Below are 55260 nucleotides of genomic sequence, written 5' to 3'. Positions count from 1 at the left end.
TTTCCAGCACGATCATCGCCGCTTCGTCCGAATTCGCCTCGGCATATTTCCAGCCTTTCATGCTGGCGCGGACGAATTTCACCATCGTCTCGGCAAAAGCCGGATCGGCCAGCTTTTCTTCCAGCACGTAAAGCCCGTCTTCCAAGGTGGCGACGCCCTGATCTTCGTATTTAAAGGTCACAAGGTCATCCGGGCTGATCCCCGCATCAATGACCTGCCAATATTCGTTGTAGGTCATGGTCGAAATGCAGGCCGCCTGTTTCTGCAACAGCGGATCGACGTTGAACCCCTGTTTCAGCACGGTGACGCCGCCCGCCGAACCGTCAGTTTTCAGGCCAAGCTGCGACATCCACGAAAGGAAGGGATATTCATTGCCAAAGAACCAGACGCCCAAGGTCTTGTCGGCGAAATCGGCGGGGCTGGCGACGCCCGATTCCTTGAGGCAGGTCAGCATCATGCCCGAGCTGGCAAAGGGCTGCGCGATGTTCACCAGCGGCAGACCCTTTTCGCGGGCGGCCAAGGCGGCGGGCATCCATTCGACGACCACATCCGCCCCGCCCCCGGCGATGACCTGCGTCGGGGCAATGTCCGGCCCGCCGGGCAGGATGGTGACGTTCAGGCCCTCTTCTTCATAGAAACCCTTGGCTTGGGCGACGTAGTAGCCCGCGAACTGGGCCTGCGTGACCCATTTCAGTTGCAGCGTCACGTCCTCGGCCTGCGCCGTTGTGGCCATGCCCGCCATCAGCGCGCCGGTTAGGAACTTTTTCATTCTGACCTCCTTGTTGGCCCCTTTGGGGTCCGGTTAATGCCTTTGCGACGGGTGCCAGAAGGTCACCCCCCGTTCGATCAGCGCGATCAGCCCGTAAAGGGCAGACCCCGCCAATGCCGCCACCGCAATCTCGGCCCAGACCATGTCGAGGCCAAGGCGGCCGACCTCGGTCGAGATGCGAAAACCCATGCCGACGATGGGACTGCCAAAGAATTCAGCCACAATCGCCCCGATCAGGGCCAGAGTCGATGAAATTTTCAGCCCGTTGAAGATGAAAGGCATGGCCGCAGGCAGCCGCAGTTTCCACAGCGATTGCCAATATCCCGCGCCCCAAGTGGCCATCAGATCGCGCTGCATCCTCTCGCTGGCTTGCAGACCGGCGACCGTGTTCACCAGCATCGGAAAGAACACCATGATCACAACAACCGCCGCCTTCGATTGCCAATCAAAGCCGAACCACATCACCAAAATCGGCGCGACCCCCACGATGGGCAAAGCCGCCACGAAATTGCCAATGGGCAGCAGGCCCTTTTGCAGGAACGGCGAACGGTCAATCAGAATGGCCGCCAGAACCCCCGCCCCGCAGCCCATGACAAAGCCGCTCAGCGCCCCTTTCAGCACCGTCTGAACAAAGTCCGCCCAAAGCACCGGCAGGCTTTCGGCGATCTTGCCCCCAATCACGCTGGGCGGCGGCAGGATCACCGGCGAGACCTCCAGCCCCCGCACCAACAGCTCCCAAACCAGCAGAACCGTCCCGCCAAAGATCAGCGCGATGCTGATCCGCCCGGCCCGGCTTTCGCCAAACCACGACCGCGCCAAAGCCATGTTCAGCGCCCAACCCGCCAGCCAGATCGCAAGGGCTGCAAAGACCAAGATCATCCCGCCGCCCCCATCCGTTTGCGCGCCAGCCGCTCCAACTGCCCCACGATCAGGATCAGAACCCCGGCCAGCAAAGCCGCCGCGAACAGCGCCGCCCACATGTCCAAAGGCCGCCCATATTGGCTGCCCTGCAACATCCGCGCGCCAAGACCCACGGTCGCGCCAGAGGGCAATTCCCCCACGATGGCCCCCACCAAAGCCGCCGCAATGGCGACCTTCAGCGAGGCAAAGAAATAAGGCATCGACGACGGCAGCCGCAGCACCAGAAAATTCTGCAAGCCGCTGGCATTCCAGGTCCGCATCAGATCCAACTGCATCGCATCCGGGCTGCGCAGCCCCTTGATCATGCCGACCAGCACCGGAAAGAACGACAGATAGGCCGCGATGATCGCCTTCGGCACCAGCTTGCTGTCAATGCCCATCTTGCTGGAAAGCACGATGATCATCGGCGCCAAGGCCACAATCGGCACCGTCTGGCTGATGATCGCCCAAGGCATCACCGAACGGTCCACCGTCCGGCTGTAAACAATCGCCACCGCCAGCCCCACGCCCAGCGCGATCCCTAAGGCAAAGCCCGCCATCGTCGCCTCAAACGTCTTATAGCCATGCCAGACCAGCGAGCGTTTCGAGGTCACCGCCTGCGCCGTCAGCCCCTTCCACAACTCGGCCCCCACCTGATGTGGTGGCGGCAAAAGCGGGCGTTCCTGTGACTGGGTTTCAACGACCATTTGGGAAAAGGTCACGCTCCGCCCATCGCGGGCGGCCTGATCATAGACCCAGGTGGCATTCAGCCAGACCGAGGCGAGATACCAAAGGGCAACAATCCCACACAGCACCGTCAGAACTGGCAGCACCCGCTTCATCACAACAGCCCCCCCACCCCAACCCTCCCCCACAAGGGGGGAGGGAGGCGCTTCAATTCAGACGTGCCACATGGGAAAGACGCGACCCCCTCCCCCCCCGTGGGGGAGGGATGGGGTGGGGGGCATATCACGCCGATCATCGCGGCACCCATTCCAGATGCATCACAGGAACCCCATCATCCACAGACCGCACCCCCGTATCCACAAAGCCTTCCCGCACATAGAACCTCTGCCCACCCGTGTTCGGCTCAAACACCGTCAACCGCAGACCCGCCGGAAACCGCGCCTTCGCCCCGTCCATCAGCGCCTTGCCGACCCCTTTGCCCTGCGCATCCGCCCGCACATAAAAGCCCCGCACATCGCCCGTGGGTTCCGACGACAGATAACCCAACACCGCACCCTCGCTTTCCGCCACCAGCAGAACCCGCGCCTCCAGCAAGGTCGGCACAAACATCGCCTCAATATCCTCGACCGTGACCGTCCGCGGCATAAAGCCCCGCGCGTCAATGTCGGCGTTCACGATGGCCGCACAAGCCGCCAGATCGCCGACCACCGCCTCCCGGATCACCAGATCACCCATTCACATTGCCCCCAAATACCTTGGGGGATGGCGCAGCCGGGGGGCAAAGCCCCCTCGAACGCAAAAGCTTATGGCGCAGCCATTCCGCTGGATCACAGCTCATCCCCATGCCCGGCCCGCAGGCCTTCGCGCACCCGATGCGCAATCTCGATGAATTCCCGGCTGTCTCTAATCTCCAAGGGCCTCTCCCGCGGCAAAGGGCTGTCGATCACATCCGAAATCCGCCCCGGTCGCGGGCTCATCACCACGATCTTCGTCGAAAGATACACCGCTTCCGGGATCGAATGAGTCACGAAAGCCACCGTCTTTCCCGTCCGCGCCCACAGCTTCAGCACCTCTTCATTCAGCCTGTCCCGCACGATTTCATCCAAAGCCCCAAAGGGTTCGTCCATCAGCAGAATATCCGCATCAAAGGCCAGCGCGCGGGCAATCGAGGCGCGTTGCTGCATCCCCCCCGACAACTGCCAGGGAAATTTCTTCCCAAAGCCCGACAGTTCCACCAGGTCCAGAACACGGGCCACCCGCTCCTCTTGATCCGCCTTGGAAAACCCCATGATCTCCAAAGGCAGCCGAATGTTTCCCGCAATCGTGCGCCAAGGATAAAGCCCCGCCGCCTGAAAGACATAGCCATAGGCCCGTGCCATCCGCGCCTGATCAGGCGTCATCCCGTTGACGGTCAGACGGCCCCCTGTCGGATGCTCCAAAGCCGCAATGCAGCGCAAAAAGGTCGTCTTGCCACAGCCCGAAGGGCCGATGAAACTGACGAAATCCCCCCGGTTGATGGTCAGATTCACATCCTTCAACGCCTGAACCGGCCCATCCGCCGTCTGGAAGACAAGGTTCAAATCCCGCGCTTCAATGACACGAGACATGGGGGTCACTTCGTCTTTCATGCGTCGCTTACCTTCACCGAAGCTTCCATAGTGAGATATTGTTCAACCAGACCAGCCGCGCCACCTGCGGCGAAACCGATAGGCAACATGATCGAATCTGGCGGATATTCCAGGAAACGCCAAAAGTCACCCGAACCAAAGAGAATAACCGCCATGATCGCCACATTCAAAAGGCCCGCGACCGCAAAACTAACCGGATCCTTTCGGCCGGTCACGTGAAGCAACGAGCGCAGAAAGATAAAACCTGGCCAAGCAAAAATACTCGCAAAGAAAGTCAGGTATAGAGTTGAAAAAGTCAAAAGAGCGAATGGGTTACTGTTCGCAGGATCGGCAACGAAAGAACTGATCGAAAGGTAAAGGCCAAGGAAAGACCCAAATACGCAGCAAGCCGCCAAATAGCCCACAAAGATCGCCCAAAAAGAAGTCAGCTGCGGACGGGGCGTTGTGTCCTCTGGCTCAACACTCGCCGCATCCGCCGCCTCGATCACCGGACTTTCAACCGTATCGCTCATACTGATCTCGTTATCCCCCCATCCACCCGGATGGTCTGCCCTGTCACATAAGCCGCCCCGTCCGAGGCCAGAAAGCCGATCACCTTCGAAACCTCCTCCACCGTGCCATAGCGCCCCATCGGCACCTTTGCCCGCCACTCCGCCTTTTCCGGCAGGCTGTCGAAAAAGCCACAAGCCACCGTGTTCACCCGCACGCCAGCCGAGGCATATTCATCCGCCACCAGCTTCGAAAAGGCCGACACCCCGGCGCGGAACACCGAAGACATCGGAAAAGCCGCGTCGGGCTCGACCGAGACATAAGACCCCACATTGATGATCGACCCGCCCCCCTGCCGCCCCATGATCGGGGCCACCAGCCGCACCGGGCGGATGACGTTCATCAGATACACATCCATCCCCGCCCGCCAGTCCTCATCGCTCAACCCCAACACAGGCCCCCTGGGCCCGTGACCCGCGCTGTTCACCAGCACATCCACCCGCCCCCAACGCGCCATGGCGGCATCGACCAGCGCGCCAATATCCGCGTTCGACTGGTTCGTCCCCGTGACACCAATCCCGCCCAGTTCCGCCGCCAAAGCCTCACCCTTGCCCGAGGACGACAAGATCCCCACCGCAAAGCCATCAGCCGCCAACTGCCGCGCGGCCCCGGCCCCGATGCCCGAACCGCCCGCGATGATCAGTGCCACTTTCTGCATCTTTTACCCATTCATCTTGCCATAAATACCGTGGGGGGAGCGCGCAGCGCGGGGGGGGCAAAGCCCCCCCGAACGCATTGGTTTATGGCCGCAGGCCATTCCGCTGGATCAAACCCCCGTCACCGGAACCCCCGTCCGCTGCACCGGGCGCGGGGCCGTCAGTTCCTTCCATGTCGAAAGCGCCCGGTTCACCGCCGGCCGCGCCTCACGCCCCACGAACCGACCATGCCCTTCCTCGGTCGTCACTTTCCCTTCCGTCACCGCCACCTGCCCCCGCGTCAGGGTATAGCGCGGCAGGCCCCGCACCTCTTTCCCCTCGAACACGTTGTAATCAATCGCCGACTGCTGGCCCGCCGCCGTGATCACTTTCGACGCCTTCGGGTCCAGCACCACAAGGTCCGCATCGGCCCCCACCAGAACCGCCCCCTTCTTCGGATACATGTTCAGGATCTTGGCGATGTTCGTGCTGGTCACGGCGACAAACTCATTCATCGTCAGCCGCCCCGTTTCCACCCCATGCGTCCAAAGCATCGGCAGACGGTCCTCCAGCCCCCCCGTCCCGTTCGGGATCTTGCTGAAATTTCCCAGACCAAACCGCTTCTGTTCCGTCGTGAACGCACAATGGTCCGTCGCCACGCAAGACAGCGACCCCGATTGCAGCCCCGCCCAAAGGCTCGCCTGATGGTCTTTCGACCGGAAGGGCGGCGACATCACGCGGCGCGCGGCATGGTCCCAGTCGGGGTGGAAATATTCGCTTTCATCCAGCGTCAGATGCTGGATCAGCGGCTCGCCCCAGACCCGTTTCCCCGCTTGCCGCGCCCGCCGGATCGCTTCATGCGCTTCCTCGCAAGAGGTATGCACCACATACAGTGGCACCCCCGCCATATCGGCAATCATGATCGCCCGGTTCGTCGCCTCGCCTTCGACCTGCGGCGGGCGGCTGTAGCCATGCGCCTCTGGCCCCGTGTTCCCTTCGGCCAACAATTTCGCCGTCAGTTCCGCCACCAGATCGCCGTTTTCAGCATGGACCAAGGCCACGCCGCCCAGATCGCCCACCCGGCGGAAAGACGAAAACATCTCATCATCATTCACCATCAAAGCCCCCTTATAGGCCATGAAGTGCTTGAAGCTGGTGATCCCGGCCTTGACCGAATCCTCCATATCTTCCCACACCTTCTGGCCCCACCAGGTGATCGCCATGTGGTAAGAATAGTCGCAGTTCGCCCGCCCCGATTTGTTGTGCCACGCCTTGGCCGCATCCATCAGCCCCTGCCCCTGACCGGGCAGGATGAAATCGACGACCATCGTCGTGCCACCCGACAAAGCCGCCCGCGTGCCGGATTCGAAATCATCCGCCGAATAGGTGCCCATAAAGGGCATCTCCAGATGGGTATGCGGATCAATGCCCCCGGGCATGATGTAGCAGCCCGTGGCATCGAGTTCGCGGCCACCCTTGAGGCCCGGCCCGATGGCGGTGATCACGCCGTTTTCGATCTGCACATCGGCCTGATAGGTCAGGTCGGCGGTGACGATGGTGCCGTTGCGGATGGTGGTGGTCATTTACATTTCTCCCCAGCATTTGATCCCGGCCATGGCTGCACCCGCATTTTCCAAGGGCACCGTTGCCGAGAAAGTTCCATTGTCAGAAGTTATCGTCAGTTCTTCGTGCGTTGTGAGCATAGCCAGAAGCTGAGGCGGCGCGTTTCCGACCAGCGCAAACTGGTTGAACATGAATACCCCCAAGTCTACTTCGGAAGCACCGTCAAAACTTCCAGAAAGACGGATCGGAACCTTAACATTTCGATGTGTTCCGCCAATGAAGGTGGCTGAGATTATCCCTTCGTCACTCAGAATATTGTCAGCCCTAGGGCCACCAAGATGGCATCTGACTCCGAAAGTAATCCTATCGCCAAAATCATCCTTGCTCTCCACTCCCGCCCGTATTTCAGAGGCTTCCGCTTCCGTTTCGACCGTCAAGAGATGATTGCCGTCACCGCGACCAACATACCAATTTCGCCAACCTTCGGCCTCGGCCGTCCCCGCCATAAGCAGAACGCCTAGAATTCCCAAAAGCCGCACCGCCGTCCCTTTCATCTTGCCATAAATACCTTGGGGGTCCGGGGGCCGGCCCCCGGCCTTGGTTCAAACCACCCCCGCCACCTCACAAACCGCGTGGAACAAAACATCCGTCCCCGCCGCCGCCCATTCCGGGCTGATCGCTTCCGCCTCATTGTGCGAAAGCCCATCCACGCAGGGGCACATGATCATCACCGTGGGGGCCACTCGATTGATCCAGCAGGCGTCATGCCCAGCGCCCGACACGATATCCATGTGGGAATAACCCAGCTTTTCGGCAGCCCCCCGCACGACCTTCACCAGACCCGCATCAAACGTCACTGGGTCGAAATGCCCCACCGCCTCAATCGAACAGCCCAAGCCCAGTTCCGTCGCCACCGCATGGGCCGCCCGTTCCACCTCGGCCCGCATCGCATCCAGCTTGCCCTGTTCGGGCGAGCGGATGTCCACTGTAAAGATCACCTTGCCAGGAATGACGTTGCGCGAATTCGGGAAGACCTTCACCTGCCCCACCGCCCCCACCGCATTCGGCTGATGGCTCATCGCAATCTGATGCACCCGTTCGGTGATCCGCGCCATGCCCAGCCCCGCATTCACCCGCATCGCCATCGGCGTTGACCCCGTATGCGCGTCTTTCCCCGTCAGCGTGATTTCCAGCCACCACAGGCCCTGCCCATGGGTCACGACGCCAATCTCACACCCCTCAGCCTCCAAGATCGGACCCTGCTCGATATGCAGCTCCAGCATCGCATGCATCTTGCGCGCCCCGACCTTTTCGGAGCCAACCCAGCCAATCCGCGCCAACTCGTCGCCAAAGGCCAAACCGTCCATGTCCTTGCGGGATTTGGCGTAATCTTCGGTATGGATGCCTGCAAAAACGCCGCTCGCCAGCATGGCGGGGGCGAACCGCGCGCCTTCCTCATTCGTCCAGTTCGTCACCACAATCGGGTGGCGCGTCTTGATCCCGTGGTCGTTCAGCGACCGCACCACTTCCAAAGCGCCCAGAACGCCCAACACCCCATCATATTTCCCGCCGGTCGGTTGGGTGTCCAAATGGCTGCCCATATAGACGGGCAAGGCGTTCGGGTCCGTGCCCGGACGGGTGGCGAACATGTTCCCCATTGTATCGACGCCCATGGTCATTCCGGCGGCGTCGCACCAGCGCTGGAACAGATGTCGCCCTTCGCTGTCGGCATCGGTCAGCGTCTGGCGATTGCAGCCCCCCGCCACGCCGGGGCCGATCAAAGCCATCTCTTCAAGGCTGTCCCAAAGACGCGCGGAATCGATCCGCAGGTTGGCCCCTGGCAGGTTCATGGCTTGGTCTCCCCGTGTGGCCGGTTGATCCGGCGCGATTCCTTTTTCGACCATATGGTCAAGTTTCAAGGCATCACAGAGCAGGCAATGGGTCAAGCAAAACGGCGGGTCGGGTGATGCAAAAGGATGCACGGGTCATGGGCAATGCCTAAACCGCAGGCAGGCGTAAGTCGGGGTTTACCCCGACTCTGCCGCCTTACTTCAACTCCACCTCAACAAAGCTCATCGGGGCCTCGCCCGCGTTCACCACGTTATGCTCGACGCCTTCACTGCGGCGATAGGCGGTTCCGGCGGGGATCATCACCGAACGACTGGTGCCGCCCGGTTCTTCCAGCAGCATCGGGCAATCGGTGATGGTGGTGATGACATAATCATGGCCATGCCGATGCCATCCGGTTTCGGCCGCAGGGGCAAAGTCGAAGCGGGTGACACGGACACGGTCGTCGTCGATCAGGGTGGTGGCGGTGCAGAGCGTTCTCATTCTTCGGAGCTTTCCAGTCTGCCGCCGATGTCGGCGGATTGGTGGATAAAGTCGATGATCTGAATTTCGTCGGGGGTGTCTAGGAAGATGATGAAATGACGGCCGGATCGGGTGAAACGCAGTTCGGCGTGAAGGCGGGGGGCAAAGACATCGCGGCAGTAGCGCCAACGAGCCTCGTTTCGTGTGATGCGATTGCACGCGGCCAGAAGGTCAGCGCTGTATCGCCGCGCCCGCGCCACGCCAAAATTCTCGGCAGACCATAGAGCGATCTTCTCCAGCGCCCTTTCCGAACGGGGAGAGAAATTTAGTGGTTTCAAGATGCTTGGCTGATCTTGGCGCGGCTGATGCCTGCGTTGAACGCGCGTTCAAAAATTTCCTCGGGCGTGCCTTGGGCAAATTCACCCCGCTCCACCTGCGCCAGACCTTCCAGCACGCCCTTGCGCACCTCTTCCCAAGCCGCTTCTTCGCGTTCCAACAGGCGCAGACCCGAGCGCATCGCCTCACTGGCGTTCTGGTAACGGCCCGAAGCGACCAGCGCATCGACGAATTCGGATTGATGGTCGGTCAGAACAACGTTGCGGGTGGGCATGGCGGTCTCCTGCGGGCTATTGGCATATTATGCCAATAGCCCTAGATCTGGTCAATCCATAGGGCAGATGAAGCGCAAACCCTACAAACCAAATCTCAGAAATCTTATAAATCCCAAAGATTTACACCCGATTTCACGCGTGAAAAGCCCTCACTCCAGCCCCTTCAACACTTCCCCCAGAGTCCCGATCAACTGATCAATCTGCCCCTTGCTGATGATCAGCGGCGGCGACATCGCAATGATATCCCCGGTCGTGCGGATCAAAATCCCCTTCTCATAGGCCGCCAGAAACGCGCTGAAGGCGCGCTTCGTCGGCTCGCCCGGAATCCCTTCCAGCTCCACCGCCCCAATCAGCCCTTCGTTCCGCACATCGATCACATGCCGCGCGCCCTTCAAGGAATGCACCGCATCGGCCCAATAAGGCGCCAGCTCGGCGGCCCGTTCGAACAGGCCCTGTTCTTTATAGACCTCCAAGGTCGCAATCCCCGCCGCGCTCGCCACCGGGTTGCCCGAATAGGTATAACCGTGGAACAGCTCGATCATATGCTCCGGCCCGCCCATGAACGCGTCATGCACCGCCCCCGTGGTGATCACCGCGCCCATGGGAATAACGCCATTCGTCAGGCCCTTGGCGGTCGTCATCATATCGGGCAGCACTCCATAATGCTGCGACGCAAAGGCCGAGCCCAGACGCCCAAACCCGGTAATCACCTCGTCAAAGATCAACAAGATGCCATGTTTCGCCGTAATCGCCCGCAGCTTTTCCAGATAGCCCTTCGGCGGGATCAGCACGCCCGTCGAACCCGCCACCGGTTCCACAATCACCGCCGCGATGGTTTCCGCCCCATGCAGCGCCACGATCCGTTCCAGATCATCCGCCAGATTCGCCCCATGTTCCGGCTGGCCCTTGGAAAACGCATTCAGCGCGGGCAGATGGGTATGGGGCATATGATCGACCCCGCCCAGCAAAGTGCCAAACATTTTGCGGTTGTTGACGATCCCCCCCACGGAAATCCCGCCAAAGTTCACGCCATGATAGCCCCGCTCGCGCCCGATCAGCCGCGTCCGTGCGCCTTCGCCGCGTGCCCGATGATAGGCAATGGCCAGTTTCAGCGCCGTTTCCACCGATTCCGAGCCAGAGTTGGTATAGAACACATGCTCCATCCCCTTCGGCGCGATCTCGATGATCCGGTTCGCCAGCTCAAAGGCCGCGGGATGCCCCATCTGAAAAGCGGGCGCATAGTCCAATTCCCCCGCTTGCCGCGCAATCGCCTCGGTGATCTTTGGCTGACCATGCCCGGCATTGCAGCACCAAAGCCCTGCCGTTCCGTCCAGCACCTGACGCCCGTCGCTGGTCGTGTAATGCATGTCTTTCGCCCCCACGAACATGCGCGGGTTTTTCTTGAACTGCCGGTTCGCCGTGAAGGGCATCCAGAAAGCGTTCAGGTCATTCGGGGCGGGTTTGCGGTCAAGAGCCATGGCGATGCCTTTCCGGGCGGCTGCACGTTTGATCAAATTAAAAATCAGCCTAGCAGCGCTGTGGCAACGGTTCAAGGATTGACCGTTTGGTCAAGGACGGGAATATGGGGAAACGCCTGCAAAAAGATCGGACCCGATGACCACATCCCGCCCGCGCACCCGCATTCAGGCCAAGAACCATGCGCTGATCCTTGAGGCGGCGTTGGACGTGTTTTCCAGCCATGGGTTTCGCGGGGCGACGTTGGACCAGATCGCCGAACGGGCTGGGCTGTCGAAACCGAACCTCCTGTATTACTTTGCCTCTAAGGAAGCGATGCATCAGGCCCTTCTGGCGCGTTTGCTGGAGACTTGGCTTGACCCGTTGCGCGCGATGAACGCGGGCGGTGATCCGGTGGCGGAGATTCTGGCCTATGTGCAGCGAAAGCTGCAACTGGCACGGGATTTTCCACGGGAAAGTCGGCTCTTTGCCAATGAAATGCTCCAAGGCGCGCCGCGTATGATGGATGCAATCACGGGCGACCTGAAGGCGCTGGTGGATCAAAAGGCGAAAGTGCTGCAAGCTTGGATGGATCAGGGCCGTATCGCGCGGTTGAACCCGGTGCATCTGATCTTTTCGATCTGGGCGCTGACTCAGCATTATGCCGATTTCGACGTGCAGGTGCGCGGGGTCTTGGGCGAGGGGCATGACCCTTGGGCCGAAGCAGGGGAATATCTGCAAACCTTGTTCACAAGGTTGCTGCGGCCGCTGCCTTAAAGGTTTGTTTACCCTTTTATGCCGAACTGCGGAGTGGAAAAGCGCTTAGTAACCCAAGGCGCGCCAGATCCAGCCAATCAGATGGCCCGCCACCTCGCCAAAGGTCGGCGTCACATAGGCCCAGGCCAAACAGCCCAGCACATTGACCGGCGCATAGACCATCGGCGGCATTCGCGAAAACCCTGCCATCACAAAGACCACCGCCCGCAGCGGCCCAAAGAAATGCCCGATCAGCACGGCCATCGACCCCCAACGGCGAAAAGCGTTGCGGCCTTTGTCGATCAGTTCCGGATGGTTGCGCAGGGGCCAAAGCTGCATGACGCTTTCGCCATAGTAGCGCCCCAGACCATAGGACAGGAAAGACCCGAGCACCGCGCCAATGGAGGCCCCGGCCCAAATCGGAAACAACGACAATTCTCCCGTTGCGACCAAGGCCCCAACCCCGATCAGAATCGCGGTAGAGGGGATGAGGATCGACACAAAGGCCACCGTCTCGCCCAAGGCAAAGACCAGCGCAATCCAAAAAGCCCAATCGCGGTTGTCGCGCACAAAGCCCAGAACGGCCTCGATCATCGTTTCGAACATCTGCGTTTACCCGCCGTTGCTATCACTGCGGGGTAGCTTGGCAGCCAGTGCGGCGCAAGGCTGGGCTTGCTGCACCGCAAGGGTCGCTTGGACAAACTCGGCGGCATCCCGCCCCTGCCCACGGCCATCTTGTATTTCGAGGTCTGCCAAAACCTAGTCCAACGATAGATTTGTGAATCCGACAGACTATCTGCCCACAGATTGGGCCGCCCCAAAAGGAAGCGGCAAAGGACGCTTCCCACCTGCGCACCCCGCAGGTATAAGCACATGAATCCGGGACAGACCCGCAGACAAGACCGAGGACGGCATGAGCAAACAGAACAGCGAAGCGGACGTGGCCTTTATTCAGGCCCTGGCCGAGCTTCTGAACAAGAACGACCTGACCGAGCTTTCGGTAAAGCGCGAATATGGCCCCGACGACCGGCTAGATGTGAAAGTGTCCAAGAACGGCCCGGTTATGACCATCGCGGCCCCTGCCCCGATGCAACATGCTGCCCCCGTGGCCCATAGCGCGGCTCCTGCGGCAGCGGCGCCCCCTGCGGCCGCACCGGAAGATCCGGCCCAGCATCCCGGCGCTGTCACTTCGCCCATGGTGGGCACCGTCTATCTGGCCGCTGAGCCGGGGGCCGCACCGTTTGTGACCGTGGGCCAGCAGGTGTCGGCGGGTCAAACCGTTCTGATCATCGAGGCGATGAAGACCATGAACCAGATCCCTGCCCCCCATGCCGGGACGGTGAAGCGTATTTTGGTCGCCGACGGTAACCCCGTCGAATTCGGCGCACCGATGCTGATCATCGAATAAGGGGCGGGCCATTGACTGCACCCATCTTTGAAAAGATCCTGATCGCCAACCGGGGCGAAATCGCCCTGCGGGTCATCCGTGCCTGCCGTGAAATGGGGATCAAATCGGTCGCGGTGCATTCCACCGCCGATTCCGATGCGATGCATGTCCGCATGGCCGACGAATCCGTCTGCATCGGCCCGGCCTCCAGCTCGGAAAGCTATCTGTCCAAGGCGGCGATCATTTCCGCCTGCGAAATCACCGGCGCACAAGCGGTGCATCCGGGCTATGGCTTCCTGTCGGAAAACGCCGCGTTTTCACAGGCCTTAGAAGACCACGGCATCACCTTTATTGGCCCTTCGGCAGAACATATCCGCATCATGGGCGACAAGATCACTGCCAAGGAAACCGCCAAGAATCTGGGTATTCCGGTGGTGCCCGGCTCGGATGGTGGCGTGCCCGACTTTGAAACGGCGGTGAAGGTCGCGGAAACCATTGGCTTTCCGATCATCATCAAGGCGACTGCCGGCGGCGGTGGCCGTGGGATGAAGGTCGCCCGCGATGTGGGTGAATTGGAAGTGGCCTTCCGCACCGCGCGGTCCGAGGCGAAAGCCGCCTTTGGCAATGACGAAGTCTATATCGAGAAATACCTGCAAAAGCCGCGCCATATCGAAATTCAGGTGTTTGGCGATGGCAAGGGCAAGGCCGTCCACCTGGGCGAACGCGATTGTTCGCTGCAACGGCGTCACCAGAAGGTGTTCGAGGAAGCGCCGGGCCCGGTGATCACCCCGGAACTGCGCGCCAAGATCGGCAAGATCTGTGCCGATGCGGTGGCCGCCATCAACTATATCGGCGCGGGAACCATCGAATTCCTCTATGAAGACGGTGAATTCTACTTCATCGAGATGAACACCCGTTTGCAGGTCGAACATCCGGTGACCGAAGGCATCTTTGGCGTCGATCTGGTGCGCGAACAGATCCGGGTGGCGGGTGGTCTGCCGATGTCGTTCACGCAGGATGACCTCGTGATCAATGGCCATGCGATCGAGGTGCGGATCAACGCCGAGCGGCTGCCGAATTTTGCGCCCTGCCCCGGCAAGGTGCGGATGTTCCACGCGCCCGGCGGTCTGGGCGTCCGGATGGATTCGGCGCTTTATTCCGGCTATTCGATCCCGCCCTATTACGACAGCCTGATCGGCAAGCTGATCGTGCAGGGCCGTGACCGGCCCGAAGCCTTGGCCCGACTGAAACGCGCCTTGGGCGAGTTGATCGTGGACGGGGTGGATACGACCGTTCCCCTGTTCCACGCGCTGCTGGACGAGGCCGACATCCAGTCGGGGGATTACAACATCCACTGGCTGGAAAAATGGCTGGCGGCGAATTTCGGATGACGGGGGGGCCTGCATGAGCGGGCCCGTCCAACCCGGCCTGACGGCGGATACGCTGCTTCGGGCCTATGCCTTGGGCATCTTTCCCATGGCCGAAAGCCGTGACAATCTGCAAATCCACTGGATCGAGCCCCGCCAACGCGGGGTCTTTCCCATCGGCGGCTTTCATGTCTCGCGCTCTTTGGCCCGCACCTTGGCCAAAGGTCAGTTCCAGATCACCACAGACCGCGACTTTCGCGGCGTCTTACAGGGCTGTGCCGACCGCCCCGAAACCTGGATCAACCCCACCATCGAGGGCCTGTATCTGGACCTTTACCGTAAGGGTCATGCCCATAGCCTAGAGGTCTGGAACGGCGCGCGGTTGATCGGCGGCATCTATGGCGTCACCTTAGGTGCGGCCTTCTTTGGCGAAAGCATGTTTTCGCGTGAAACCGATGCCTCGAAAATCGCGCTGGCCTTTCTGATGCAGCGCTTGCAGGCGGGCGGCTTTACCCTCTTCGACACCCAGTTCAACACGCCGCATCTGGCCAGCCTTGGGGCTGTCGAAATCCCGCGGGCCGAATATCTGCGCCGTCTGAAAAAGGCGGTGGAGGCCAAAGCCCGATTCAACCCGCCCGGCTTTCGTCCGGATTATTCGTTGGCCGGATTGGCGCGCGGGCGCTCGCTGGTGGAAACCGCACCTTCTTCGGCGGCGGAATCAGCCCCGTCCAGCACCGGCCCCGCCCCATCGGGCAAAAGGCAGCGCAAGGGCCAAACGTCATAGCGCGCATGGTCCAGCGCCGAAAGCGCTGGGCTGGAGGCCACCATCCAGCCGGAAAACACCGGCCCGCCCACCCGTTCATCGGTGATCGTCAGATGCATGAAAGCGTCGGATGTGGGGTTTTCGGTCGGGTAGCGGCATTCGTCCAAAAGGATGGTCAACTGCCCGCTGACCGCCCCCTCACCCGCCGCAAGTTCAATGTCCGCTGTTTCGCCCGTCAGCTTGTCCAGCCAGCGCAGAATGCCACCGGTGGCCGAGGTCGCATCCTGCGCCATCGCGGGCTGGGCCAAAAGGGCCAAGGCGACAAGCGCGGATCGCATCATTAGTTGCCTTCGGGCGCATCGGTCGGCTGCGCCGGATCACCCGCCTGCGCCGAGACGAATTTCATCAGCAGGCTGACGAGGGAGACAGAACCCTGCGTGTCCTCAATCTCGGCCCCCGGCTCCAGATTGGTCAGCGACCCACCCGGCAGAACCTCAACATAGTTCCCGCCCAGCAGGCCTTCGCTGGAAATCAGGATGGCGCTGTCGTCGGGCAGCGCGATGTCGTCGCGCATGGAAATCGTCGCATCGGCGAAATAGGTCTGCGGGTTCAGTTCCAGCTTGGTGATGGTCCCGACCTTGACCCCTGCCAACCGCACATCGGTGCCGACGCTGATTCCGTCGACCGAACGGAAACTGGCGGTCAAGGGATAGCCCCCGCCTGCCCCGCCCGTAAAGCCGCTGACCTGTCCCGCATAGGCCAGAAAGCCCAGCGCCACGGCCAGAACCAAACCGCCGGCCACCACCTCTGTCGTGTTTTCAGCCATGTCTTATTCCGGTGCCCAAGCCTCGTAATCCCGCCGTTCGGCGGGGGCCCCTTTGCGGATACTGCCGGGGGGGGCATAGGCCGCGACGGTGCCCGTCAGGTTTTCCTGATGCGGCTTTTCCCAAGCCTTGTGCGCCAAGGGCTGTTCGGCGGGCGTCTTGTCCCAAGTGAAATGCAGCCAGCCATGCCAATCGGGAGCAATGCGGCTGGCTTCCATTTCGCCCTTGTAAATCACCCAGCGGCGCTTGTCGTCGCGCGTGCGGTAATAGACGTTGCCCTGATCATCCTGCCCGACCTTCACCCCCTTGCGCGCGGTAAAGATCTGCGTCCCCAGCGTCTGGCTGTTCCACCAAGTCAGAAGGCGTTTCAGGAAATACATCGGGAAGTCTCCGCTACTTTGCGCCTGATATGCCCCAAGCCGGGGCGCAGGTCCAGTGGCTGCCATTGGACCCGGCAGATAAAGGCCGCCCCCCGGTCAACCCGCGCTGGCCGCTTCTTTCTTTTTCGGTTCGGCATGGACCAACAGCGGCTTTGCCCCGTTGTTCACGGCCTCTTCCTTGACCACCACTTCGCTGACGCCATCCAGCCCCGGCAGTTCGAACATCGTGTCGAGCAAGATATCTTCCATGATCGACCGCAGGCCCCGCGCGCCTGTCTTGCGCTTGATCGCCCGCTGCGCCACCGCCGACATCGCGTCGGGGGTAAAGGTCAGTTGCACGCCCTCAATCTCAAACAGACGTTGATACTGTTTCACCAGCGCGTTCTTCGGTTCGGTCAGGATCGTGACCAGCGCTGCTTCGTCCAGATCTTCCAGCGTCGCAATCACCGGCAGACGGCCGACAAATTCCGGGATCAGACCGAATTTCAGCAGATCCTCAGGCTCCAGTTCCTTGAACAACTCCCCCACGCCCTTGGCATCCGGGTCTTTCACCGCCGCCCCAAAGCCCATGGCCGAGCCCTTGTTCCGCTGGGCAATGATCTTGTCCAAGCCCGCAAAGGCCCCGCCGCAGATGAACAGGATGTTCGTCGTATCGACTTGCAGGAATTCTTGCTGCGGATGCTTCCGCCCGCCCTGCGGCGGCACCGAAGCAACCGTGCCTTCCATGATTTTCAACAGCGCCTGCTGCACACCCTCGCCCGACACATCCCGCGTGATCGACGGATTGTCCGACTTGCGCGTGATCTTATCGACCTCGTCGATATAGACGATGCCGCGCTGCGCCCGTTCCACGTTGTATTCGCTGGCCTGCAACAGTTTCAGGATGATGTTCTCCACATCTTCCCCGACATAGCCCGCTTCGGTTAGCGTCGTCGCATCGGCCATCGTGAACGGAACATCCAGAATCCGCGCCAAGGTCTGCGCCAGCAGCGTCTTGCCGCAGCCTGTCGGTCCGATCAGCAGGATGTTCGACTTGGACAGTTCAATATCCGTCTTCGACGAATGGTTCAGCCGTTTATAGTGGTTATGCACCGCCACCGACAGAACCCGTTTCGCCTTTTCCTGACCGATCACATAATCGTCCAGCACTTTGCAGATGTCTCGCGGGGTCGGCACCCCATCGGTCGCTTTCAGGCCCGCGGTTTTGGTTTCCTCGCGGATGATGTCCATGCAAAGTTCGACGCATTCGTCACAGATGAACACGGTCGGCCCGGCAATCAGCTTGCGAACCTCGTGCTGGCTTTTGCCACAAAACGAGCAATAGAGGGTGTTCTTGCTGTCGCCGCCTGAATTCGTCGCCATGTGTTCCCTTGCGCCCCACCAATTTCCGAAAGTCTAAGCCATGCTTCCGGCCGTCACAACGCATAATCGGCCCCAAGGGGCCGATCGCTCATTCACTTGCCACTGTCGTCAGCTTTGCCACGGCTTTCCAGAATCTCGTCGATCAGGCCCCATTCCTTGGCCTCTTCCGCCGATTTGAAATTGTCCCGCTCCAGCGCCGCCTCGACCGTGTCGTAATCATTGCCGGTATGGCGCACATAAATTTCGTTCAACCGACGCTTCAGCTTTTCGGTTTCCTTGGCGTGGATCAGAATATCCGTCGCCTGCCCCTGATACCCGCCCGAAGGTTGGTGGACCATGATCCGGCTGTTCGGAAGGCTGAAACGCATGCCCTTTTGCCCCGCTGTCAGCAGCAACGAACCCATGCTGGCCGCTTGTCCGATGACCAGCGTTGAAATCTTGGGCTTGATATACTGCATCGTGTCATAGATCGACAGGCCAGCGGTCACGACACCACCGGGGCTGTTGATATACATGCTGATTTCCTTGGACGGATTTTCCGCCTCAAGAAACAAAAGCTGCGCGCAGATGATCGTCGCCATTTCGTCATGCACGGGGCCTGCTACGAAAATGATCCGTTCCTTCAGCAGGCGCGAGAAAATGTCATAGCGGATCGACCCGCGCGACGTGGTTTCCTCGACCGTCGGAATGACGAAATTATAGAACTGCTGGACAGGATCATTCATCTTCCGCACGCCTTCCCAAACCCGGCCCGTGGGGCCACCATATGTAAACCTTAGTCCTGCCTGCGGGGGGCTGCAAGACCAGCCAAGTCACAAAGCCGGGCAAGGGCCCCGGCCCCGCCCGCCGCCCTTTTGCCCCGCACAGCGTGAACGCTTGGTTAACGTTGGGCCCCGCCGCGCAGGAAATTCAGCCGAACACCCGCCGCGCCAAGACCAGCCGCGCCCCGGCGGTGATCAGGCAAAGCAGGCCGAAAAGCACCGCAAGGGCCGGAAAAAGTCCGGGAAACAGTGCAAAGAGGGTAAAGAAAACAATGGTTTCCGTCCCCTCCATCAGCCCCGCCGCATAATAAAGCGACTTTTCGCCCTGCGCGTCCGTCTCCATCCCCGCCTTGGCCGCAAGCGCCGCATAGCCCAGGAACGAGGCGCCATTCACATAGAAACACAGCAGCAAAAACCCCGTCGCCAGCGCATTCTGATCGGCATCGCGAAAGGCAAAAGCCAGCGGAATGGCCCCGTAAAACAGAAAATCACAGGTCAGGTCGAGGTAGCCACCGAAATCGGTCTTTACCGTCGCCCGCGCCACCGCCCCGTCCAGCCCATCCGCCAGCCGGTTCAGGAACAAGGGCACCAGCACCAGCCAACCCGACAGGCCCAGCGCAATCATCAGTGCGGCCATCAAGCCCAGTGCCAGCCCGAACAGGGTCACCTCATCCGCGCCGATCCCCATGGCGGCCAGCCGCCGCCCCATCGCATTCAAGGGGCGGTCAATCACTGGCCGCATCGCTGTATCCAGCATCGGACTTCCCTTCCCCGAAAACCTGCCTATGGTTGCGTCACGGCCAGCGCTAGCAGGTCCAAGCCCATGAAACCAGATCAGGAAAAGCCCATACCCATGCGCCTGCCCTTCACAATGCCGTTCCTTGCCGCCTTTGCCCTTTCCGCCTGCATCGTCGTGCCGATCCCGATCGAAGGCACGGGAACCACAACCACCCGCATGCGCTATCCCACGCCCCCCGCCGCCACAGCGGCCCCGGCCAGTTCCAAATGCGCCACCCCGGCCCGTGCCAGCGGCGAGGCGGCGCGCGTTGTGGCCAGCGTCAATGCCCAGCGCAAGGCGGCCGGCCTTTCGCCTGTCACGCTGTCGTCTGCGCTCATGAAAACCGCCCAAGCCCATGCCTGTGACAATGCGGCGCGCGGCGGTATCAGCCATACCGGCACCGATGGATCGAATCTGACCCAGCGCTTGCGGCGGCAGAACTATCTGATCACCACCGCCGCCGAAAACACCGGCTGGGGCTTTGGCAGCGCCGAACAGGCGATGGCCTTCTGGATGAAATCACCGGGCCACCGCGCCAATATCCTAAACCCGCGGATGCGTGAAATCGGCCTGGGTCTGGCCGATGGATCTCGGCCAAGCTGGGTCATGGTTCTCGGCGCGCGCCGCTAGATGGAAACCCTGATCCGGGGGGCCGCCCATCTGGTCACGATGAACGACGCAGGGGATGAAATCGCCGGGGGCGATGTCCTGATCCGTGACGGCGTTATTGTGGCCGTCGGCCATGGGCTGGCGACCTCGGGTCAGGTTCTGAACGCTTCGGGCTGTGTGGTCACACCCGGTTTAGTGAACACCCATCACCACCTGTACCAGACCCTGACCCGCGCCGTTCCGGGCGGGCAGGACGCGCTGCTGTTCGGCTGGCTGAAAACGCTTTACCCGATCTGGGCCCGCTTTGGGCCAGAAGAGATGTTCGTCTCGGCCCAAGTGGGCCTTGCCGAACTGGCGCTGTCGGGCTGCACGCTGACCTCGGACCATCTGTATCTTTACCCCAACGGCGCGCGGCTGGAGGATACCATTGACGCCGCCCGCGAAGTGGGCCTGCGCTTTCACCCGACACGCGGCGCGATGAGCATTGGGGAAAGCAAGGGCGGTCTGCCGCCGGATGCGCTGGTGGAAAAGGAAACGGACATTCTGGAAGATATGATCCGCGTCGTGGACCGCTTTCACGACCGAAAGCCGGGGGCGATGGTCCGCGTAGGCCTTGCGCCCTGTTCGCCCTTTTCCGTCAGCCGCGACCTGATGCGGGAAGCCGCCCTTCTGGCGCGGGACAAGGGCGTGATGCTGCACACCCATCTGGCCGAGAATGATGAGGATGTCGCCTATTCCTTGGCACAATTCGGTTGCCGTCCGGGGCAATATGCCGAGGATTTGGGCTGGACCGGCCCCGATGTCTGGCACGCCCATTGCGTGAAGCTGGATACCACTGAACAGGCGCTGTTCGCCCGCACGGGCACGGGCATCGCCCATTGCCCCTGTTCCAACTGCCGCCTTGGGTCTGGCATCGCGCCGGTGCGGGACATGCTGGCGCGGGGGGTAAAGGTCGGGCTGGGAGTGGATGGTTCCGCCAGCAATGACGCTGGGAATCTTATGGCCGAAGCGCGGCAGACGCTTTTGTTGCAACGCGTGGCTTACGGGGCCGATGCCCTATCCGCCCGCACCGCCCTGCGGCTGGCGACCCGTGGCGGGGCCGAGGTTCTGGGCCGCAACGATTGCGGCCAGATCGCCGTGGGCATGCGCGCCGATCTGGCGGTTTGGGATATGACGGGGGTGCAAGCCGCCGGCAACTGGGACGCCGTGGCGGGTTTGGTGCTGTGCGGGCCAACCCAAGTGCGCGACCTGTTCGTTGAGGGGCGGCAGGTGGTGGGCGGGGGTCGGATGCTGACGGTGGATTTGGGCCGCGTGGTGGAAAGGCAGAATGTGTTGGCCAAGGGGTTGATGGGGTAACGCCCGTTTCCCTTGCCGCCACTTTCGGCTAAATGGTTTCAAACCGCCCGAGGAACCCATGCGCGCTCTGATCCTGCTTCCCTTCCTCTCCTCCCCTGCCCTGTCCGGCCCCATCCTGTCGGAGGTCACTGGCAACTGGGCCGGGGAATCCAACCAAGGCTTCTACTTCCGCGCCCAGATGGAGGATAAGGGCGACCATGTTGCCCTGCAAATCTGGAACGGCATGGGCGCTGTCCCCGAGGCCACGGGCGACCCCGCCATGCGCGTCGAAACGCTGATGTTCCGCGACAACCTCATCGAACCCGGCGAACAACGCCTGGAACTGATCCCCGGCAGCGACACGATGACGCTTCTTGCTGTCACAGAAAGCGCCGATGAACAGGCCGAAACGCGCGAGGCGCTGACGATTCAGTTCATGGACAACATGTTCATGGCGACTGGCTATTACTGGCGGATCACCGATTATCAGTCGCCCGACATGTCCTATGAATGCGACGCCGATCTGGCCAGCGGCAAGACCATGTTTGGCGGCAGCGAAGAACCCGGCCCGGCCCTGTCTTTCGAAGACAAGAACGCCGCGCTGTGGACCCCGACCCGCATTTTTGAACTGGGCTATTGCCCCAACCCGAGCTGACCCATGTCCCATGATTACAACGCCCAAAAGGCCGAAACCTTTGAAACCTTTGAAGCTTTGGGCGAAGGGGCTGACCTGCCGAAATCGGCGGTCATCACCTATCAGTTCTTTCCAGAATCCAGCGAACCGAACTGGGCGGGCTTGAGCAAGGCGCTGGAGGCGAAAGGCTTTCGCTGCGCCGTGTTCGAGGATGAGGATACGCTGGACGCCAGTTTCGGACCGATTCCGGTGACGCCGCAAGAGATCTGGAAACAGGAAAAGATCGCGACCGAAATCGCGCTGACCTTTGAATTCGAGCCGGATGGCTGGGTGTTGATGGAAGACGGAAACTAGGTCGGAAAGCGGGGAACACAATGGCACACGATTACGAAGAACAGCGGGCCGAAACGCTGGAAAGCCTGGCCGAGATGCGGCAGGAAGCGGATTTTCCGGCCAAGGCGATGGTGGATTTCCAGTTCTATCCCGATGGCTTTGACGCCAACTGGACGGGTCTTGCGACGGCGCTGCAGGCGGCGGGTTTTACGACTGTTCACCACGAGGATGACGAATATTTTGAGGCCACCATCGGGCCGATCGAGACGACCGATGAAAACATCTGGCACTGGGAAAAGCTGGGCACCGAAATCGCGCTGCGCTTTGACTTCCTGCCTGACGGCTGGGGCCTGTTCACCGAGGAATAGGTTGGCGGATGGTCGATCTGCACTATGCCGATGCCCGGCTGGCCGCGATCTATGATCTGGAAAGCGGCTGGTCGGAAGATCGCGACTTTTATCTGTCGCTGGCGGGGGCCAGTCCGATTTCGGTGCTGGATCTGGGCTGCGGCACGGGGTTGCTGACGGCGGCCTTTGCGCGGGCGGGGCATCGGGTCACGGGTGTTGATCCGTCCCCTGCGATGCTGGTGGTGGCGCGCCAGCGCAAGGACGGGTCGCTGGTCCGCTGGGTGGAAGCCACAGCCGAGACGTTCCGCGATGCGGGGCGCTTTGATCTGGTGGTGATGACGGGCAATGCCTTTCAGGTCCTGCTGGACGAGGCGCAGGCCTTGGCGGTGTTGCAGACCATGGCCTTGCATCTGGCCCCTAACGGCCGCGTTGTCTTTGAAACGCGCAACCCGGCGCTGGATTGGGCGGCGCGTTGGAACAAGGAGCAACACTGGACCACCGATCAGGGGCCGGTGCTGATCCGCCGCTGTGTTCGCCAAAGACAGGGCGACATGATCGACTTTACGCAGGAATTTGTGGTGTCGGGGGAAAGCCTGACCAGCGAAAGCCGCCTGCGGTTCTGGCAGCCCATCCAGATCGAACGGCTGGCCAATGCGGCGGGGTTAAGGCTGACAGGCCTTTGGGGCGACTGGGCGGGGCTGGATTTTGACCCCACCCAATCAGAAGAAATGGTTGTCGAACTGCGGGCCGCTTAACGCCAGCCCAAAGCCGGGGCGACGTGTTTCAGGATCGATTCGATCACATGGGCGTTGTAGGCCACGCCCAGCTGGTTCGGCACGGTCAGAAGCAGCGTATCCGCCTCGGCAATGGCCGTATCCTCGCGCAGCATGTCGATCAGTTTGTCGGGTTCGGCAGCATAGGACCGGCCAAAGACGGCGCGGGTGTTGTCGATGACGCCAATCTGGTCCTGTTCGGGCCGACCATCGCCGAAATAGATCCGGTCCATGTCGTTCATCAGGGCAAAGATCGACCGGCTGACCGACACACGGGGTTCCCGTTGGTGGCCCGCCGCTTTGAAGGCCTCTTTATACGCCCGGATTTGTTTGGTTTGCTGGATGTGCAGCGGTTCGCCCGACTCGTCCCATTTCAGGGTGGAGCTTTGCAGGTTCATCCCCAAAGTCCCCGCCCAGACCGCCGTCGCGTCTGAGGCGGCACCCCACCAGATCCGGTCGCGCAGGCCTTCCGATACCGGTTCCAGCCGCAAAAGACCCGGCGGGTTGGGGAACATGGGGCGGGGGTTGGGTTTGGCGAAGCCCTTGCCTTTCAGCAGTTCATAGAAAGTCTCGGCGTGGCGGCGGGCCATGTCGGCCTCGGTCTCGCCTTCTGCCGGGGCATATCCGAAATGCCGCCAGCCTTCGATCACCTGCTCGGGCGAACCGCGAGAGATGCCGAGTTGCAGGCGACCGCCCGCGATCAGGTCGGCGGAGCTGGCATCCTCGACCATGTAAAACGGGTTTTCGTAGCGCATGTCGATGACGCCGGTCCCGATTTCGATGGTCTTCGTCCGCGCCCCCACGGCGGCCAGCAGGGGGAAGGGCGAGGCGAGTTGGCGGGCGAAATGGTGGACCCGATAATAGGCCCCGTCGGCCCCCAGTTCCTCGGCCGCCTCGGCCAGTTCGATGGATTGGAGGAGAACATCGGCCGCCGAACGGGTGCCGGACTGCGGCGAGGGGGACCAATGGCCGAAGGAGAGGAAACCGATCTTTTTCATGATTGCGAACCTTGGATGCGTTGGGTTCGGATGTAAGGGAGGATCGGTTTCGTTGGAAGGGGTCGGGGCCGCACAGGGGCTGTGCAGGGGGTTTTCACGCGTGAAATGGGGGGTAAGGTGTTGGGATTGTTGATATATGCTATATATTGAATGTTTTTCTACATGAGTCAACCCGCTGCACTGCAAGAGTGATGCCATGAAAGGAAAATGCAGCCTTCACGGGATAGAAAAGAAATGCAATCATCCCAAGCGCGATATGGCATGGCCTTTAGCCCTGTAAGTACTTTATCAACTGTTTCAGAATATCAACTCACTACTGTGCTGATGCCCCTCAATGATTAAAGACATGCCACGCCTAGGACTTCTCACCCTGATAGCGGCCTTCGCGATTTTCTTGGCGCTTGAATTTTTGCCTGGGCGCCGAGAATTGAACGACCAATACACCAACTGTGCCACGCAGATGACTTCGACTTGCTTGGCTGACATAGGAGTCGCGGAGGCATCGCGGGCCAAATCGCTGCCCAGTTACCTGAATGAGATCAGGGCGCTGGGGCAGATGGAGTACATTGATCAAGCATTTGCGCTTGAACTGCGCATCCAACAAGGCAAAGAAAGCTCTCCGGAAGCGGCCATAGCGGCGGCAAACCGGCATGTGGCGAGCCATCGGATGACCGCGGCGATCATGGGGGGGCAAAGCCCAAGGGACGCCTTTGCGCAAACCGCCGGTGCAGATCCGGGCTCTATTTTTATCAGTGCACTGGATCTTTGGGGCGACCAGCCCTATGGCCCACGGAATGTGGTGCGACGCCTACCGGATGATAAGACACGCGCGATCATTTCGGAAATGGCCGCGATGATCGCCGAAAAGGTTAGCGGGTCTGGCCCGCAGAGCGCCACGTATCGAGCCTATGCAGCCGAACTGTTTGCGCTTGTGGGACAACGTGATGACGCTGTTGATGTTTTGCGGCCGTTGGCCACGGATGAAAACTGGCATGAGCGACTGAATGATGAAGTTTTTGTTTTGATCGGCCCTGAAATTGCTGCTGAGCTATGCGGGGAAAAAGTGGACTGCCAAAAAGAGATGCAACTTCGTGCGGCCGAGGTATCCGGTGATGTGGCTGTTGCGCGGACTTACCTGTCAGATTTATTTTCCAAGGCGGCGCGCAAAGAGCCTTGGCCAGATTTTACCGAAATGGGTGAAATCATAGAGCGCACCGCTGAACGTGGAGACACAGAGCAGGCACTGGATTTCGCCCGAGAGCTTGCAGCGCTTGCCCAGCAAAAACGCGGCATCTTTCCGGCATTCCCGCATATTGAAGCGGCCAAGGCTTTGGCTTTGGCCGGTGCAGATACTGCCGAGATTCGACACAGTCTTGATCTGGCCGAGGCGGATTTTCCCAGAAAAGAGAATGAGGTTGTCGGAATTGGTATGGTGAGCGGCCCGATTCAATGGGGCGGCTTTGGGCTGGGCGCGCAGGCCAGCCGCGAAATTGCCAATCTGCGGGCAAGGCTTGGGGACATCGACGCGGCCGTCAGGTTGATGCAGGGGATTGAGCAGCCTGACTATGCGTGGAGCGAGGTGCTGACACCCGATGTGCCCGTAGATCATCTGGACCAGCTTTTGTCGGCGGCAAAGTCGGCGTTGACAGAAGAAGACTTCGCTTATGTTCGGGCATGTCACGCCCAAGAGTTGGTTCTCTTTGATGCGAGCCAAGCCCATCTCGCTTGGTCTGTTGCCACTTCGGAAGTCATCTTGCAGGAGGGGCTGTATGGAGGACACAAGGCGGGGTGGATATACCGATGTATTGCAACAGTCGGATTTGATTTAAAAAATTCGAGCATACAACGGGCGGCGATTGAAAGCATGGGGCGGTCGGCCCTGGAATCGAAAGACTACAGTTCGCTGTTTAGAGCGGCCCTTGTCTTGTACGATTTTGAGAACAGTGAGCGCGGATAGGCAAGCCCTCACTCGCGCTTCTGCCCCCCTAATCGCCAACCATCGCCTTCGGGAAGTTCTATCCTGACAGCATTCCGGGCCGCCCCCCTTCACCGATCCCCAAACTGATCAATCTTGATTGACCGATCCGGGAAGCGGGCGATGATGTCCAACTCTCCGCCCATCGCCTGAATGAAGCGGCGCAGGGTGCCGACATACATGTCGGTGCGCTTTTCCATTTTGGCGACCGAGGCCTGGTTGATGTTCAGGGCGGCGGCCAATTCCTCTTGTGAGAGGCGCATGGCGCGGCGGAGTTCGGCGAGGGCCATGTCCCCCTTTAGCGCCAAGGATTTTTCATGGGCTTGCGCTTGGGATTCAGGGGACATCCGGCTGCGAAGGACAGAGAAAGAGGTGCGTCCGGTCATTTTTGTTCCTGCCTTTCGGCGTTCGAGTGGGGCGAATATATTCCCTTGAAGGAATGTCGCAAGGGTTTGTGGCATTGGTTCGTCGCCCCGGGCTTGACCCGGGGCCTCGACGGTTTCGCTTTGAACGGCGAGGCCCCGGCTCGGGGGCCGGGGCGGCGTGGGGTGGGTTGAGGGGTGGTCGCGTGGAGTTGTGGTCGCTTCTTGGTGCGCCATGAAGGCGCACCCTACGGGGAGTGGTTGTTTTTGTTGGGTTATGTGGGTGGTGCGTGAAATCACGCACCCTACGGGGCTGTCTGTCTGTGCTCCTCGCCCCCCACCCAAACCGCCCTGATCGCGCGGTCGTCGCCCATCATCACGGTGGGGAAGAGGGCTTGCCAAGGGGTCTCAGCCCGTTCCACCGCTTGGGCGATGGCGGGGGTGGAGGCGAGGTCGAGGATGGTCAGGTCGGCCTCCATTCCGGGCGCAATATTCCCGATCTGGTGGTCGGCGTGCAGGGCGCGGGCGGAGCCTTGGGTGGCGAGCCACCAAAGCTGGGCGGGGTGGAGCGACTGGCCGCGGAGCTGGGCAATGTCATAGGCCGCGGCCATGGTGCGGAGCATGGAGAAGGAGGAACCGCCGCCGGTGTCGGTGGCAAGGCCGGTGCGGAGGGTTTTGGCGAGGGTCATGTCGAACAGGCCCGAGCCGATGAAGGCATTGGAGGTGGGGCAGTGGATGAGGGAAGCGCCGGCCTCGGTCAGGCGGGCGATTTCGCGGGGGGTGAGGTGGATGGAGTGGCCGTAAAGGGCGCGTTCGCCCAGCAGGCCTTGGGCCTCATAGGTGTCAAGGTAGTCACGGGATTGGGGGAAAAGGTCTTTGACCCAAGCGATTTCGTCGAGTTGCTCAGAAAGGTGGGTCTGCATGAGGCAATCGGGGTATTCGCGCCAGAGGGAGCCCAAGGCGTGAAGCTGTTCGGGGGTGGAGGTGGGGGAAAAGCGGGGGGTGATGACATAGGAAAGGCGGTCTTGGGCGTGCCATTTCTGGAGGAGGGCTTTGGAGTCGTCATAGGCGGATTTGGGGGTGTCGAGGAGGTTGTCGGGGGCGTTGCGGTCCATGCAGGTTTTGCCAGCCCAGATGCGTTGGCGGCGGGTTTGGGCGGCGGTGAAGATGGCATCGACAGAGGTGGGGTGGATGGTGGTGTAGGTGCAGAAAGAGGTGGTACCATGGGCAAGGGTGAGGTCGCAGTAGCGGTTGGCGATGTCGAGGGCATAGTTGGGGTCGTGAAAGCGGGCCTCTTGGGGGAAGGTGTAGGTGTTGAGCCAGTCAATAAGACGCTTGCCCCAAGAGGCGATGATGGGGGTTTGGGGGTAATGGACATGGGCGTCGATGAAGCCGGGGGAAATGAGGGCCTGGCCGTAGTCGTGGACTGTGGCTTGGGGGTGTTGGGGGCGGAGTTGGACGGCAGGGCCGGTGGCGAGGATGCGGCCTTGGTCGATGAGGACGGCGCCATGGGTTTCGATATGGGCGGCTTGAAGGGGGTCGGTGTGGAAGGGGTTGGCGTGGAAGGAAAGGACTTGTCCGAGAAGAAGATGTGGCATGGCGAACCCCTTGGCTTTGGGTAAAGCAAAGGGGTTCGGGGGTCGGGATGCAAGGGGTTAAAGGAGGAAATCGGAAAGGGAGAGGTTTTGGGCGGAGGAAAGGCCCTGAAGGGTGATGATGGCGTCAGGGTTGGTGTCGCCATCAAGGTCAAGTTCAACAAAGACATCGCGGCCGTCGTCGGTGATGCGGACAAGGGGGCCGGCGTCGGGTTTGAAGGGGTCGGTGCCGATCCATCTTAGGTGGAAGTGGGTGAGGTCGATGGTGTCTTCACCGGTGGTGAAATCGGTGATGGTGGCCCATTGGGGGGGGTCTTTGGGATCGTGTTGGAGGAATTGGAAGGTGTCTTGGTGGGCACCGCCGGTGAGGATGTCTTGGGTGCCTTGGGAGATGAGGAGGTCTTTGCCGTCATCGCCTAGGAGGGTGTTGGTGCCGGTGCCGCCGTGAAGGGTATCGGAATCGCGGCCGGATTCGAGCCAGTCGTTGCCATCGGCGCCGATCAGAAGGTCTTCGCCCTCGCCAGAGGAGAGGTGGTCATCGCCCTTGCCGCCGTCGAGGGTGTTGTGGGCGGAGGAGCCGAGAAGGGTGTCGTTGTAGGCGGAACCCACGGCGTTTTCGACAAGGGAAAGGCTGTCGCCATTGGCGGTGCCGAACCAGGCTTGGCCGGAACCGAGGGAGAGCCAGACGGCGGCGTGGCTGTCTTGATAGGACACGGTGTCGAGGCCGTCGCCCCCATGGATGGTGTCGGAGCCTTCGCTGCCAAGGAAAAGGTCATGGCCCGTGCCGCCATCGTGCAGATCATCGCCATCGCCGCCGTCAAGGGTGTCCTGCCCATCGCCGCCATAAAGCTGATCGTTGCCAGCGGCCCCTTGGGCCAGATCATCGCCCAGATCGCCGTCAAAGCGGTTGTCGGCAGCATCGCCTTGGAAACGGTCGTTCCAGACCGAGCCCACGACAATTTCAAAGCCCGCGATGCGGTCTTGGCCATAGGGGCCATTGTCGGCGCGGCCGGTGGTCAGATCAACGGAAACCCCGCCGCGGGAGGATTGGTAGGAGAGGGTATCCACACCCAGCCCGCCGGACAAAACATCGCTTCCTTCACCCCCATCGATGAAATCATCCTCCTCCCCCCCGTCGATCGTATCCGCCCCGGCCAGACCATAAAGCCTATCGGCCCCGGCCCCACCACGGATCAGATCGTGACCGTCACCGCCCAAGGCCCGGTCATTGCCTTTGCCGCCATCCAGAGTATCCTCCCCTGCCCCGCCCTGAAGATCGTCGGCCCCGTCCTGCCCCATAAGGCTGTCATGCCCCTGCCCGCCGAACAGTGTTTCCGCCGCAGAAGAACCGACCAAACTGTCGTCGTAATGCGAGCCTTCCACCAGCTCGATGCCCTTGATCGCGTCGCCCTCGGCCTCACCAAACTGGCCGGTGCCCCGCGACAGCACCACCCGCACCCCGGCGGTGGAAAAGGCATAGGTCAACAGATCACGCCCTGCCCCACCGTCAATCTGATCGGCCCCTTCGCCGCCTTCCAGCGTATCATCGCCATCGCCGCCCAGCAGCCTGTCCTGACCCACACCGCCCAGAAGCCGGTCATTGCCCGCCCGTCCCTCCAGCCGGTCGTCACCCTCCAGTCCGCCCAGAACATTCGCCCCGACGGTGCCCAGCAAAACATCGGCCAGCCGCGTGCCATAGGCCGATTCAAAACCGTGATATTGCAACACGTTCGGCGACACCGTTCCGTAAAGATAGGCCACCGACTGTTGCAGGTCGAGCGTCACCCCCATCGCGCCGCCAAAGCCGCGCAGATCAAGCGTATCCTGCCCCGCATCGCCCATCAGATAGTCATTGCCGGGATTGGCCCCGATCAGGAAGGTGTCATTGCCGTTGCCGCCATAAATCTGGTCATCCCCTTCGCCACCGTCGAGGATATCGTCGCCATCCAAAGCGGTGATATAGTCATTCCCGCCCAAGCCGAGGATGATGTCGGAAAGGGCGGTTCCAGTCAGGGATTCTGCCCATGGGTTACCAATAACAAATGCCATGAAAAGCCTCGCTTTCTTGCAAAGTTGAAGGTGATGCACCGGAAAACCCGGTGACGAAAAATCAGGACTGAAAAACCAGCACAATGCATTCTTTTTAAGGAATAGCGTCCGAGTCTGTCAACAGTCAGGACGGCGTGACCGTTGGATCCAGCGGCATGGCCTTTGGCCATAAGCCTATGCATTCGAGGGGGCTTTGCCCCCTATTCGCTTCGCTCATACCCCCAGGTATTTATGGCAAGATGAAAGCCCTTTCATCTTGCGCCAAATACCTCGGGGGGAGCGCGCAGCGCGGGGGGCGGCTGCCCCCCTGCTGCGCAGCAGCCGACCAAGTGGGGGCTCGATGCCCCCCGAGGTCGTTCTGGATCAGACGTAATCCGCGCGTTGCAACCCGTATTTCGCCATCTTTTCGTTCAGGGTCCGGCGGGGCAGGCAGAGTTCCTCCATCACCGCGACGATGGAACCCTTGTGGCGGCGCATGGTGTTGTCGATCAGCATCCGCTCAAAAGCCTCGACATAGTCCTTCAAGGGTTTGCCTTCGGTCGTCAGGGCGGGGCTGGCGCTGTCGTTGTCGGCCATCAAAAGCGAAGCGATGGAGCCGGACCCCCGGCGGTTCTGCAAGACGGCGCGTTCGGCGATGTTAACCAATTGCCGCACGTTGCCCGGCCAAGGGGCTTGCAGCAGTTGGGCGGCCTCTTGGGCTGTCACCTGCGGCGCGTCGCAGCCGTATTCTTCGGCGAATTGTTCGGAAAGCCGCGTGAACAGGGTCAGGATATCCTCGCCCCGCTGGCGCAGCGGCGGCAGGACGATGGTCATGGCCCCCAGCCGATAGAACAGGTCAGGGCGCAGCACATCTTCCAGCTTTTGATCGGGGGAATGCTGGTTGCAGATGGCGATGATGCGGGTTTCGGGCGGGGTGCCCTGTTCGTTGATCAACGTCAGCAGGCGGGCCTGCAACCCATGACTCAGTGCCTCGATATCCTCAAGGCAGAGCGTGCCGCCGCGGGCCTCTTCGATCAGGGGAATGGCGCCGTCCTCGGCGGGGCCGAAGAGTTTCGCGCCCAGTTGATCCTCGCTCCACGCCGCGCAGGACACGCTGACGAATTTCTTCGACGCGCGGGGGCCGACGGCGTGCAGGGCATGGGCCACAAGCGTTTTGCCGGTGCCGGTTTCGCCGTCGATCAGCACATGGCTATCGGCCTGCCCCAGATCGAGGATGTCTTCGCGCAAGCGTTCCATGGCTGGTGAGCCGCCGATGAGTTTCTTCATCAGGGTAGAGCCGTCCGAGAGTTCGCGGCGGAGCGCGCGGGCATCCAGCGTCATGCGGCGGGCATTGGTGGCCTTTTTCGCCAGTTCGGTCATGCGGTCGGGGTTGAAGGGCTTTTCCAGAAAATCATAGGCGCCGATGCGCATCGCCTCCACCGCCATGGGCACATCGCCGTGGCCGGTGATCATGATGACGGGCAGGCCGGAATCCTGGCTCATCAGGCGTTTCAGAAAGGCCATGCCATCCATGCCGGGCATGCGGATGTCGCTGACGATGACGCCGGGGAATTCCTGCCCCAGCCCGGCCAGCGCCTCTTCGGCAGAGGCATAGGTGACGGTGTCGAAACCGGAAAGCGCCAGCCATTGGCTGATGGATTGGCGCATATCGGCTTCGTCATCGACGATGGCCACTTTCATTGCTCGGGTCATATTATTCTTCCTATTGCGCAGCTTCTGCGTCGGCGGTCAAAAGGGGCAATTGCACCTCAAACACCGCGCCCCCACCTTCACCATTCCGGGCGGTCAGGCGACCGCCCAGATCGGTGACAATTCCTGACGAAATGGCCAGTCCGAGACCGACCCCCTCGCCCGGTTTCTTTGTCGTATAGAACGGCTCGAAGAGATTCTCCAAATCCTTGATCCCGTGGCCGTTGTCGCGCACCGCCAGCACGGCGGTTTCGCCTGCCGACAAGGTGATGTCGATCTGGGGTTGGGCGAGGCCTTGGGTCGCGTCGATGCCGTTTCGCAGCAAATTGATGATCACCTGTTCTAAGCGCAGCCGGTCGGCCATGACCATGACGGGCTGGCGGGGAATGGTGCGGGTGATGCGGACAACGCGGAGTTTCAATTGCGGTTCCATCATCGACAGGGCGGAAGAGACGCAATTGCGCAGATCGACGGGTTCAAAAGCCTCGCCGCCCTTGCGGGCATAGGATTTGAGCTGGCGGGTGATGGCGCCCATGCGTTCGATAAGGTCGTCGATGCGCTGGAAGGAGGAGAGGGCTTCCTCGGGGCGTTTGCGTTGAAGAAGAAGGCGGGCGCCGGCGAGATAGGTTTTCATGGCGGCGAGGGGTTGGTTGAGTTCGTGGCTGACAGCAGCGGACATTTCGCCCAAGGCGGCGAGTTTGGAGGATTGGGCAAGGGTGAGTTCGGCGGTGGCGAGGTCTTTCTGGACGCGTTCGCGTTCGGCGATTTCGCGCTGGAGGCGGGCGTTGAGGCGGCGGAGTTCAAGGGATTCGCGCTGGAAGGACATGGTCTGGGACCAGGCCTTGCGGGAGAGGAAGAAGAAGGAGACGGCAAGAAGGATGGCAAAGCCCATGATTTCAAGGGCAAGGATGCCGTTGACCTTTTCGCGGACGGAATCATAGGCGGTGAAGGTGACCATCTTCCAGCCCTGAAAGGCGACGGGGCTTTCGGTCTGCATGACCGCCTCGCCACGAAGATAGGCATCGGGGGGTTCGTTGGCCCAGTCGGCGGTGAGGCGAAGGGCGCGGCCGATGGCGGTGGTGGGGGCTTGGACCTCCAGCGCCTCGTCTTGGGAAAGGCCACGCCAGCGGGGTTCGGTGGCCAAGAGAACGCGGTCGTCGGTGTCAACGACCATGACGGCATCGAGCAGGCCAGCCCAGGCACGTTCGAATTTGGACAGGTCGGCGGAGACGACGACGACGCCCTGGATCTGGTTGTCGGCGCGGATGGCGCGGGAATAGGTGAAGTCAAAGCCAGCGCCTTCGCGGGGGTTGATGGCAAAGGCGGTGTCGGGGGAGCGGAGGCCCTGGACAAAGGCGGGGGTGGCGTTGAGCATCTGGCCGAGGACATTGCGGTCAGTGGCGGAAACGGTGCGGCCATCGGCATCGAGAAGGAGGATGGAGGCGGTGCCGAGTTCTTCCTGAAAGGCAATGAGGCGGGCAGAGGTGCGGGAAAAATCGCGGCCACGCAGGGCGCCAATGAGTTCGGGGTCATTGGCGAGCAAAAGGGGCAGAACGGCGGTCCGCTGCAATTCCGAGACCATGTTGCCGGAGTAAAGTGCCAAGCGGAGTTCGGCGCGTTGGCGGGTGGTTTCGGTGAAACGGTCGGAAAGCCAGCGGTTGGTGACGGCGACGGTGGCAATGGCGAGCAGAACAAGCAAGGCGACGGCCAGCTTGACGCGCCAGCCGGTTGTGCCGCTGTCTTCGGTCCCGGTGGGGGTTATCTGTGCATCGGCCTCTGCCATGGGCGGAATTTAGGCCGGGGTCACGGCAATGCCAAGCAAAAGGCCCTTAGGCCAGCGCCATATTGCCGATCAGGCCCTGAAACAGCGGCTGGCCATCGGTGCCGCCGTTCAGCGGATCCACAACGCGTTCGGGATGGGGCATCATGCCCAGCACGCGGCGGTTTTCCGAAAGAACACCGGCAATGTCGCCCATGGAGCCATTGGGATTTTCGGCATAGCGGAAGGCGACGCGGCCATCGCCTTCGATCAGGGCAAGGGTTTCGGCATCGACGGTGTAATTGCCGTCATGGTGGGCGATGGGCACCTGAATGGTCTGGCCCAGCACATAGCCCGAGGTATAGGCGCTGTCGGTCATGGCGACCTTGAGACCCACCGTCTTGCACATGAATTTCAGGCCCGCATTGCGCATCAAAGCCCCCGGCAGCAGGCCCATTTCGGTCAGAACCTGAAAGCCGTTGCAGATGCCCAAGACATAGCCACCACGCGCGGCATGGGCGCGGACGGCGGTGCTGATCGGCGATTGCGCGGCAATGGCCCCGCAGCGCAGGTAATCGCCAAAGGAAAAGCCGCCGGGCACACCCACAACATCGGTGCCTGCGGGCAGCGCGCTGTCTTTGTGCCAGACACGGACAACATCGGCCCCTGCCCGTTCAAAGGCCTGCGCCAGATCGCGGTCGCAGTTCGATCCCGGAAAGGTGATGATGGCGGCTTTCATGGCGTTCCCCTTGGCAGATCAGGCGATTTCGACAGTGTATTTTTCGATCACGGTGTTGGCCAAAAGCTTGTCGCACATGGCTTTCACCTCGGCCTCGGCCGCCGTTTTGTCGGTGGCGGTGAGATCGAGTTCGATCACCTTGCCCTGCCGCACGGCCTGCACCCCGCCAAAGCCCAAGGAACCCAGCGCGTGACGCACCGCCTCGCCCTGCGGGTCGAGAACCCCGTCCTTCAGCATCACATGGACAATCGCCTTCATCGGTGCGGCCTTTCAGTTGATCAGAGTCGGTTTCAGCGCATGGGTCACGTTCGAGGGCAGAACCCCCAGACGCCGCGCCAGTTCGGTATAGACATCGGGCAAGGGCCCCGGTTCGCGGACCTGGCCGTCGGCCCCTTCGTTGCCGCGCATATCCCACAGGCGGCAGGAATCGGGGCTGATTTCATCCGCCACGATCAGGCGCATATAGTCGCCTTCCCAGATGCGGCCCACCTCGATGCGGAAATCGGCCAGACGGATGCCAACGCCCAGCATGACGCCTGACAGGAAGTCATTCACCCGCAAAGCCAAGGCGATCATGTCGTCCAGATCCTGCTGGCTGGCCCAGCCAAAGGCGATGACATGTTCCTCGGACACCATCGGGCTGCCGAGTTTGTCATCCTTGTAGTAATATTCGACGATCGGGCGCGGCAAAGGCGTGCCTTCGGGGATGCCCAGACGGCGCGACATTTCGCCCGCTGCAAAGTTGCGAACGACCACCTCGACCGGGACGATTTCGGCCATGCGGACCAGTTGTTCGCGCATGTTCAGGCGGCGGATGAAATGCGTGGGAACGCCGATGCTGTTCAGCCCCGACATGAAGAATTCCGACAGGCGGTTGTTCAACACGCCCTTGCCTTCGGTCTGGCCCTGCGCGGGCTGCGCATTGGCCACGACAAGGCCGCCGTCATCCTTGAAATACTGGATCAGGGTTCCGGGTTCCGGCCCTTCATACAGGATTTTCGCCTTGCCTTCGTAGACCTTCTTGCGACGTGCCATGCCCGCTCCGGCTGAAAGGACGGGCAGGCCGTTGCCCTGATGGGCCTGCCCCTTGCTGCGGCCTATACGCCAAGGCGCGGGTGGTCGCAAGAACAGCAGACCATGACCCTTGCCCAAACCGCGCGCGATAGGCATATGGGGGGAAAGTGTTAGCAGGGGAAAAGCCCATGACCACCTTCGACGACCGCGAAAACGCATTCGAAAACAAATTCGCGCATGACGCCGAAATGCAATTCAAGGCCGAGGCGCGGCGCAACAAGCTGGCCGGGCTTTGGGCCGCGGGCCTGTTGGGCAAATCGGGCGATGCGGCCACGGATTACGCGATGAGCGTGGTTCAGGCCGATTTCGAGGAAGCCGGGGCCGAGGATGTCGTACGCAAGCTGGCCGCCGATCTGGGCGACAAGGCGGGTGTCGAGGCGATCCGCGCGAAACTGGCGGAACTGCTGATCGAGGCGAAAGCCCAGTTGATGAACGAAGTCTGATTCCCTTGACAGGACAGGCAAAGGGCCGTCCTGCGGGGCGGCCCTTTGTTTTTAGCGAATCGCTGAATTCAAACGCCGCGCATGATGATCATGCGCAATCCGGCTTTGCACTTGGGGCCCCAACGTGGCAGGACGGGACATCTGATTGCGGGCGGGCTCTTTGGGCCCTGCCTGCCTTTGCCATTGAAGGACATCATGACCGACGCGCTGACAAAAATGCTTTCCACCCGCGACTGGATCATGGCCGATGGGGCCACGGGCACCAACCTGTTCAACATGGGTCTGGGGGCGGGCGATCCGCCGGAATTCTGGAACGTGGACAAGCCGGAAAATATTCTGGCGCTGTACAAGGGCGCGGTGGATGCCGGGTCGGACCTGTTTCTGACGAACAGCTTTGGCGGCAATGCCAGCCGTCTGAAACTGCATCAGTCGCAGCATCGCGTGGGCGAGTTGAACCGGGCGGCGGCCGAGCTGGGTCGGGAAGTGGCCGACAAGGCAGGGCGTCCGGTGATCGTGGCGGGTTCGGTGGGGCCGACGGGCGAGATCATGCAGCCGATGGGGACGCTGACGCATGAGATTGCGGTGGAGATGTTCCACGAACAGGCCGTGGCGCTGAAAGAGGGTGGCGTCGATGTGCTGTGGGTGGAAACCATCAGCGCGCCGGAAGAGTTCAAGGCGGCCGCCGAGGCTTTCGCGCTGGCGGGGATGCCCTGGTGCGGGACGATGAGTTTTGACACGGCGGGTCGGACGATGATGGGGACGACCTCGCAGATGCTGGCCGAGCTGGTGGAAAAGCTGCCGAATCCGCCGATTGCCTTTGGGGCGAATTGCGGGGTTGGGGCGTCGGATCTGATGCGGACGGTGCTGGGGTTCTTTGCGCAAGGGTCAGAGCGGCCGGTGATCGCAAAGGGGAATGCGGGGATTCCGAAATACAAGGAAGGCGTGATCCATTATGACGGAACGCCGGAATTGATGGGGGAATATGCCGTGCTGGCGCGGGATGCGGGGGTGCGGATCATCGGGGGCTGCTGCGGGACGATGCCGCACCATCTGCGGGCGATGCGCGAGGCGCTGGAGACGCGACCGAAGGGAGAGCGTCCGTCGCTGGAGGTGATTTCGGCGGCTTTGGGCGGGTTTTCGTCGGCAAGTGACGGGACGGGCGATGATGATGGCGCGCCGCGCCGCGAAAGACGGCGGGGGCGCTAGGCTTTTGCCTCAAAATCGGGCGCTGACCTATGCGGTCAGCGCATAGCGACAATGCCGCACTGCGGCATTGTCGTGGGAGTTGTGAGGGCGCATATTCGGGGCACGGGAGGCTGAAACGCCGACGAAAGAGGTCCGAAAATGTTGAACTACCTGAATGCCCTTGCCAAAGCCCTGCGCAGCAACAGCCGCCGTTCGCGTGAGATTGCCTATCTGAACGGGGCGGTGGATCGCTATGATCTGGAAGCGCGGGAGCGTGATGTGGATCGTGGCCTGTTCCACGACCGTCTGGCCAGCCATCTGGGCTAATTTGCCGCCTTTTGCATGAAATCGGCAAGTTCCCCGTATCCGGTGAAACGCCGTTCATAAGCCAAACCAAGGCGCGCCGCAGACTGGCGCGCCTTTTCGTCAAGCTGGGGGTCGTTGGTTTGGGCCTGATAGACCAGCTTGGTGTAGTGTCCGAAATACATGTCGCGAAGCTGGGGATGCTTGTCGAGGCCCATAGGCCGCCAGACAAAGGCATCGAATTGGCGGACAAGGAAATCGGTGAGGTAGAAGGCGGTGAATTCGTCTTCGGCTAGGGTCGCAAAGCGATCATTCCCTTCGAAAAACGCATAGCAATGGGGGCCGGCGATCATGTCGACGCCGAGTTCCTGGCATTTGGCTTGCAAGAGGCCGCCGGTGCCGCAATCGGCATAGAGGACATGGATGGCATCATAGTCGGCGCGGTGATCGGCCACGCAATCGGCAACGGCCTGAGTGATCTTGTCGGGGTAAAGGTGCAGTTTGGCGGGCAGGCATTGGACATCGAGATGCTGCCAGCGGTTCAGGCGGATCAGCGCCATCACCTCATGCGCGAGGGCCCCGCAGGCGATGAGGAGGATGCGGCCCTGGCCGTGGGGCGCGAGGCCTGCTTCGGTGAGGGTTTGATCATCGGGAAGCATGAAGGCCCCGGACGACGAAGGCGGCGGTCAGCGTGAGAATTCCCAGCCAAGGCCAAGCCACGCCGCCCCAGAAGGCGAGGGCAACGGTGAGGGCTGCGGCCAGAAGGACGCTGATCAGAAGGGTCAGGAAAGTGGTGACGGGCATGGCGATCCTCTGCCCCCAAGATGGGCGCTTGTGGTGCTTTTGCCAAGGGCTTGGGGGCGTTAAGCCCCCAAGAGAAGCTTAGGCGTTCATCTGGTTGTGTTTGCGCGCGACGAACTGTTTCGCGGTTTCCACCGCCACAGCCGCATCGCGGCAATAGGCGTCGGCCCCGATGGCCTTGCCGAACTCTTCGTTCAGGGGCGCGCCGCCGACCAGCACGATGTAATCTTCGCGCATGCCCTTTTCCTTCATCGTGTCGATCACGACTTTCATATAGGGCATCGTCGTCGTCAGCAGGGCGGACATGCCAAGGATATCGGGCTTTTCAGCCTCCAAAGCCTCAAGGTATTTCTCGACGCTGTTGTTGATGCCCAGATCCAGCACCTCGAACCCGGCCCCTTCCATCATCATCGAGACAAGGTTCTTGCCGATGTCGTGGATGTCGCCCTTGACGGTGCCGATCACCATCTTGCCCATGCGCGGCGCGCCGGTTTCCACCAGCAGCGGTTTCAGGATGGCCATGCCGCCCTTCATCGCATTGGCGGCCAGCAACACTTCGGGCACGAACAGGATGCCATCGCGGAAGTCAGCCCCGACGATGGTCATGCCGGCGACCAAGGCTTTGGTGAGAACGTCATAGGGCGTCCAGCCGCGTTCGATCAGGATGTTGACGCCTTCCTCGATCTCGTCCTTGAGGCCATCGTAAAGGTCGTCATGCATTTGCAGGACAAGCTCTTCATCACTTAATTCCGACAGGATGATTTCGTCGTCGTCAGCCATCTGGGGCCTCCTGGAAAGCGGTCTTGTGCCGTTGTGCGGGCAAAGGGCGCGGCGAACCTGCCCGATTGCGACAGGAATGGGGATAAAGCCGACTTGAGCGTCACGCAAGGCGGAATTCTGTGGCGAATGTTCCTATATTGTTCTATAATTCAGGAATGCAGGACAAGGACGAAACACTTTTGCCGGGGCAGCGCCTGCGGGCGCGGGGCGTGGCGTCGAACGCACAGGGGCGGTTTGAAGGGCATGAACGGTTGGCCGTCGATGATGGCTGGGACATTCCGCATGAGGAACGATTGGTGGCCACCGAGGTGCGGGTGGAAAGCCCGCGTTCGGCGATCAACTATGTGAAATCGCCGGACCTCGGCTTTGACCGGTCGATCAACCCCTATCGGGGTTGCGAACATGGTTGCGTCTATTGCTATGCGCGGCCCAGCCATGCGTTTCTGGGGATGTCGGCGGGTTTGGATTTTGAAACGCGGCTGGTGGCACGGCCGGGAATCGATGGGGTGCTGCGCAAGGAATTGCGGGCGAAGGCCTATCAGGTCGCGCCGATTGCGCTGGGAACGAACACCGACCCCTATCAACCGGTTGAGGCGGAATATGGCGTGACGCGATCGATCTTGCAGGTGCTGCACGACTGCGATCATCCGGTGACAGTGACAACGCGGGGAACGCTGGTGGAGCGTGACCTTGATCTGTTGGCCCCGATGGCCGCCAAGGGACTGGCGGCCGTGGCGGTTTCGGTGACGACGCTGGATGCGGGGTTGGCGCGGGCGATGGAGCCGAGGGCCCCTGCCCCGGCGCGGCGTTTGGCGGTGATCCGGCGGCTGGCCGAGGCGGGGATTCCGGTGCGGGTGCAGGTGTCGCCCATGGTGCCGGGGCTGACGGATCATGAGTTGGAAGCGATTCTAGAGGCGGCAAAGGCAGCGGGGGCAGGATCGGCCACGTCGATCATGCTGCGCCTGCCGCTGGAGGTGTCGGGCCTGTTCCGCGATTGGGTGGAGGCGCGGTTTCCGGACCGGGCGGCGCGGGTGATGGCACGGGTACGGGATTTGCATGGGGGGCAGGATTATGATCCGGCCTTTGGCACGCGAATGACGGGCACGGGAATCTGGGCGGATCTGCACCGGCAGCGGATGGAAAAGGCGCGGGCCAGGTTGGGTCTGGGGCGGGGCGTGGTGGCCTTGCGCTGCGATCTGTTCCGGGTGCCGGGGGCGGATGCGCGGCAGCTGGATTTGTTTTGAGTGTTGGTGCCGTTGCCCCCTCCCCCATCCCCTCCCACAGGGGGAGGGATGAAACCCTGAACGATACTTACGACTTATGACTACCGCGGCCCCTTCCCCCTTGTGGGGAGGGATGGGGTGGGGGCAATTACCCCTCGATCAGGGCCTGTGCCGCCTGACGTGCCGCCTCCGTAATCCGGTCGCCGGCCAGCATGCGGGCGATTTCCTCGATGCGCTGGTCTGCGCCAAGGCCGACCACGGCAGAGCGGGTCATGTCACCTTCCACCCGCTTTTCCACGCGCCAGTGATGCGCGCCACGGGCGGCGACTTGGGGGGAATGGGTGACGACCAGAACCTGTGCGCCATCGGCGATGGCCTGCAAGCGGCGGCCGACGGCATCGGCGGTGGCGCCACCGACGCCCCGGTCGATTTCATCAAAGATCAGAGTCAGGCCCGCATTGCCGCGCGTGAGGCAGACCTTGAGGGCGAGCAGAAAGCGGGACAGTTCGCCACCGCTGGCGATTTTGTTCAAGGCCCCGGCGGGGGCACCGGGGTTGGTGGCGACGGTGAAGGTGATCTGATCCTGGCCTTCGGGGCCGGGTTCGGCGGAGGAAAGCACGGTCTGGAACAGGGCGCGTTCCATTTTCAGGGGCGCGAGTTCCTGAGCCATCGCGTGGTCCAGCCTTTCGGCGGCTTTGCTGCGGGTGGCGCGGGCCTGATCGGCCAAGGCCTGCCAAGCGGTGCGGGCGGCGGCTTCGGCCTGACGCAGGCGGTCGATACCCTTGGCCCCGTCATCGACGGCGGCCAATTTGGTCCGCAGGTCGTTGGCAAAGTTGCCCAGATCGTCGGGCGCGATGCCATGTTTGCGGGCCAAGGCGCGGATGGCGAAAAGGCGTTCTTCGGTCGCCTCTAACGCGCGGGGGTCGAAATCCAGCGCTTCAAGGCAGCGTTCGACACCATCGGCGGCCTCACCCAATTCGGTGATGGCGCGTTCTAGGGCGGCCAAGGGCGTGTCGAGACGGCCATCGGCCTGCGCGGCGGCCCCGTCCAGCCAGCGGCGGGCGTCGATCATCAGGCCTTCGGCCCCTTCGGCGGAAAGCGCCTGATGGGCGCGGGCGATGTCGGCGCGGATGCGTTCGGCCCCCTGCATGAGGCGGCGTTGGGCGTCGAGCTTGGCCTCTTCGCCCGGTTCGGGGCGGAGTTTGTCCAGTTCGGCGACGGCATGGCGGAGGAAATCCTCTTCCTTGCGGGCGGCGTCGAGGGCGGATTCGGCGGTTTCTACGGCTTGCCCGGCAGCGGCCCAAGCGGTCCAGGCGGCGCGGAGGGGGGCAAGGTCGAGGCCCGCGAATTCATCCAGCAAGGCGCGGTGGCCGCGGGGGTTCAGAAGGCCACGGTCATCGTGCTGGCCGTGGAGTTCGACAAGGGTTTCGCCCAGTTCGCGCAAGAGTTCCACCCCGGCGCGGCGGTCGTTGACATAGGCCTGACGCCGCCCATCAGGCCAAGCGACGCGGCGCAGGACGAGTTCATCATCGGCCTCAAGCCCGGCCTCATCGAGCACAGCGCGGGCGGCGTGGTCTGGGCCAAGTTCAAAGACGGCGGTCACCTCGCCCCGGTCAGCGCCTTGGCGCACCAGATCGGTCCGACCCCGCCAGCCCAAGACAAAGCCCAAGGAATCCAACAAGATCGACTTGCCCGCGCCGGTCTCGCCGGTCAGCACGTTCAACCCCGGCTGGAAGGCTATTTCCTGCCGGGCGATGATCAGCATGTCGCGGATGTCAAGCAGACGCAGCACGGAATGCCCCCGTCGGATGGATCAATGACCCATCCGCCCTTACAGCCATTCGCCTTTGATCATCTGGCGATAGACGGTGTTCAGCCAGTTGTCACCCTTGGCCTCGGGCGCAAGGCCTTGGCCCTTCAAGAGGCGGAAGGTGTCATCGTAGAAGGGGCTGGACTGATAGTTGTAGCCCAAGACGGCCCCAGCCGTCTGCGCCTCATCCGTCAGGCCGAGGGCGAGATAGCTTTCCACCAGACGGTGCAGCGCCTCGGCGGTGTGGGTCGTCGTCTGGAAATCTTCGACCACCACGCGGAAACGGTTGATCGCCGCCGTGTAATGCTTGCCTTTGAGGTAGTAACGGCCGATTTCCATTTCTTTGGCGGCCAGATGGTCGAAGGCCATGTCGAATTTCAGCATCGCCGATTTGGCGTAGTCGCTTTCGGGGTATTCCTCGATCACGTCGCGCAGGGCGATGAGCGCCTGGAAGGTCAGGCCTTGGTCGCGGCCCACCTCGTCAATCTGGTCATAGTAGGACAGGGCCAGCAGGAATTTCGCGTAAGGCGCGTCTTTGTCACCGGGGTAGAAATCAAGGAAACGCTGGGCCGCGGCACGGGCGTCTTCGTATTCCTTATTCTCGTGATAGGTGAAGGCCTGCATGATCAGGGCGCGTTTCGACCATTCGGTGTAGGGGTAAAGCCGCTCTACCTCGGTGAAATAGCGCAGGGCGCCTTCGGGGTCTTTGCTGACCTCAAGCTCATACTCGCCACGTTTGTAGATCTGTTCGGGCGTGTAATTTTCCAGCGGCAGTTCTTTGGGTGTGCCGCCACCGCAGGCCGCCAGAAACAGGGCCAAAGTCACCGCGCCCAAGATCCGCGCCGTTCGCTTTTTGCCCGCCATGTGAAGACCTGCCGCCCGCAAATTTATCGCTCTTTTCAAGGCGAACAGGGGTCCGCCGTCTGTGTTCGCCACTTCCTAGCACAGAAAAATCCGGGGCGCAAAACGCCTTTCGCGGAATTGACTGTTCAGATTTCTGTGCGGGGCCTGGCCCAAGGGGCCAAGCGTTCAGCGGAAGACCGGAATATCCGAGCGCAAGACGCCCACGCCCGGCAATTTCATGCCGGTCTGATTGCCGCATTCGACCAGAACCCAAGCCTCGGGCCGCGCAAAGAGGGCGCGCAGCAGGCGGTTGGTCATGGCGTGACCGGCGCGAATGCCGGTGTAACGGCCCAGAATGGGGGCACCGGCCAAGGCCAGATCGCCCAAGGCATCGAGCATCTTGTGGCGGACGGGTTCATCGGCCAGACGCAGACCGCCGGGGGAAAGAACGCGGTCACCTTCGACGACCACCGCATTTTCCAGCGTGCCGCCCAACGCGAGGCCACGTTCGCGCATGGCATCGACATCGGACTGGCGGCAGAAGGTGCGGCTGTCGGACAGTTCGCGGACAAAGGTGCCATTCGACATGTTCAGATGCAGCGCCTGATCGCCGATGGCGGCATCGGGGAAATTGATCTGGAAGTCGATTTCCAGCATGTCCGAAGGCTCAAGCCGGGCCACAGCCTCACCTTCCGTCACCTCAATCGGCATCAACACGCGAATGGCGCGGACGGGTTCGGATTGGGCGACGATGCCCGCGTCGATGAAGGCGCGGACGAAGGGCACGGCGGAACCATCAAGGATCGGAACCTCGGGCCCGTCGATGTCGATCACGGCGTTGTGGATGGCGCAACCGGCCAGCGCCGCCATGACATGTTCGATGGTCGAGACGGTGGCACCCTGTTCATTGGCGATCAGGGTGCAAAGGCGCGAGGGTTGCACCGTATCCCAACGGGCGGCGATCATCGCCTCACGCGCGGGAAGGTCGGTGCGGCGGAACCAGATGCCGGAATTCACCGCCGCCGGTTTGACAACCATACGGACCGCTGCGCCGGAGTGCAGGCCTACGCCCACAAATTTCACGTCGGATTTCAGAGTGCCTTGCACGGGCTTTGCCTGCCTTGTCATCCATGGATCCCGCAAACGCCCAGATTCTGCGCCTGCAATCGGTTGGATTTTAACTAGGGCGCGGGGGTTGTTTTCACAACTCACGCTTTGTGACCGCTTGTAACAGCGCTGAAACAGGCCTGCGGCTTTTTGCCAATGCAAGGTTAACACCATGATATCAGGGCACAAAAAAGCCCGGCGGACCGGGCTTTTCTTTGTGAATTGTGATGAAGGATCAGTTGGCCTGACGACGCAGGAAGGCCGGAATTTCGATCCGTTCCTGATCGCTGGTCATGTCGGGTTCATCATCAAAGGCTGTGACTTGCGGCTGGATACGCTGTGCGGGGGCCATACGCTCGCCCCCCTCAGCCGCGCTGCCGGTCATACGGTTCAAAAGCGAGCCGATGCCGAAACGGGCACGATCCACACCGGGCTTGGCGGCTTGCGGCATGGGCGCGGCTTGGGCCGGACGGGCGACCTGCGCTTGCGGCGCGGGGGCTGCGGCGGCGCGTTGTGCCCCCGGTGCCTTGTTCACAGCGGCCTGCAAGCGGGCCAGCGTTTCGGGCGAGGGTTGGCCGGCGGTGGTGCGCGGACGCGGTGCCATGAAGGCGGCCGGATCATCATCCAGCGCCGGGGCAGCCGCACGCGGCTGCATCACGGGCTGCGGGGCGACGGCGGCATTGCCTTGGGCGCGGTAAGCCGGCGGCGGCATGTCTTCGTCCATCATGTCGTCATCGGCATCATGCTGGCTGACAAAGGCCGGAACCTCATCCAGATCGTCAAACAGGTTGGTAGCCGGTTCTTCGGCCTGCAATTGCAGCGGGGCTGCGGCGACCGGGGCGGCCACGGGGGCTGCGATCGGGGCCGAAACGGGGGCCGCACGACGACCGACCGGGGTTTCTGCGCGGTTGGCGGCCGAGACGTCGATGCCGGTGGCCACGACCGAAACGCGGATCGCGCCTTCCATGCTGGTGTCGAGGGTGGAGCCGACGATGATGTTGGCGTCGGGATCGACCTTTTCGCGGATGATATTGGCCGCTTCGTCCAGTTCGAACAGGGTCAGGTCATAGCCACCGGTGATGTTGATCAGCACGCCCTTGGCGCCGTTGAGGCTGATTTCGTCCAGCAGCGGGTTGGCGATGGCCTTTTCGGCGGCCTGGATGGCGCGGTTGTCGCCTGCGGCTTCGCCCGTGCCCATCATGGCCTTGCCCATTTCGTCCATCACGGCGCGAACATCGGCAAAGTCGAGGTTGATCAGGCCGGGGCGGACCATGAGGTCGGTCACACCTTTGACGCCTTGATACAGAACGTCATCGGCCATGGCGAAGGCTTCGGTAAAGGTGGTGCGTTCGTTGGCCAGACGGAAGAGGTTCTGGTTCGGGATGATGATCAGCGTATCAACGACCTTTTGCAGGGCTTCGATGCCCTCTTCGGCCTGTTTCATCCGCTTGTTGCCTTCGAACTGGAAGGGCTTGGTCACGACGCCGACGGTCAGAACACCCAGTTCACGCGCGGCTTGCGCAATGATCGGGGCCGCACCGGTGCCGGTGCCGCCGCCCATGCCAGCGGTGATAAAGCACATATGCGCGCCGGCCAGATGGTCGATGATTTCTTCGATGGTTTCTTCGGCGGCGGCGGCCCCCACGGTGGGCTTGGCCCCAGCACCCAGACCTTCGGTCACTTTCAAACCCATCTGGATGCGGGCCCCGGCGCGGCTGGATTGCAGGGCCTGCGCGTCGGTGTTCGCGACGACGAATTCGACCCCCTCCAGCTCTTTCTCGATCATGTTGTTGACGGCGTTGCCCCCTGCCCCGCCGACACCAAAGACGGTGATGCGCGGCTTCAGGTCTTCCTGCGTCGAATTCATCATCAGATTGAGTGTCATGACTGTTCCGCCTGCCTTTTGTTCTTTTGCCGCAATTGGTGCGTTTTGCCCCCTGTCCCGAAGGCGATTGATCTGATTTGCACCGAGTTATCCGCAAGTTTACCCACAGTTTCGCCTGTGGTCACGTAAAATATTCAATCTTTCCACCAGATATGGCCCCGATTGTGACCATTTCAGCGGGATTTCGCCCCAATCTACCAGATGCGGGGCTTACCAGTTGTCCTTGAACCAGCGGAAGGCGCGTTTGAGCGACCGGGCCGGATAGCGTTCGGCGGGGGTCTCAAAGTCCCACCATTCGTCTTGGGGATGGGCTGCAAAGAGGCAAAGCCCCACCGCCGCCGAAAAGGCGGGGCCGGTGACGGCCTGGGGCAGACCCTGCACGCGCAGGGGACGGCCCAAGCGCACGCGCTGGCCGAGGATGCGGGTGGCGAGGCCGTCCAAGCCGGGGATCTGGCTGCCGCCGCCGGTCAGAACGATCTGCTGGCTGGGCAGATGGTCAAAGCCTGCGGCATCCAGCCGGGCGCGGACCTCTTCCAGAATTTCCTCGACCCGGGGGCGCATGATGCCGATCAGGTCGGTGCGGCTGACCATGCGGCGGTCCTTGTCCCAGTCGCCACTTTCGGATTCGATCTCGATCATCTCACGGTCGTCCATGCCGGTGGCCTGAACGCCGCCGTGTTTGACCTTGATCTTTTCGGCAAGGGCCAAGGGGATGTGGAGGCCTTTGGAAATATCCGATGTGATGTGATCGCCGCCCATGCGAACCGAGTCGGCATAGATCATGTGGCGTTTGATGAAGATGGAAATGCCCGAGGAGCCGCCACCGAGATCGACGCAGGCGGCACCCAGTTCCTGTTCATCCTCGACCAGCGAAGAAATGCCCGAGACATAGGCCGAGGAGGCGATGCCGGCGAGTTCAAGGTCACAGCGGTTGACGCAATGGACAAGGTTTTGGACGGCGGAATTGTCGACGGTCAAGAGGTGCATGTCGCAGGCCAGACGGTTGCCGATCTGGCCACGGGGGTCACCCAGACCGGTGCGGTGGTCGATGGCAAAATTGACGGGCTGGGCGTGCAGCACATCGCGGCCATCGCCGATGTCGGGCATGTCGCAGGCGGCGAGAACGCGGGCGACATCTTGTTCGGTCACAACGCGGTCGGCGAGTTCCATGTCACCGGCCAAGCCATAGCTGCGCGGTTCCGCCCCCGAGAAAGAGGCGATGACATGATCAACGCGGACCTTGGCCATTTTCTGCGCGGCCTGAACGGCGGTGCGGATGGCGCGTTCGGTTTCGCCCATGACAGCGATTTCGCCAAAGGCCACCCCGCGCGAGCGGGTGGTCGCGGCCCCGATGATGCGGAAAGCGGATTGACCGGCCATGGATCCGACGCCATCGGCCTCACGCAGGGCGTCGGGGCCGTCAAAGCGCAGGACAAGGCAGGTGATCTTGGAGGAGCCGACGTCGAGAATGGCGACGACACCGCGTTGGATGGCGGCGCGGCGCAGGTGACGCATGGCGCGTTGGGTTTGGTAGAGATCGGTCATAATTCATTCTCCACGGTCACAAGGCCCTGTTCGCCCCGCAATTGGGCCAGGGCACGGGGGGTCAGGCGGATGGTCGGGCGGACGGCCAGACGCAGATCCACGGCTAAAATGTCACGGGCGAGCAGGCGTTCGCGCTGATCCATGGCGATCAATTGGTTCAGGGCGGCGAGCGGGTCATGTTCGGGCAAAAGGATGCGCTGGTCGCGGTCAAGGACGACATCCCAGCGGCGTTCGCCCATGCGCACCAGACCGCGCAGGCGGGTGCCCAGATGCGGTTCGGCGGCGGCCAGCAGATCCATCGCTTCGGCCACCACCTCATCAGCGCCCTGCCCTGCGATCAGCGGCAGGTCTGGGCGGTCTTTGCGCGACAGGATCATGGCGACACGGCGGCCGGTTTTGTCCAGCAGATCAAGGCCCGTTTCCCCTTCGGCGGGGTCGCGGCGCCAGATGATGGCGGGTTCGCGTTCGGTGACGGTGACTTGCAGAACCCCGCCGCCGCGAATGCGCAGATCGGCATGGGCGACGGCGTCAAGTTGTTCGATCAGGGCTTGGGTGGCGGGCAGGTCGATTTCGAAACTGGATTTCGGCAGGTCAAGGGCGGCGATGTCGCGGACGGCATCGGCAAGGGCGGCATTCGCGCCTTCGACTTCCATCAGCGTGACCATGAATTCGGGGCGCTGTTCGACCTTGTTCACCAGATTGTCCCAGCCCTGAACCAAGCCTTGACGGCGGGTTTCATCATTCAGGTAAAGGCCAACCGAAAGGGTGACGACAAAAGCGGGCAGGCCCACGCGCATCAGGGCGCGAAACAAGGGGGTCAGCCACAGCCGTTCCATCCGGTAGGCCCAACGCGAAGGGGCCGGGTCACGGCGCAGGCCCGGCTCGGGGGCGGCTTTGCGGAAAGGGTTCAGCGACCGCATGACGCGTCCTTTACCAACCAATCACAAAGCTGGGGAAAGGGCACGCCCATATGCGCCGCCTGTTCGGGGGCAAGGCTGGTAGGCGTCATGCCGGGCTGGGTGTTGGTTTCCAGCAGGATCAGGCCGGCAAGGCCGCGGGTTTCGTCCCAGCGAAAATCGGTGCGGGAAATGCCCCGGCAGCCAAGAATCTGATGGGCCTTCAGGGCATAATCCATGCAGGCCTGGGTGATTTCGGCGGGCAATTCAGCGGGGATCACATGACGCGACCCGCCGGGGGCGTATTTCGCGTCATAATCATACCAACCATCTGTGAGGATATCGGTCACGCAAAGGGCGCGGTCGCCCATGACGGTGACGGTGAGTTCACGGCCCGGCACATAGGTTTCGACCATGACCTGCGCGGGCATGGAGGTGGCCAGGCGGGGCGCATTGCTGCCTTCGCGGACGATGTAGATGCCGACGGACGACCCTTCGTTCACCGGCTTGACGACATAGGGCGCGGGCATGACATGGGCGGCCTCAACCTCTTCGCGGGTGGCGATGAGGCTTTCGACGACGGGAAGGCCCGCCGCGCGGTAGGCGGTTTTGGTTTTCTCTTTGTCCAGCGCCAAGGCCGAGGCCAGAACGCCGGAATGCGTGTAGGGAATGCCCATCCATTCCAGCAGTCCCTGCACAACGCCATCTTCGCCCCAGCGGCCATGCAGAGCGTTGAAGCAGACATCGGGTTGGATTTCGGCCAGACGTGCGGGCAGATCGCGGCCACAATCGACCTCGATCACCTGATCATACCCCGCCTCACGCAGCGCCCGGGCGCATTCACGCCCTGTTGACAAAGAAACCTCCCGCTCCGCGGAAAGCCCCCCCATCAGAACCGCAACACGAGGCATCCTGCTCGATGCGCCCGCCATCTTCGCCTCATTCCCCGGACTCTTTGGTCCGGTTACTTATTTTCTGCCGCCGGTTCACCGACGCGCATGATTTCCCATTCTAACGTGATCCCGCTGGAATGGAACACCTTTTTTCGCACTTCTTCGCCCAGACCTTCCAGATCGGCCGCCGTGGCCCCGCCGGCGTTGATCAGAAAGTTGGAATGCATTTCCGACATCTGCGCGCCGCCCCGCCGCGCGCCGCGCATTCCGGCGTCGTCGATAACCTTCCAGGCCTTGAGATCATGGGTGTCGTCGGCTTTGCCGGTCGAAGAATAGCCCACCGGATTGCGGAAGGTGGAGCCAGCAGAGCGTTCCTTGGTGGGCTGGCTGGCGTCGCGTTTGGCCAGTTGATCGGCCATTTTCGCCTCAAGTGCGGCAGGATCGCCTTTGGCGGCGCGGAAGGTTGCGCTGGTGATGACGGAACCTTCGGGCAGGTCGGATTGGCGGTAGCGCAGGTTTAGGGCCGATGCGGGCAGGGTTTCGATCAGGCCTTGGCGGGTGACGATCTGGATGCTTTCCAGATGGTCGGCGGTGTAGCTGCCATAGCAACCGGCGTTCATGCGGACAGCGCCGCCGATGCTGCCGGGAATGGTGCGCAGGAAGGTGAGGTCAAGCCCAGCCTCGGCGGCCTTGCGGGCGACATGGGCATCCAGCGCGGCGGCCCCGGCGGTGAGGGTGGTGTCATGGGGTTCGATGGCATTGAAGCCACGGCCCAGACGGATGACGACAGCGCGCAGGCCACCATCGCGGATGATGAGGTTTGAACCAACGCCCATTGGAAAGACGGCGATGGCGGGGTCCAAGGCGGCCAGGAAATCCGCAAGATCCTGCAAATCGGCGGGTTGGAACAGCCAGTCCGCCGGGCCACCGACACGCAGCCAGGTGAGATCAGCCAAGGGGCGATGCGGCGTGAGGGTGCCGCGAACAGAGGGAAGTTCTTGGGTCATAAGGCTGACTAGCGCGGGGCTAGGGCCTGCGCAAGCGGCGGACAGCCCAAGCGGATGCGAGACCGAAAAGCAAGCCGCCGGCCAAGAAGAAACAGACAAAGGCCGCTGCCATGAAGCTGAGGCCGATTTGGTTGGCCAGATCATAGCCAAGAAGAAACGCCCCTGCCCCAAAGAGGATCAAGCCTATGGCGGCATAAAAGGCCCAACGCCCTTTGTTCCAGCCGGTGGCCCAAGCGCCCAAAGCCATGGCCGCAATAGAGACCATAAGCGTCCCAAAATAGATCAGCGGCATTTCATCCATGATGGGACGGCCCCCAGCCGAGCAACCGCCGCATCCGGCGCCATAGAAAGATGACAGGCCAACGCAGGATGCTGGCCCCGGCTGCCAGCACAAGAAGGCCAAGGATGGGGCCCTGTTCCCACGTAAGCCAGCCCAAGAGCGGGATGCCGACGCCGATCAGAATATAGGCCGCGCGCCAATGATGATCGCGGGTGGGCAGCATGGCGATGACATTGGCCGAAATGAACCAGAGGCAGGTCAGGATCAGTGGCGCGGTCATGGCTGCGGCTCTTGCGGGGGCTGTTCATGGCGTTGGGCGGGCAGTCCCTGCCATTTGCGCCAGAAATAGATGAGAGGATTGCGGAACATGCTGGCAAAGGCGGCAAGCGCGGCAAGACCGACAATGGGGCCGTGTTCCAAGGCCAGCCAAGCGATGAGCAAGGGCGCGAGGAAAAGCAATATGATCCCTGGCGGGAATTGACGTTTGTAGGGCAGAAGGGCGGTCACCGCTGCGGCCAGAACCCAGACGATCGCGGCGATGACGGGCCAGCTCATGCAGCTTGGCCCATGAGTTTGGCGGGCAGGTTGTTGGCCCAGGCCGAGATGGTACCCGCGCCCAAACAGACGACCATATCGCCGGGGCGGGCTTGTTCGCGGACAAGGCGGGCAAGATCGCCTTCGTCCAAAAGGGCGCGGGCGTGGCGGTGGCCGTGGGCAATGAGCCCCGCCACCAGATCATCGCGGCTGGCACCGGGAATGGGGTCTTCGCCTGCGGCGTAAACCTCGGCGATGGCGACGACATCAGCCTCATTAAAGCAGGTGCAGAAGTCGTCGAACAGTTTGGACAGGCGGGAATAGCGGTGGGGTTGGTGAACGGCGATGACGCGGCCCTTGGTCGCTTGGCGCGCGGCCCGCAGGACGGCGGCGATTTCCACCGGATGGTGGCCGTAGTCGTCGATGATGGTGACGCCATTCACTTCGGCCACTTTGGTAAAGCGGCGGTTGACGCCGGCGAACCCGGCCAAAGCCTCACGGATTTCATCCTTTTTCATGCCCAGGTGGCGGGCGACGGCGATGGCAGACAAGGCGTTCGATACATTGTGATCGCCGGGCATGGGCAGGGTGCAGTCTTTGATGACGCTGTCATCGCCTTCGCCCTGAAGGGCGACATCGAAATGGGCGACGCCATTTTCATAGGTCAGGTTGACGGCCCGCACATCGGCCTGCGCGTTGAAGCCAAAGGTCACAACGCGGCGGTCGGCAACACGGCCCACCAGCGCCTGCACCTCGGGGTGGTCGGTGCAGCAGACGGCGAGGCCGTAGAAGGGGATGTTAGACACGAAATCGAGGAAACCTTTGCGCAGGTTTTCGATGGTGCCCCAATGTTCCATATGCTCGGGGTCGATGTTCGTGACGATGGCGATGGTCGCGGGAAGGCGGTTGAAGGAACCGTCGGATTCGTCGGCCTCGACCACCATCCACTCCCCTGCCCCGGCGCGGGCGTTGGAGCCATAGGCGTGGATGATCCCCCCGTTGATCACGGTCGGGTCGAGGCCGCCCTTATCCAGCAGGGTGGCAACCATCGTGGTGGTGGTGGTTTTGCCGTGGGTGCCTGCGATGGCGATGTTGGACCGCATCCGCATCAGTTCGGCCAGCATTTCGGCGCGGCGGACGACCGGCAGTTTCTTGCGGCGGGCCTCTTCCAGTTCAGGATTGCCCTTTTTGATGGCGCTGGAGATCACGACGACGGCGGCATCCCCGATATTCTCGGCGCGCTGGCCTTCAAAGAAGGTGGCGCCCAGTTGCACCAGACGGTCGGTGATCTTGGAGGCTTTCGCATCCGACCCCTGCACGCGGTAGCCGTGGGTCATCAGAACCTCGGCTATACCGGACATGCCGATGCCGCCGATGCCGACAAAATGGATCGGGCCCAGTTCAAGCGGAAGTTTGGTCGCGGCGTTCATCGCTTTTCCCTGCCAATTGCAGGACCAGCCCCACCAGCCGGTCCGTCGCATCCTTGCGCCCCAGGGCCAAAGCGGCCAAGGACATTGCATTTGCCCGTTTCGGATCGGACAGAACGCCCGCGATTGCCCCCGAAAGGGTTTGGGAGTCAAGCCCGCCCTCGGCCAGCATCACGGCCGCACCGCCTTCGACCAGCCCTTTGGCATTCGCTGTTTGATGGTCGCCCGTGGCTGCCGCATAGGGGATCAGAATCGAGGGGCGACCAATGACGGTCAATTCGGCAAGGGTCGAGGCCCCGGCGCGGGCGATCACCAACTGCGCCTCGGAAAAGCGTTTGGGGATGTCGGTGAAGAAGGTTTCCACCTCGGCCCGGACGCCAGCTGCGTCATAGGTTTCGCGCACGCGGGCCACGTCTTCCTCACGCGCCTGATGGGCCACGCGGACATAGCGCTTCATGGCATCCGGCAAGGCGGCAATGGCACCGGGCACGACATCGGACAGGACGCGCGCGCCTTGCGAGCCGCCGATCACCATGATTTCCATCGGGTAATCGCCCGGTGCGATATAGGGGGCAGCGGCGCGTTCCAGAACGGCGGCGCGCACCGGATTGCCGACATGTTCGCCTGTTACCCCCTGCGGCAAGGCGGTGGGCCAAGTGCCGCAAGCGACCTTGTTCACACGGGCCGCAAAACGGGTGTTGACCTTGCCCAGCACGCCGTTCTGTTCATGGATCATCCGCGGCAGGCGCAGCAGCGTGGCCGCGCCGAGTGCCGGAATGGTCGGATAGCCGCCAAAGCCCACCACAACGGCGGGCCTGTCGCGCCAGAAGGACAGGGCTGCCCCCATCACCCCGCCCATGATGCGGAAGGGGACGAGCAGTTTCGAAAGCAACCCGCCCTGGGCAAAGCTGGCCGACGACACCTGTTCGATGGTCACCGCCGTGGGAAAGCCCCCGGCATAGCGCGCCCCCCGCGCATCGGTGGACAGTTTTACGCGCCAGCCTTGGGCGACCATTGCCTCGGCCAAGGCCTGCGCCGGGAACATATGCCCGCCGGTGCCGCCCGCCGCGATCAGAAGCAAAGGTTCGGCCATCAGCGCCCACGTCCTTTCAGGTAATCCGCCATTTCGCCCTGCGGCCTTTGCCGCGTCAGGGCGAGCAGCATTCCCACAGTGATGCCAGCCGCAATAACCGAAGAGCCACCATAGCTGACAAAGGGCAAGGTCATACCCTTGGCAGGCAGCAGACGCACCGCAACGCCCATGTTGATCATCGCCTGCACAGCAAAGATACAGGCAAGGCCCGATCCCGCCAAGCGCACAAACGGATCGCGTTCGCGCAGCAACAGAAACAGCGACCGCACGACGATCAACCCGTAAAGCGACAGGATGACCAGCACCATCAGCAGGCCATATTCTTCGGCTGCGACGGCGATGATGAAATCGGTATGGGCATCGGGCAGCGCCCATTTCACTTGGCCTTCGCCCACACCCACACCGAAGAACCCCCCTTCTTGGATGGCATTGGTGGCATAGCCAATCTGCGTGCGTGGATCGACATCGGGCGACAGGAAGCCGTCGATCCGGCGGGCAAAGTGTTCGGAATTGGAGTAGGCAAAGATGCCACCCAGACCAACCAGCCCCACCACCACGATGATCAGCAGGAAGGGTGCCCCGGCGACGAAATAGACAACGCCCCAACCGAACAGGACCAGCATCGACTGGCCGAAATCGGGCTGCATGGCCAGAAAGCCGACGATGACCAGGGTGATCAGAAAGCTGATCATCTTGCCCGGCGGCCCGTTGATGTCAAAGCTGGCGGCCATGAGCCAAGCGGTCAAGACGATGAAACCGGGCTTCAGGAATTCGGACGGCTGAACCGAGGCGAAACCAAAGGAAAACCAGCGCACGGCGCCCTTGCCAAAGTCAGTGCCCGCAATGGGCAGCATGGCGAGTGCGACAAAGGCCGCGGCGAAGCCAAGAATGCCCAAGCGGCGGATGGCTTGCGGGGGCAGCATGGAACAGATCAGCATCGTGACCAGCGCCAGACCGCCGAAAAAGGCCTGACGTTCGACGTAGTAAAAGGGATCAAGGCCGTTGCGGCTGGCCAAGGGGACCGAGGCGGCAAGGCCCAGCAAAAGGCCGATTCCCGAAAGGGCGATGACGGCGGAAAGTGTCCATTTGTCGACCGTGCGCCACCAACGTGACAACAGTGGCTCGCCCACCCTTGCGGGCATGGAGCCATAGACCATCTCAGTCATGGGAAACCGCCTGTCTTGTGCCTGCTCTGCCTTGCGCCGGGTTTTCCCGGTCGTGCGTGGCAGAGTAACGCGGTTTGGGCGGTCAGGAAAGCGAAATTCTGGGGATAAGCGCTATCGGCTTTCGCCAAAGCGATCTTTCATCGCTTGGACCAAATTGCGCGATGCGTGAAAGACGGCGACGAGTGTGACATCCGTTGGGCTAACCTGATAGACCAGAACATAAGGTAGCAACCGTGTTCAGATTGCGGTGGGGGTCCATTTTGATCCTCGTTTGAGGACTGTG

The 55260-nt window shown here is 61.8% G+C and carries 61 protein-coding genes and 1 pseudogene (1 of these 62 only partly in view); 15 read left to right on the top strand and 47 right to left on the bottom strand.

All coding sequences use genetic code 11. The features are described 5' to 3' along the window. From IE095_RS10730 to aptA, 14 genes are all read right to left on the bottom strand, one after another. Positions 1 to 769: the 5' portion of an ABC transporter substrate-binding protein gene (locus IE095_RS10730; RefSeq protein WP_189411665.1), read on the bottom strand. The gene continues 212 nt to the left of window position 1, outside the view; only the first 769 of its 981 coding nucleotides appear in the window; its start codon is at positions 767 to 769; the stop codon falls past the left edge of the window. A gap of 33 nt (positions 770 to 802) precedes the next feature. Next, positions 803 to 1648 (bottom strand): ABC transporter permease, encoded by an 846-nt coding sequence (locus IE095_RS10725; protein WP_189411664.1) that lies wholly within the window; start codon positions 1646 to 1648, stop codon positions 803 to 805. Next, positions 1645 to 2511: an ABC transporter permease gene (locus IE095_RS10720; protein ID WP_189411663.1), complete on the bottom strand. Its 867-nt coding sequence runs from the start codon at positions 2509 to 2511 to the stop codon at positions 1645 to 1647. The genes IE095_RS10725 and IE095_RS10720 overlap by 4 nt, the downstream gene beginning before the upstream one ends. A gap of 136 nt (positions 2512 to 2647) precedes the next feature. Continuing rightward, complete coding sequence (locus IE095_RS10715; RefSeq protein WP_189411662.1) at positions 2648 to 3091, bottom strand: GNAT family N-acetyltransferase; 444 nt, start codon at positions 3089 to 3091, stop codon at positions 2648 to 2650. Between the two features lie 92 nt (positions 3092 to 3183). Then, positions 3184 to 3984, bottom strand: coding sequence for an ABC transporter ATP-binding protein (locus IE095_RS10710; RefSeq protein ID WP_189411661.1), 801 nt, complete (start codon positions 3982 to 3984; stop codon positions 3184 to 3186). Further along, positions 3981 to 4496 carry a hypothetical protein gene (locus IE095_RS10705; protein ID WP_189411660.1) on the bottom strand — a complete coding sequence of 172 codons (516 nt, stop codon included), beginning with the start codon at positions 4494 to 4496 and terminating at the stop codon, positions 3981 to 3983. The genes IE095_RS10710 and IE095_RS10705 overlap by 4 nt, the downstream gene beginning before the upstream one ends. Beyond that, entirely contained in the window at positions 4493 to 5191 is a 699-nt protein-coding gene (locus IE095_RS10700) for an SDR family oxidoreductase (protein ID WP_189411659.1), read from the bottom strand. Before IE095_RS10700 ends, IE095_RS10705 begins: the two co-directional genes overlap by 4 nt. A gap of 108 nt (positions 5192 to 5299) precedes the next feature. Next, complete coding sequence (gene hydA / locus IE095_RS10695) at positions 5300 to 6751, bottom strand: dihydropyrimidinase (RefSeq protein ID WP_189411658.1); 1452 nt, start codon at positions 6749 to 6751, stop codon at positions 5300 to 5302. Continuing rightward, positions 6752 to 7285, bottom strand: coding sequence for a hypothetical protein (locus IE095_RS10690; RefSeq protein ID WP_189411657.1), 534 nt, complete (start codon positions 7283 to 7285; stop codon positions 6752 to 6754). 48 nt (positions 7286 to 7333) lie between these two features. Next, the gene (locus tag IE095_RS10685; protein ID WP_189411656.1) at positions 7334 to 8581 is read right to left on the bottom strand and encodes a Zn-dependent hydrolase; all 1248 of its coding nucleotides are present in this window, start codon (positions 8579 to 8581) and stop codon (positions 7334 to 7336) included. A gap of 196 nt (positions 8582 to 8777) precedes the next feature. Further along, entirely contained in the window at positions 8778 to 9062 is a 285-nt protein-coding gene (locus tag IE095_RS10680; protein ID WP_189411655.1) for a cupin domain-containing protein, read from the bottom strand. After that, entirely contained in the window at positions 9059 to 9379 is a 321-nt protein-coding gene (locus IE095_RS10675) for a type II toxin-antitoxin system RelE/ParE family toxin (protein ID WP_189411654.1), read from the bottom strand. Before IE095_RS10675 ends, IE095_RS10680 begins: the two co-directional genes overlap by 4 nt. After that, on the bottom strand, positions 9376 to 9651 hold the full coding sequence (locus tag IE095_RS10670; RefSeq protein WP_189411653.1) for a type II toxin-antitoxin system ParD family antitoxin: 276 nt from the start codon (positions 9649 to 9651) through the stop codon (positions 9376 to 9378). The genes IE095_RS10675 and IE095_RS10670 overlap by 4 nt, the downstream gene beginning before the upstream one ends. A 150-nt stretch (positions 9652 to 9801) precedes the next feature. After that, entirely contained in the window at positions 9802 to 11130 is a 1329-nt protein-coding gene (gene aptA, locus IE095_RS10665) for an omega-aminotransferase AptA (RefSeq protein ID WP_189411652.1), read from the bottom strand. Between the two features lie 136 nt (positions 11131 to 11266). On the opposite strand from aptA, the gene IE095_RS10660 reads away from it, so the two are divergent. After that, positions 11267 to 11884 carry a TetR family transcriptional regulator C-terminal domain-containing protein gene (locus IE095_RS10660; RefSeq protein ID WP_189411651.1) on the top strand — a complete coding sequence of 206 codons (618 nt, stop codon included), beginning with the start codon at positions 11267 to 11269 and terminating at the stop codon, positions 11882 to 11884. A 45-nt stretch (positions 11885 to 11929) separates the two neighbouring features. On the opposite strand, the gene IE095_RS10655 is transcribed toward IE095_RS10660, so the two are convergent. Continuing rightward, positions 11930 to 12469 (bottom strand): DedA family protein, encoded by a 540-nt coding sequence (locus IE095_RS10655; protein WP_189411650.1) that lies wholly within the window; start codon positions 12467 to 12469, stop codon positions 11930 to 11932. 307 nt (positions 12470 to 12776) lie between these two features. Here IE095_RS10655 and accB point away from each other — a divergent pair, with 307 nt between their 5' ends. Genes accB through aat form a run of 3 tightly spaced genes read left to right on the top strand, consistent with a single transcriptional unit; the run spans position 12777 to position 15401 of the window. Beyond that, a complete protein-coding gene (gene accB, locus IE095_RS10650; RefSeq protein WP_189411649.1) occupies positions 12777 to 13271 on the top strand; it encodes an acetyl-CoA carboxylase biotin carboxyl carrier protein in 495 nt (164 codons plus the stop codon). Positions 13272 to 13294: 23 nt separating this feature from the next. After that, the gene (gene accC / locus IE095_RS10645; protein ID WP_189411868.1) at positions 13295 to 14641 is read left to right on the top strand and encodes an acetyl-CoA carboxylase biotin carboxylase subunit; all 1347 of its coding nucleotides are present in this window, start codon (positions 13295 to 13297) and stop codon (positions 14639 to 14641) included. 13 nt (positions 14642 to 14654) lie between these two features. Next, positions 14655 to 15401, top strand: coding sequence for a leucyl/phenylalanyl-tRNA--protein transferase (gene aat / locus IE095_RS10640; protein WP_189411648.1), 747 nt, complete (start codon positions 14655 to 14657; stop codon positions 15399 to 15401). Positions 15402 to 15436: 35 nt separating this feature from the next. On the opposite strand, the pseudogene IE095_RS18335 reads toward aat, so the two are convergent. From IE095_RS18335 to IE095_RS10615, 6 genes and pseudogenes are all read right to left on the bottom strand, one after another. Then, a pseudogene (locus tag IE095_RS18335) lies at positions 15437 to 15673 on the bottom strand (DUF2155 domain-containing protein); the annotation flags it as partial. 47 nt (positions 15674 to 15720) lie between these two features. Continuing rightward, a complete protein-coding gene (gene mlaD, locus IE095_RS10635) occupies positions 15721 to 16206 on the bottom strand; it encodes an outer membrane lipid asymmetry maintenance protein MlaD (protein WP_189411647.1) in 486 nt (161 codons plus the stop codon). A gap of 3 nt (positions 16207 to 16209) precedes the next feature. Continuing rightward, positions 16210 to 16584, bottom strand: a complete 375-nt coding sequence (locus tag IE095_RS10630; protein WP_189411646.1) for an NADH:ubiquinone oxidoreductase subunit NDUFA12 — start codon at positions 16582 to 16584, stop codon at positions 16210 to 16212. A gap of 96 nt (positions 16585 to 16680) precedes the next feature. Beyond that, complete coding sequence (clpX, locus tag IE095_RS10625; RefSeq protein WP_189411645.1) at positions 16681 to 17946, bottom strand: ATP-dependent Clp protease ATP-binding subunit ClpX; 1266 nt, start codon at positions 17944 to 17946, stop codon at positions 16681 to 16683. A gap of 92 nt (positions 17947 to 18038) precedes the next feature. Beyond that, complete coding sequence (locus IE095_RS10620) at positions 18039 to 18671, bottom strand: ATP-dependent Clp protease proteolytic subunit (protein WP_189411644.1); 633 nt, start codon at positions 18669 to 18671, stop codon at positions 18039 to 18041. A 184-nt stretch (positions 18672 to 18855) separates the two neighbouring features. Beyond that, entirely contained in the window at positions 18856 to 19464 is a 609-nt protein-coding gene (locus IE095_RS10615) for a CDP-alcohol phosphatidyltransferase family protein (protein WP_189411643.1), read from the bottom strand. Positions 19465 to 19530: 66 nt separating this feature from the next. On the opposite strand from IE095_RS10615, the gene IE095_RS10610 reads away from it, so the two are divergent. The 6 genes from IE095_RS10610 to IE095_RS10585 are packed head-to-tail and all read left to right on the top strand — an operon-like array spanning position 19531 to position 23498. Beyond that, a complete protein-coding gene (locus IE095_RS10610) occupies positions 19531 to 20115 on the top strand; it encodes a CAP domain-containing protein (RefSeq protein ID WP_189411642.1) in 585 nt (194 codons plus the stop codon). Then, on the top strand, positions 20116 to 21450 hold the full coding sequence (locus IE095_RS10605) for an 8-oxoguanine deaminase (RefSeq protein WP_189411641.1): 1335 nt from the start codon (positions 20116 to 20118) through the stop codon (positions 21448 to 21450). Positions 21451 to 21508: 58 nt separating this feature from the next. After that, positions 21509 to 22084, top strand: coding sequence for a hypothetical protein (locus IE095_RS10600; protein ID WP_189411640.1), 576 nt, complete (start codon positions 21509 to 21511; stop codon positions 22082 to 22084). Between the two features lie 3 nt (positions 22085 to 22087). Next, on the top strand, positions 22088 to 22417 hold the full coding sequence (locus IE095_RS10595) for a hypothetical protein (protein ID WP_189411639.1): 330 nt from the start codon (positions 22088 to 22090) through the stop codon (positions 22415 to 22417). A gap of 20 nt (positions 22418 to 22437) precedes the next feature. Then, positions 22438 to 22764: a ribonuclease E inhibitor RraB gene (locus IE095_RS10590; protein WP_189411638.1), complete on the top strand. Its 327-nt coding sequence runs from the start codon at positions 22438 to 22440 to the stop codon at positions 22762 to 22764. An 8-nt stretch (positions 22765 to 22772) separates the two neighbouring features. Next, positions 22773 to 23498, top strand: a complete 726-nt coding sequence (locus tag IE095_RS10585) for a class I SAM-dependent methyltransferase (RefSeq protein WP_189411637.1) — start codon at positions 22773 to 22775, stop codon at positions 23496 to 23498. Here IE095_RS10585 and IE095_RS10580 read toward each other — a convergent pair. Then, entirely contained in the window at positions 23495 to 24514 is a 1020-nt protein-coding gene (locus IE095_RS10580) for an LLM class flavin-dependent oxidoreductase (protein WP_189411636.1), read from the bottom strand. The two genes, IE095_RS10585 and IE095_RS10580, sit on opposite strands and share 4 nt — an antisense overlap. Positions 24515 to 24848: 334 nt before the next feature. Between IE095_RS10580 and IE095_RS10575 the strand changes: the two genes are divergently transcribed. After that, entirely contained in the window at positions 24849 to 26471 is a 1623-nt protein-coding gene (locus tag IE095_RS10575; RefSeq protein ID WP_189411635.1) for a hypothetical protein, read from the top strand. An 89-nt stretch (positions 26472 to 26560) separates the two neighbouring features. On the opposite strand, the gene IE095_RS10570 is transcribed toward IE095_RS10575, so the two are convergent. The 8 genes from IE095_RS10570 to IE095_RS10535 form a co-directional block, all read right to left on the bottom strand. Continuing rightward, complete coding sequence (locus IE095_RS10570; protein ID WP_189411634.1) at positions 26561 to 26875, bottom strand: XRE family transcriptional regulator; 315 nt, start codon at positions 26873 to 26875, stop codon at positions 26561 to 26563. A gap of 281 nt (positions 26876 to 27156) precedes the next feature. Continuing rightward, entirely contained in the window at positions 27157 to 28449 is a 1293-nt protein-coding gene (guaD, locus tag IE095_RS10565) for a guanine deaminase (RefSeq protein ID WP_189411633.1), read from the bottom strand. A 57-nt stretch (positions 28450 to 28506) separates the two neighbouring features. After that, the gene (locus IE095_RS10560) at positions 28507 to 30495 is read right to left on the bottom strand and encodes a calcium-binding protein (protein ID WP_189411632.1); all 1989 of its coding nucleotides are present in this window, start codon (positions 30493 to 30495) and stop codon (positions 28507 to 28509) included. Positions 30496 to 30858: 363 nt separating this feature from the next. After that, positions 30859 to 32187: a sigma-54-dependent transcriptional regulator gene (locus tag IE095_RS10555; RefSeq protein ID WP_189411631.1), complete on the bottom strand. Its 1329-nt coding sequence runs from the start codon at positions 32185 to 32187 to the stop codon at positions 30859 to 30861. 10 nt (positions 32188 to 32197) lie between these two features. Beyond that, on the bottom strand, positions 32198 to 33967 hold the full coding sequence (locus IE095_RS10550; protein WP_189411630.1) for a sensor histidine kinase: 1770 nt from the start codon (positions 33965 to 33967) through the stop codon (positions 32198 to 32200). A 46-nt stretch (positions 33968 to 34013) separates the two neighbouring features. Then, positions 34014 to 34682 carry a phosphoribosylformylglycinamidine synthase subunit PurQ gene (purQ, locus tag IE095_RS10545; protein WP_189411629.1) on the bottom strand — a complete coding sequence of 223 codons (669 nt, stop codon included), beginning with the start codon at positions 34680 to 34682 and terminating at the stop codon, positions 34014 to 34016. An 18-nt stretch (positions 34683 to 34700) separates the two neighbouring features. Further along, complete coding sequence (gene purS / locus IE095_RS10540; protein ID WP_189411628.1) at positions 34701 to 34940, bottom strand: phosphoribosylformylglycinamidine synthase subunit PurS; 240 nt, start codon at positions 34938 to 34940, stop codon at positions 34701 to 34703. 12 nt (positions 34941 to 34952) lie between these two features. Continuing rightward, positions 34953 to 35717 (bottom strand): phosphoribosylaminoimidazolesuccinocarboxamide synthase, encoded by a 765-nt coding sequence (locus tag IE095_RS10535; protein ID WP_189411627.1) that lies wholly within the window; start codon positions 35715 to 35717, stop codon positions 34953 to 34955. Between the two features lie 167 nt (positions 35718 to 35884). Here IE095_RS10535 and IE095_RS10530 point away from each other — a divergent pair, with 167 nt between their 5' ends. The 3 genes from IE095_RS10530 to IE095_RS10520 all read left to right on the top strand — a co-directional run bounded on the left by IE095_RS10530 (position 35885) and on the right by IE095_RS10520 (position 37711). Then, complete coding sequence (locus IE095_RS10530; protein WP_189411626.1) at positions 35885 to 36199, top strand: DUF1476 domain-containing protein; 315 nt, start codon at positions 35885 to 35887, stop codon at positions 36197 to 36199. Between the two features lie 195 nt (positions 36200 to 36394). Next, positions 36395 to 37405, top strand: coding sequence for a betaine--homocysteine S-methyltransferase (gene bmt / locus IE095_RS10525; protein WP_189411625.1), 1011 nt, complete (start codon positions 36395 to 36397; stop codon positions 37403 to 37405). A gap of 138 nt (positions 37406 to 37543) precedes the next feature. Continuing rightward, complete coding sequence (locus IE095_RS10520; RefSeq protein ID WP_189411624.1) at positions 37544 to 37711, top strand: DUF3563 family protein; 168 nt, start codon at positions 37544 to 37546, stop codon at positions 37709 to 37711. Here IE095_RS10520 and IE095_RS10515 read toward each other — a convergent pair. From IE095_RS10515 to IE095_RS10505, 3 genes are all read right to left on the bottom strand, one after another. Beyond that, the gene (locus tag IE095_RS10515) at positions 37708 to 38346 is read right to left on the bottom strand and encodes a DUF1638 domain-containing protein (protein ID WP_189411623.1); all 639 of its coding nucleotides are present in this window, start codon (positions 38344 to 38346) and stop codon (positions 37708 to 37710) included. The genes IE095_RS10520 and IE095_RS10515 overlap by 4 nt on opposite strands. Next, the gene (locus IE095_RS10510; protein WP_189411622.1) at positions 38333 to 38491 is read right to left on the bottom strand and encodes a hypothetical protein; all 159 of its coding nucleotides are present in this window, start codon (positions 38489 to 38491) and stop codon (positions 38333 to 38335) included. The genes IE095_RS10515 and IE095_RS10510 overlap by 14 nt, the downstream gene beginning before the upstream one ends. A 78-nt stretch (positions 38492 to 38569) precedes the next feature. Next, positions 38570 to 39268 carry a cobalamin B12-binding domain-containing protein gene (locus IE095_RS10505; protein WP_189411621.1) on the bottom strand — a complete coding sequence of 233 codons (699 nt, stop codon included), beginning with the start codon at positions 39266 to 39268 and terminating at the stop codon, positions 38570 to 38572. Positions 39269 to 39423: 155 nt separating this feature from the next. On the opposite strand from IE095_RS10505, the gene IE095_RS10500 reads away from it, so the two are divergent. After that, positions 39424 to 40512, top strand: a complete 1089-nt coding sequence (locus IE095_RS10500) for a PA0069 family radical SAM protein (protein ID WP_189411620.1) — start codon at positions 39424 to 39426, stop codon at positions 40510 to 40512. 127 nt (positions 40513 to 40639) lie between these two features. On the opposite strand, the gene recN is transcribed toward IE095_RS10500, so the two are convergent. The 14 genes from recN to IE095_RS10430 all read right to left on the bottom strand — a co-directional run bounded on the left by recN (position 40640) and on the right by IE095_RS10430 (position 54977). Next, a complete protein-coding gene (gene recN / locus IE095_RS10495) occupies positions 40640 to 42283 on the bottom strand; it encodes a DNA repair protein RecN (RefSeq protein ID WP_189411619.1) in 1644 nt (547 codons plus the stop codon). A gap of 39 nt (positions 42284 to 42322) precedes the next feature. Next, entirely contained in the window at positions 42323 to 43165 is an 843-nt protein-coding gene (locus IE095_RS10490; protein ID WP_189411618.1) for an outer membrane protein assembly factor BamD, read from the bottom strand. A 165-nt stretch (positions 43166 to 43330) separates the two neighbouring features. Continuing rightward, positions 43331 to 44251, bottom strand: coding sequence for a UDP-3-O-acyl-N-acetylglucosamine deacetylase (gene lpxC / locus IE095_RS10485; protein WP_189411867.1), 921 nt, complete (start codon positions 44249 to 44251; stop codon positions 43331 to 43333). A gap of 235 nt (positions 44252 to 44486) precedes the next feature. Continuing rightward, entirely contained in the window at positions 44487 to 46136 is a 1650-nt protein-coding gene (gene ftsZ / locus IE095_RS10480; RefSeq protein WP_189411617.1) for a cell division protein FtsZ, read from the bottom strand. Between the two features lie 210 nt (positions 46137 to 46346). Continuing rightward, a complete protein-coding gene (ftsA, locus tag IE095_RS10475; protein WP_189411616.1) occupies positions 46347 to 47681 on the bottom strand; it encodes a cell division protein FtsA in 1335 nt (444 codons plus the stop codon). Then, positions 47678 to 48601, bottom strand: a complete 924-nt coding sequence (locus IE095_RS10470; protein ID WP_189411615.1) for a cell division protein FtsQ/DivIB — start codon at positions 48599 to 48601, stop codon at positions 47678 to 47680. The genes ftsA and IE095_RS10470 overlap by 4 nt, the downstream gene beginning before the upstream one ends. Further along, on the bottom strand, positions 48589 to 49509 hold the full coding sequence (locus IE095_RS10465; protein WP_189411614.1) for a D-alanine--D-alanine ligase: 921 nt from the start codon (positions 49507 to 49509) through the stop codon (positions 48589 to 48591). Before IE095_RS10465 ends, IE095_RS10470 begins: the two co-directional genes overlap by 13 nt. 32 nt (positions 49510 to 49541) lie before the next feature. Further along, positions 49542 to 50477: a UDP-N-acetylmuramate dehydrogenase gene (gene murB / locus IE095_RS10460; protein WP_189411613.1), complete on the bottom strand. Its 936-nt coding sequence runs from the start codon at positions 50475 to 50477 to the stop codon at positions 49542 to 49544. A gap of 19 nt (positions 50478 to 50496) precedes the next feature. Then, a complete protein-coding gene (locus tag IE095_RS10455; protein ID WP_189411612.1) occupies positions 50497 to 50769 on the bottom strand; it encodes a hypothetical protein in 273 nt (90 codons plus the stop codon). Between the two features lies 1 nt (position 50770). Continuing rightward, the gene (locus tag IE095_RS10450; protein ID WP_189411611.1) at positions 50771 to 51037 is read right to left on the bottom strand and encodes a DUF2484 family protein; all 267 of its coding nucleotides are present in this window, start codon (positions 51035 to 51037) and stop codon (positions 50771 to 50773) included. Continuing rightward, positions 51034 to 51312, bottom strand: coding sequence for a DUF2484 family protein (locus tag IE095_RS10445; protein WP_189411610.1), 279 nt, complete (start codon positions 51310 to 51312; stop codon positions 51034 to 51036). The genes IE095_RS10450 and IE095_RS10445 overlap by 4 nt, the downstream gene beginning before the upstream one ends. After that, on the bottom strand, positions 51309 to 52721 hold the full coding sequence (murC, locus tag IE095_RS10440; protein WP_189411609.1) for a UDP-N-acetylmuramate--L-alanine ligase: 1413 nt from the start codon (positions 52719 to 52721) through the stop codon (positions 51309 to 51311). The genes IE095_RS10445 and murC overlap by 4 nt, the downstream gene beginning before the upstream one ends. Further along, positions 52693 to 53811, bottom strand: a complete 1119-nt coding sequence (locus IE095_RS10435; RefSeq protein WP_189411608.1) for a UDP-N-acetylglucosamine--N-acetylmuramyl-(pentapeptide) pyrophosphoryl-undecaprenol N-acetylglucosamine transferase — start codon at positions 53809 to 53811, stop codon at positions 52693 to 52695. The genes murC and IE095_RS10435 overlap by 29 nt, the downstream gene beginning before the upstream one ends. Beyond that, a complete protein-coding gene (locus IE095_RS10430; protein WP_189411607.1) occupies positions 53811 to 54977 on the bottom strand; it encodes a peptidoglycan glycosyltransferase FtsW in 1167 nt (388 codons plus the stop codon). The genes IE095_RS10435 and IE095_RS10430 overlap by 1 nt, the downstream gene beginning before the upstream one ends. Between the last annotated feature and the right edge of the window lie 283 nt (positions 54978 to 55260).

Origin of the sequence: Neogemmobacter tilapiae, assembly GCF_014652215.1 — a bacterium.
Lineage (GTDB): Bacteria > Pseudomonadota > Alphaproteobacteria > Rhodobacterales > Rhodobacteraceae > Neogemmobacter > Neogemmobacter tilapiae.
Note: the sequence above shows the minus strand (reverse complement) of the source record. Positions and strands in the feature narration are given on the sequence as shown.

Coding starts and splice junctions, on each gene's coding strand:
- IE095_RS10660 (WP_189411651.1), top strand. CDS start 11,267: ATGACCACATCCCGCCCGCGCACCCGCATTCAGGCCAAGAACCATGCG.
- mlaD (WP_189411647.1), bottom strand. CDS start 16,206: ATGGCTGAAAACACGACAGAGGTGGTGGCCGGCGGTTTGGTTCTGGCC.
- IE095_RS10515 (WP_189411623.1), bottom strand. CDS start 38,346: ATGCTTCCCGATGATCAAACCCTCACCGAAGCAGGCCTCGCGCCCCAC.
- IE095_RS10700 (WP_189411659.1), bottom strand. CDS start 5,191: ATGCAGAAAGTGGCACTGATCATCGCGGGCGGTTCGGGCATCGGGGCC.
- IE095_RS10555 (WP_189411631.1), bottom strand. CDS start 32,187: ATGACCCGAGCAATGAAAGTGGCCATCGTCGATGACGAAGCCGATATG.
- accB (WP_189411649.1), top strand. CDS start 12,777: ATGAGCAAACAGAACAGCGAAGCGGACGTGGCCTTTATTCAGGCCCTG.
- IE095_RS10510 (WP_189411622.1), bottom strand. CDS start 38,491: ATGCCCGTCACCACTTTCCTGACCCTTCTGATCAGCGTCCTTCTGGCC.
- aat (WP_189411648.1), top strand. CDS start 14,655: ATGAGCGGGCCCGTCCAACCCGGCCTGACGGCGGATACGCTGCTTCGG.
- IE095_RS10710 (WP_189411661.1), bottom strand. CDS start 3,984: ATGAAAGACGAAGTGACCCCCATGTCTCGTGTCATTGAAGCGCGGGAT.
- IE095_RS10445 (WP_189411610.1), bottom strand. CDS start 51,312: ATGAGCTGGCCCGTCATCGCCGCGATCGTCTGGGTTCTGGCCGCAGCG.
- IE095_RS10715 (WP_189411662.1), bottom strand. CDS start 3,091: ATGGGTGATCTGGTGATCCGGGAGGCGGTGGTCGGCGATCTGGCGGCT.
- IE095_RS10570 (WP_189411634.1), bottom strand. CDS start 26,875: ATGACCGGACGCACCTCTTTCTCTGTCCTTCGCAGCCGGATGTCCCCT.
- IE095_RS10615 (WP_189411643.1), bottom strand. CDS start 19,464: ATGCTGGATACAGCGATGCGGCCAGTGATTGACCGCCCCTTGAATGCG.
- murC (WP_189411609.1), bottom strand. CDS start 52,721: ATGAACGCCGCGACCAAACTTCCGCTTGAACTGGGCCCGATCCATTTT.
- IE095_RS10620 (WP_189411644.1), bottom strand. CDS start 18,671: ATGAATGATCCTGTCCAGCAGTTCTATAATTTCGTCATTCCGACGGTC.
- hydA (WP_189411658.1), bottom strand. CDS start 6,751: ATGACCACCACCATCCGCAACGGCACCATCGTCACCGCCGACCTGACC.
- IE095_RS10705 (WP_189411660.1), bottom strand. CDS start 4,496: ATGAGCGATACGGTTGAAAGTCCGGTGATCGAGGCGGCGGATGCGGCG.
- IE095_RS10455 (WP_189411612.1), bottom strand. CDS start 50,769: ATGCCGCTGATCTATTTTGGGACGCTTATGGTCTCTATTGCGGCCATG.
- purS (WP_189411628.1), bottom strand. CDS start 34,940: ATGAAGGCGATTGTCCATGTGATGCTGAAGGACGGGGTTCTCGACCCG.
- IE095_RS10690 (WP_189411657.1), bottom strand. CDS start 7,285: ATGAAAGGGACGGCGGTGCGGCTTTTGGGAATTCTAGGCGTTCTGCTT.
- IE095_RS10595 (WP_189411639.1), top strand. CDS start 22,088: ATGTCCCATGATTACAACGCCCAAAAGGCCGAAACCTTTGAAACCTTT.
- IE095_RS10430 (WP_189411607.1), bottom strand. CDS start 54,977: ATGACTGAGATGGTCTATGGCTCCATGCCCGCAAGGGTGGGCGAGCCA.
- IE095_RS10585 (WP_189411637.1), top strand. CDS start 22,773: ATGGTCGATCTGCACTATGCCGATGCCCGGCTGGCCGCGATCTATGAT.
- IE095_RS10535 (WP_189411627.1), bottom strand. CDS start 35,717: ATGGCACGTCGCAAGAAGGTCTACGAAGGCAAGGCGAAAATCCTGTAT.
- IE095_RS10685 (WP_189411656.1), bottom strand. CDS start 8,581: ATGAACCTGCCAGGGGCCAACCTGCGGATCGATTCCGCGCGTCTTTGG.
- IE095_RS10450 (WP_189411611.1), bottom strand. CDS start 51,037: ATGACCGCGCCACTGATCCTGACCTGCCTCTGGTTCATTTCGGCCAAT.
- IE095_RS10465 (WP_189411614.1), bottom strand. CDS start 49,509: ATGGCGGGCGCATCGAGCAGGATGCCTCGTGTTGCGGTTCTGATGGGG.
- purQ (WP_189411629.1), bottom strand. CDS start 34,682: ATGAAAGCCGCCATCATCACCTTTCCGGGATCGAACTGCGACCGCGAT.
- bmt (WP_189411625.1), top strand. CDS start 36,395: ATGACCGACGCGCTGACAAAAATGCTTTCCACCCGCGACTGGATCATG.
- IE095_RS10560 (WP_189411632.1), bottom strand. CDS start 30,495: ATGGCATTTGTTATTGGTAACCCATGGGCAGAATCCCTGACTGGAACC.
- IE095_RS10680 (WP_189411655.1), bottom strand. CDS start 9,062: ATGAGAACGCTCTGCACCGCCACCACCCTGATCGACGACGACCGTGTC.
- clpX (WP_189411645.1), bottom strand. CDS start 17,946: ATGGCGACGAATTCAGGCGGCGACAGCAAGAACACCCTCTATTGCTCG.
- aptA (WP_189411652.1), bottom strand. CDS start 11,130: ATGGCTCTTGACCGCAAACCCGCCCCGAATGACCTGAACGCTTTCTGG.
- murB (WP_189411613.1), bottom strand. CDS start 50,477: ATGACCCAAGAACTTCCCTCTGTTCGCGGCACCCTCACGCCGCATCGC.
- IE095_RS10550 (WP_189411630.1), bottom strand. CDS start 33,967: ATGGCAGAGGCCGATGCACAGATAACCCCCACCGGGACCGAAGACAGC.
- IE095_RS10530 (WP_189411626.1), top strand. CDS start 35,885: ATGACCACCTTCGACGACCGCGAAAACGCATTCGAAAACAAATTCGCG.
- IE095_RS10505 (WP_189411621.1), bottom strand. CDS start 39,268: ATGGCTGACGACGACGAAATCATCCTGTCGGAATTAAGTGATGAAGAG.
- IE095_RS10600 (WP_189411640.1), top strand. CDS start 21,509: ATGCGCGCTCTGATCCTGCTTCCCTTCCTCTCCTCCCCTGCCCTGTCC.
- IE095_RS10655 (WP_189411650.1), bottom strand. CDS start 12,469: ATGTTCGAAACGATGATCGAGGCCGTTCTGGGCTTTGTGCGCGACAAC.
- ftsA (WP_189411616.1), bottom strand. CDS start 47,681: ATGACCGATCTCTACCAAACCCAACGCGCCATGCGTCACCTGCGCCGC.
- IE095_RS10720 (WP_189411663.1), bottom strand. CDS start 2,511: ATGAAGCGGGTGCTGCCAGTTCTGACGGTGCTGTGTGGGATTGTTGCC.
- IE095_RS10435 (WP_189411608.1), bottom strand. CDS start 53,811: ATGGCCGAACCTTTGCTTCTGATCGCGGCGGGCGGCACCGGCGGGCAT.
- IE095_RS10500 (WP_189411620.1), top strand. CDS start 39,424: ATGCAGGACAAGGACGAAACACTTTTGCCGGGGCAGCGCCTGCGGGCG.
- guaD (WP_189411633.1), bottom strand. CDS start 28,449: ATGCCACATCTTCTTCTCGGACAAGTCCTTTCCTTCCACGCCAACCCC.
- IE095_RS10490 (WP_189411618.1), bottom strand. CDS start 43,165: ATGGCGGGCAAAAAGCGAACGGCGCGGATCTTGGGCGCGGTGACTTTG.
- IE095_RS10725 (WP_189411664.1), bottom strand. CDS start 1,648: ATGATCTTGGTCTTTGCAGCCCTTGCGATCTGGCTGGCGGGTTGGGCG.
- IE095_RS10575 (WP_189411635.1), top strand. CDS start 24,849: ATGATTAAAGACATGCCACGCCTAGGACTTCTCACCCTGATAGCGGCC.
- IE095_RS10610 (WP_189411642.1), top strand. CDS start 19,531: ATGAAACCAGATCAGGAAAAGCCCATACCCATGCGCCTGCCCTTCACA.
- IE095_RS10580 (WP_189411636.1), bottom strand. CDS start 24,514: ATGAAAAAGATCGGTTTCCTCTCCTTCGGCCATTGGTCCCCCTCGCCG.
- IE095_RS10520 (WP_189411624.1), top strand. CDS start 37,544: ATGTTGAACTACCTGAATGCCCTTGCCAAAGCCCTGCGCAGCAACAGC.
- IE095_RS10470 (WP_189411615.1), bottom strand. CDS start 48,601: ATGCGGTCGCTGAACCCTTTCCGCAAAGCCGCCCCCGAGCCGGGCCTG.
- IE095_RS10630 (WP_189411646.1), bottom strand. CDS start 16,584: ATGTATTTCCTGAAACGCCTTCTGACTTGGTGGAACAGCCAGACGCTG.
- ftsZ (WP_189411617.1), bottom strand. CDS start 46,136: ATGACACTCAATCTGATGATGAATTCGACGCAGGAAGACCTGAAGCCG.
- IE095_RS10590 (WP_189411638.1), top strand. CDS start 22,438: ATGGCACACGATTACGAAGAACAGCGGGCCGAAACGCTGGAAAGCCTG.
- IE095_RS10670 (WP_189411653.1), bottom strand. CDS start 9,651: ATGCCCACCCGCAACGTTGTTCTGACCGACCATCAATCCGAATTCGTC.
- IE095_RS10605 (WP_189411641.1), top strand. CDS start 20,116: ATGGAAACCCTGATCCGGGGGGCCGCCCATCTGGTCACGATGAACGAC.